The organism is Flavobacteriales bacterium, assembly GCA_019694795.1.
Classification (GTDB): domain Bacteria; phylum Bacteroidota; class Bacteroidia; order Flavobacteriales_D; family UBA2798; genus UBA2798.
On sequence record JAIBBF010000020.1, the window covers coordinates 1 to 52,194 of the forward strand.

43 protein-coding genes and 1 riboswitch are annotated in these 52,194 nt (G+C 39.9%); of the genes, 20 read left to right on the plus strand and 23 right to left on the minus strand.

Annotation, left to right across the window (positions count from 1 at the left end; all coding sequences use genetic code 11):
• Positions 1-147: 147 nt before the first annotated feature.
• The 5 genes from K1X56_07935 to K1X56_07955 form a co-directional block, all read right to left on the minus strand.
• A complete protein-coding gene (locus K1X56_07935) occupies positions 148-606 on the minus strand; it encodes a hypothetical protein (GenBank protein ID MBX7094633.1) in 459 nt (152 codons plus the stop codon).
• An 875-nt stretch (positions 607-1,481) separates the two neighbouring features.
• Entirely contained in the window at positions 1,482-1,940 is a 459-nt protein-coding gene (locus K1X56_07940) for a hypothetical protein (GenBank protein ID MBX7094634.1), read from the minus strand.
• 34 nt (positions 1,941-1,974) lie between these two features.
• A complete protein-coding gene (locus K1X56_07945; protein MBX7094635.1) occupies positions 1,975-2,433 on the minus strand; it encodes a hypothetical protein in 459 nt (152 codons plus the stop codon).
• Positions 2,434-2,549: 116 nt separating this feature from the next.
• Entirely contained in the window at positions 2,550-3,311 is a 762-nt protein-coding gene (locus K1X56_07950) for a hypothetical protein (GenBank protein MBX7094636.1), read from the minus strand.
• Positions 3,312-3,478: 167 nt separating this feature from the next.
• Entirely contained in the window at positions 3,479-3,700 is a 222-nt protein-coding gene (locus K1X56_07955) for a hypothetical protein (GenBank protein MBX7094637.1), read from the minus strand.
• A gap of 180 nt (positions 3,701-3,880) precedes the next feature.
• Here K1X56_07955 and K1X56_07960 point away from each other — a divergent pair, with 180 nt between their 5' ends.
• From K1X56_07960 to K1X56_08010, 11 genes are all read left to right on the plus strand, one after another.
• Complete coding sequence (locus tag K1X56_07960) at positions 3,881-5,077, plus strand: DNA polymerase III subunit delta' (GenBank protein MBX7094638.1); 1,197 nt, start codon at positions 3,881-3,883, stop codon at positions 5,075-5,077.
• A 157-nt stretch (positions 5,078-5,234) separates the two neighbouring features.
• On the plus strand, positions 5,235-6,656 hold the full coding sequence (locus K1X56_07965) for a hypothetical protein (GenBank protein ID MBX7094639.1): 1,422 nt from the start codon (positions 5,235-5,237) through the stop codon (positions 6,654-6,656).
• A complete protein-coding gene (locus tag K1X56_07970) occupies positions 6,653-7,123 on the plus strand; it encodes a gliding motility lipoprotein GldH (GenBank protein ID MBX7094640.1) in 471 nt (156 codons plus the stop codon). Before K1X56_07965 ends, K1X56_07970 begins: the two co-directional genes overlap by 4 nt.
• A complete protein-coding gene (locus K1X56_07975) occupies positions 7,123-9,660 on the plus strand; it encodes a transglycosylase domain-containing protein (GenBank protein MBX7094641.1) in 2,538 nt (845 codons plus the stop codon). Before K1X56_07970 ends, K1X56_07975 begins: the two co-directional genes overlap by 1 nt.
• On the plus strand, positions 9,660-10,358 hold the full coding sequence (locus tag K1X56_07980) for a CoA transferase subunit A (protein MBX7094642.1): 699 nt from the start codon (positions 9,660-9,662) through the stop codon (positions 10,356-10,358). Before K1X56_07975 ends, K1X56_07980 begins: the two co-directional genes overlap by 1 nt.
• A gap of 47 nt (positions 10,359-10,405) precedes the next feature.
• Positions 10,406-12,214, plus strand: coding sequence for a hypothetical protein (locus K1X56_07985; GenBank protein ID MBX7094643.1), 1,809 nt, complete (start codon positions 10,406-10,408; stop codon positions 12,212-12,214).
• Between the two features lie 12 nt (positions 12,215-12,226).
• Complete coding sequence (locus tag K1X56_07990; protein MBX7094644.1) at positions 12,227-12,886, plus strand: CoA transferase subunit B; 660 nt, start codon at positions 12,227-12,229, stop codon at positions 12,884-12,886.
• 4 nt (positions 12,887-12,890) lie between these two features.
• Positions 12,891-14,435 carry a hypothetical protein gene (locus K1X56_07995; protein ID MBX7094645.1) on the plus strand — a complete coding sequence of 515 codons (1,545 nt, stop codon included), beginning with the start codon at positions 12,891-12,893 and terminating at the stop codon, positions 14,433-14,435.
• Between the two features lie 12 nt (positions 14,436-14,447).
• Entirely contained in the window at positions 14,448-15,875 is a 1,428-nt protein-coding gene (locus K1X56_08000; protein MBX7094646.1) for an FAD-dependent oxidoreductase, read from the plus strand.
• Positions 15,872-17,386, plus strand: coding sequence for a hypothetical protein (locus K1X56_08005; GenBank protein MBX7094647.1), 1,515 nt, complete (start codon positions 15,872-15,874; stop codon positions 17,384-17,386). The genes K1X56_08000 and K1X56_08005 overlap by 4 nt, the downstream gene beginning before the upstream one ends.
• Before the next feature lie 41 nt (positions 17,387-17,427).
• Complete coding sequence (locus tag K1X56_08010; GenBank protein MBX7094648.1) at positions 17,428-18,966, plus strand: hypothetical protein; 1,539 nt, start codon at positions 17,428-17,430, stop codon at positions 18,964-18,966.
• Between the two features lie 26 nt (positions 18,967-18,992).
• Here K1X56_08010 and K1X56_08015 read toward each other — a convergent pair whose 3' ends face one another.
• On the minus strand, positions 18,993-20,987 hold the full coding sequence (locus K1X56_08015; protein MBX7094649.1) for an ABC transporter ATP-binding protein: 1,995 nt from the start codon (positions 20,985-20,987) through the stop codon (positions 18,993-18,995).
• Between the two features lie 209 nt (positions 20,988-21,196).
• Here K1X56_08015 and K1X56_08020 point away from each other — a divergent pair, with 209 nt between their 5' ends.
• Entirely contained in the window at positions 21,197-22,453 is a 1,257-nt protein-coding gene (locus K1X56_08020; protein ID MBX7094650.1) for a homoserine dehydrogenase, read from the plus strand.
• A gap of 2 nt (positions 22,454-22,455) precedes the next feature.
• Here the strand turns inward: K1X56_08020 and K1X56_08025 are convergent, their stop codons facing one another.
• Positions 22,456-23,103, minus strand: a complete 648-nt coding sequence (locus K1X56_08025; GenBank protein MBX7094651.1) for a MarC family protein — start codon at positions 23,101-23,103, stop codon at positions 22,456-22,458.
• A gap of 44 nt (positions 23,104-23,147) precedes the next feature.
• Between K1X56_08025 and K1X56_08030 the strand changes: the two genes are divergently transcribed.
• Both K1X56_08030 and K1X56_08035 read left to right on the plus strand, forming a co-directional pair.
• The gene (locus K1X56_08030) at positions 23,148-23,933 is read left to right on the plus strand and encodes a glycosyltransferase family 2 protein (GenBank protein ID MBX7094652.1); all 786 of its coding nucleotides are present in this window, start codon (positions 23,148-23,150) and stop codon (positions 23,931-23,933) included.
• Positions 23,930-24,982 carry a glycosyltransferase family 4 protein gene (locus K1X56_08035; GenBank protein ID MBX7094653.1) on the plus strand — a complete coding sequence of 351 codons (1,053 nt, stop codon included), beginning with the start codon at positions 23,930-23,932 and terminating at the stop codon, positions 24,980-24,982. Before K1X56_08030 ends, K1X56_08035 begins: the two co-directional genes overlap by 4 nt.
• Here the strand turns inward: K1X56_08035 and K1X56_08040 are convergent.
• The 5 genes from K1X56_08040 to K1X56_08060 form a co-directional block, all read right to left on the minus strand.
• Positions 24,961-26,529 (minus strand): O-antigen ligase family protein, encoded by a 1,569-nt coding sequence (locus tag K1X56_08040; protein ID MBX7094654.1) that lies wholly within the window; start codon positions 26,527-26,529, stop codon positions 24,961-24,963. The genes K1X56_08035 and K1X56_08040 overlap by 22 nt on opposite strands.
• A 6-nt stretch (positions 26,530-26,535) precedes the next feature.
• Complete coding sequence (locus K1X56_08045; GenBank protein ID MBX7094655.1) at positions 26,536-28,215, minus strand: S41 family peptidase; 1,680 nt, start codon at positions 28,213-28,215, stop codon at positions 26,536-26,538.
• Complete coding sequence (locus K1X56_08050; GenBank protein ID MBX7094656.1) at positions 28,202-28,609, minus strand: ribonuclease P protein component; 408 nt, start codon at positions 28,607-28,609, stop codon at positions 28,202-28,204. The genes K1X56_08045 and K1X56_08050 overlap by 14 nt, the downstream gene beginning before the upstream one ends.
• A 78-nt stretch (positions 28,610-28,687) precedes the next feature.
• On the minus strand, positions 28,688-29,434 hold the full coding sequence (locus tag K1X56_08055; protein MBX7094657.1) for a uroporphyrinogen-III synthase: 747 nt from the start codon (positions 29,432-29,434) through the stop codon (positions 28,688-28,690).
• Positions 29,435-29,475: 41 nt separating this feature from the next.
• Positions 29,476-30,309 carry a DUF4271 domain-containing protein gene (locus K1X56_08060; protein ID MBX7094658.1) on the minus strand — a complete coding sequence of 278 codons (834 nt, stop codon included), beginning with the start codon at positions 30,307-30,309 and terminating at the stop codon, positions 29,476-29,478.
• Positions 30,310-30,378: 69 nt separating this feature from the next.
• On the opposite strand from K1X56_08060, the gene K1X56_08065 reads away from it, so the two are divergent.
• Positions 30,379-31,578 (plus strand): acyl-CoA dehydrogenase family protein, encoded by a 1,200-nt coding sequence (locus K1X56_08065; GenBank protein ID MBX7094659.1) that lies wholly within the window; start codon positions 30,379-30,381, stop codon positions 31,576-31,578.
• A 48-nt stretch (positions 31,579-31,626) separates the two neighbouring features.
• On the opposite strand, the gene K1X56_08070 is transcribed toward K1X56_08065, so the two are convergent.
• The 3 genes from K1X56_08070 to hemA all read right to left on the minus strand — a co-directional run bounded on the left by K1X56_08070 (position 31,627) and on the right by hemA (position 35,727).
• Positions 31,627-32,835, minus strand: coding sequence for an ATP-binding protein (locus tag K1X56_08070; GenBank protein MBX7094660.1), 1,209 nt, complete (start codon positions 32,833-32,835; stop codon positions 31,627-31,629).
• Complete coding sequence (hemC, locus tag K1X56_08075; GenBank protein ID MBX7094661.1) at positions 32,835-34,394, minus strand: hydroxymethylbilane synthase; 1,560 nt, start codon at positions 34,392-34,394, stop codon at positions 32,835-32,837. The genes K1X56_08070 and hemC overlap by 1 nt, the downstream gene beginning before the upstream one ends.
• 61 nt (positions 34,395-34,455) lie before the next feature.
• Positions 34,456-35,727, minus strand: coding sequence for a glutamyl-tRNA reductase (hemA, locus tag K1X56_08080; protein MBX7094662.1), 1,272 nt, complete (start codon positions 35,725-35,727; stop codon positions 34,456-34,458).
• Positions 35,728-35,935: 208 nt separating this feature from the next.
• On the opposite strand from hemA, the gene K1X56_08085 reads away from it, so the two are divergent.
• Positions 35,936-36,808, plus strand: a complete 873-nt coding sequence (locus K1X56_08085) for a hypothetical protein (protein MBX7094663.1) — start codon at positions 35,936-35,938, stop codon at positions 36,806-36,808.
• A 123-nt stretch (positions 36,809-36,931) separates the two neighbouring features.
• Here K1X56_08085 and K1X56_08090 read toward each other — a convergent pair whose 3' ends face one another.
• The 4 genes from K1X56_08090 to K1X56_08105 form a co-directional block, all read right to left on the minus strand.
• Complete coding sequence (locus K1X56_08090; protein ID MBX7094664.1) at positions 36,932-39,319, minus strand: ribonucleoside-diphosphate reductase subunit alpha; 2,388 nt, start codon at positions 39,317-39,319, stop codon at positions 36,932-36,934.
• A gap of 51 nt (positions 39,320-39,370) precedes the next feature.
• Positions 39,371-40,345 (minus strand): ribonucleotide-diphosphate reductase subunit beta, encoded by a 975-nt coding sequence (locus K1X56_08095; protein MBX7094665.1) that lies wholly within the window; start codon positions 40,343-40,345, stop codon positions 39,371-39,373.
• A gap of 565 nt (positions 40,346-40,910) precedes the next feature.
• Positions 40,911-41,510, minus strand: a complete 600-nt coding sequence (locus tag K1X56_08100) for a DUF3109 family protein (protein ID MBX7094666.1) — start codon at positions 41,508-41,510, stop codon at positions 40,911-40,913.
• A gap of 36 nt (positions 41,511-41,546) precedes the next feature.
• Complete coding sequence (locus K1X56_08105) at positions 41,547-41,945, minus strand: hypothetical protein (protein ID MBX7094667.1); 399 nt, start codon at positions 41,943-41,945, stop codon at positions 41,547-41,549.
• Positions 41,946-42,028: 83 nt separating this feature from the next.
• On the opposite strand from K1X56_08105, the gene K1X56_08110 reads away from it, so the two are divergent.
• Positions 42,029-43,576, plus strand: coding sequence for a glycine--tRNA ligase (locus K1X56_08110; GenBank protein ID MBX7094668.1), 1,548 nt, complete (start codon positions 42,029-42,031; stop codon positions 43,574-43,576).
• A gap of 13 nt (positions 43,577-43,589) precedes the next feature.
• Here K1X56_08110 and K1X56_08115 read toward each other — a convergent pair whose 3' ends face one another.
• The 4 genes from K1X56_08115 to K1X56_08130 form a co-directional block, all read right to left on the minus strand.
• Positions 43,590-45,680 (minus strand): hypothetical protein, encoded by a 2,091-nt coding sequence (locus tag K1X56_08115; protein MBX7094669.1) that lies wholly within the window; start codon positions 45,678-45,680, stop codon positions 43,590-43,592.
• 65 nt (positions 45,681-45,745) lie between these two features.
• Positions 45,746-48,013 (minus strand): T9SS type A sorting domain-containing protein, encoded by a 2,268-nt coding sequence (locus tag K1X56_08120; GenBank protein ID MBX7094670.1) that lies wholly within the window; start codon positions 48,011-48,013, stop codon positions 45,746-45,748.
• A gap of 49 nt (positions 48,014-48,062) precedes the next feature.
• Positions 48,063-48,353, minus strand: coding sequence for an Asp-tRNA(Asn)/Glu-tRNA(Gln) amidotransferase subunit GatC (gene gatC, locus K1X56_08125; protein ID MBX7094671.1), 291 nt, complete (start codon positions 48,351-48,353; stop codon positions 48,063-48,065).
• The gene (locus K1X56_08130; GenBank protein MBX7094672.1) at positions 48,350-49,144 is read right to left on the minus strand and encodes a 1-acyl-sn-glycerol-3-phosphate acyltransferase; all 795 of its coding nucleotides are present in this window, start codon (positions 49,142-49,144) and stop codon (positions 48,350-48,352) included. Before K1X56_08130 ends, gatC begins: the two co-directional genes overlap by 4 nt.
• A gap of 28 nt (positions 49,145-49,172) precedes the next feature.
• On the opposite strand from K1X56_08130, the gene K1X56_08135 reads away from it, so the two are divergent.
• From K1X56_08135 to K1X56_08145, 3 genes are all read left to right on the plus strand, one after another.
• On the plus strand, positions 49,173-49,415 hold the full coding sequence (locus tag K1X56_08135; GenBank protein ID MBX7094673.1) for a thiamine-binding protein: 243 nt from the start codon (positions 49,173-49,175) through the stop codon (positions 49,413-49,415).
• Positions 49,405-49,938 (plus strand): ATP-binding protein, encoded by a 534-nt coding sequence (locus K1X56_08140; GenBank protein MBX7094674.1) that lies wholly within the window; start codon positions 49,405-49,407, stop codon positions 49,936-49,938. The genes K1X56_08135 and K1X56_08140 overlap by 11 nt, the downstream gene beginning before the upstream one ends.
• Positions 49,939-49,961: 23 nt before the next feature.
• A riboswitch (TPP riboswitch) is annotated at positions 49,962-50,078 on the plus strand.
• A 51-nt stretch (positions 50,079-50,129) separates the two neighbouring features.
• On the plus strand, positions 50,130-52,194 hold a 2,065-nt coding region (locus tag K1X56_08145), incomplete at its 3' end, for a TonB-dependent receptor (GenBank protein ID MBX7094675.1).

A 52,194-nucleotide genomic window follows, 5' to 3' on the forward strand; every position in this document is an offset into this window, starting at 1 on the left:
TCATAGTTAAGATATGGATAAAATCCTTGAACATTTGGCCAAATTGGGGCAAGAACTGAATTTGCATCCTTACAATTCGGTTGCGACACAGAAATTATGTTATTCGTTTGACTAATAGCCAATGGAGAAAGGAAAACTAGAATAAACTTAATAAGTAGTTCTTTCATACATTAAATAAAATTGAATGGTGTAAGAATCTTGAAATAAAATTATTAATACATCTACTGGTTTTGAATTATAAACAGAATTAGCTAAAACAATTTCCAATGTTACCCAACGATCACAAAATCCTTCGTCCTCAAATGGAGAAGAAGATTTAGCTTCAACATTATAATAAATATCCCCTGCATCTAAATAATTACCGGCAACCGTAATTTTTTTAAAATAGCCTCGTTCCTTGCATTTTCCATCCTTCCACTTTTTAATTTTACCGCATTCTAAAAATTCCAATTCATAATAATCATTATCAGTTTGCTGAACCACATATCCACCACCTCCACCAATCAATTTCCAGCGGCCAATGAGTAGCTGTGCTTCATTATCGAGCTTATCCTTTTTGCAGGAAAAAAGAAGGAGGGAGAGGAGTATAATTAATGTAAATCTCATAGCGCTTATTTATTTTTTTTCCAATTCAGCAATGCGTTTATTGAGTTCTAAAAGATAGAGAGTAAGTTCCTCAATTTTTTCCTGTTGCTTTATTATGATTGTTTTTAGTTCTAAGCCTTCCTCTTCAACTACAGGTGCACTGAGCGGACAAGGTTCCTGAAATAAAAAGAAAAAAGAGGAAGAGGTTTTTCATAGAAAGGTCAGATTTACTATTTTAAAAATAAAAATTCGAAAAATGATTTTTTAAATTTTTCTTATATTAAGATTATGTTTTTAAATTTTTGCTTTGGATAAAAATTCTTAGAATTTATTTGAAAAAAATTGAATCCATATAGTTTATTTCTCCCGAACAAAGTAATTAGCTCGCGGATAATAATTATATGAAGTGGAATAGGATGCGTTCAATGGACGACAATTCAAAATTAAAGTATCCGAAGGATATAATTCACAAATTAAATCCATATTTGATGCGTTACAATTATGATTTATTTGAAAACGAGTGAAGGAGCTTGTGAACATAGAAACACAATTCTTTTTCCAACATTCTATCAATTTGTCATTCTGATAAAAGGAAATCTTTCCATTTGCATGAAATTCAACCTCATAATTGTATCCATAATCGTCAGGATATAAGGTGTCAATAACACTAATAAAATTTCCGTTATTAATCCAATATACCTTAGAATAGGTCCATTTCCATACACCAACCAATTCATGGTAATCGCCTTTAAAATTATCTTTTTTGCAGGAAAAAAGAAGTAGGGATAAAGCTATGAATAAAAATATGCGCACGTTAAAGAGGTTGCATTTTAATTAAATAAATTGAATGTTATACATAAATGATATAAAGTAAACCCTGATTTTATAAGTTAAATTTATTCCTTTAAAAAACAGTTTCCCCGAATATATCCATAATGACCATCACTATAAGTTTCAAAAGGACGAAAGCCCGGAATTACAATGGTGTCTGGACGATATAGTGTTAAATTAGCATCTGCGTCACTATCATTACAATTATGGTTAATCCAAAATTCAACTTTTGATCCGTAATCGTGCCAATACTCAATGCAATTCTTTCGCCAACATTCGTTAAGATTTCCGTTTTGATAAAATGAGATTCGGCCATTCTCATGAAATTCAATGGAATAAGAATACCCCACATCAGCGGGGTAAATTGTATCACCGATACCTACAACTCCGACATTATCTGTAATTAGTGTTTGAGTATAAATCCAATTCCACGTTCCTACCAATTCATGGTAATCGCCTTTAAAATTATCTTTTTTGCAGGAAAAAAGAAGGAGGGAAAGGAATATGAAAATTGGTAATCTCATTTATTATTTCAGTTTTTGGAAGGCAGAATGCAGTTCACTTCTCCCGAACAAAATAATTCCATCTGCCATATGCATTATACAAATTAGGATAGGATGCCTCTAAAGGCCTGCAATCGAGCGATAAGGAATCTGGGTGATGAAGATCAACAAATAAATCTGATTCAGTGGAGTTGCAATTGTGATTGATATCGTAAGATGCATACGTACCAAGTGTGTACCGATGAACACAGTTTCTTTTCCAGCACTCTACCAATTTATCATTCTGGTAAAAGGAAATCTTTCCGTTTGTATGAAATTCAACCTCATAATTGTACCCATAATCCGCAGGATATAAGGTGTCTATTACACCCATCCAACCTCCAGTAGTTGACCAAGTCACTAAGGTATGAGTCCATTTCCACCTGCCAACTAATTGATGGTAATCGTCTTTAAAATTATCTTTTTTGCAGGAAAAAAGAAGGAGGGATAGAGCTATGAATAAAAATATGCGCATAATGCTTCAGCTAATATAGTTAAAAATGAAATTGAAAGCTAGCATTGATACGGTCATTTAGGCGAAAAATGGTTATTTAAGTAAATTGAAATTTACAAGGGAAATTTACCGTTTAATTATTCGGAAAGTAAAGGCTTTTTGTTAAGTAAATTCATTTCTATGCCAATGCTAAAATCAATCCATTTAGGTTCTTCATATTGAAATTGATTTCGGCAATTTACCTGCAGAAACCCTCCAAACAAAAAATTTCCTTTTATGTTGAAATTTTTATGCGCAGAAAAAAATAAATAATAAGGTGGGTCAATTTCTCCTGAATGAAATCCTCGAAATACAACCATCTCATTTTTTTCATCGTTGATATAATAACGTTTATTTTTTTCCCAAGTGAAAAGCTTTAATTTTCCTCCAATGGAAAATTCTAGATTATTTTGAAATCTATATCCTATGGAAAGGGGAATATTAATTGAAAGGCTATTGCTTAAATCCTTATATTTTGCGCTTTCACCATAATAATATAATGCCGTATCTTTATTTAATATTAAAGCATATTTTCTTTCAAAGTAATTAATCTCAGCTTGCAAAAATAAATCGCCCAAAAAATATTGTTTAAATCCAAGTGAGAATTGATTTGAAAAAGTATTATAATAACTGAATCGTGATAAGTCGGGTCTGGACGAGGGAGTAAATGGAATCGAATCAGGCATCTGAATATCTCCATATACAAAATTGTAAACAATGCCATAATTTGCGATGACTGCATTGTTGTCAAGTTTTTGTTTTAGTTGGGCAGAACAAATTAGAGTTGAAAAATAACAGAAAATCAATAGTAAATGATACACTATTAATTCTCTGCTTTTTAAAATTGTGAAATAAATCATTTATTTTTTATAAAGGATGTACTGTTTTTTCATACCTGAATAAATTTCAGGTTCCAAAATCTAAAAAAAAAAATGAAAAAACAAAACAATTCATGACCATTTTTGGTCAATATGACGAAAAAATGAGCTGTCTAAATTTCTTTTACGGTTTACCGCATACCTAATACTTAACCCAGTATAAAATGTACTTTTTTTTCCTTCAGTAAAATATATTCCGGCCTTGCAGAAAAACGACGAATGGTTTTTGCTAAATGGGGCGACAAAAATGGATATAAACGGATCATTAATCGTTTAAATTCATTCCTGATAGTTGTTGTAAGCAACATACTTGTTTCAGTACCCCGCTGTTTGTTGGGAAACAAACGGAAGGGTGATTTGCTTTCATTCATTGCTCCTTATGCAATTCTGAAGGGTTTGCCCTGCTGATATTTTTTAATTGAAATAAAATGGACCATTTTTTTTGAAATGAAGCAGATTGATAAACCAGGATATAATTGAGCAATTAAATAAGCTTCCCCATCAGGTTTTGAACAGTTTACCGCTTTCCTTCTGATAAATTCCTTGTTTTTGTGAATGATTTTTATTCACGCGTATCATCTTGTTCTTCTTCTGCATTTTTAATTTCCTATCTTTATCCCATGCTTTTTTCAGAGGTAATTGGTCAGTCTGCCATTAAGGAGCGTCTTGTTCGCTCGGTGCGCGATAATCGTGTTTCGCATGCGCAGATGTTTTTGGGTCCCGAAGGTTCCGGAACTTTGCCCCTGGCATTGGCTTATGCGCAATTTTTGTTATGTACCGATAAGCAGGAAAACGATGCCTGCGGTAAATGTCCCTCCTGCATAAAAGCCGCAAAGCTGGAACATCCCGATTTGCATCTTTCATTTCCCATTGTAAAAGAGGGGACCAAAGTGGAGAAGGCCGACGACCGCATTGCTGAATTTCGCAAAGTGGTTTTGGAACAACCTTATCTTCCCTTGCGTCATTTTCTGTCGGAACTCGATGAAGAAAGTAAGCGCCCGATTATCGGTACCGAAGAAGCAGGTTCCATTATTCACAAACTCAATTACAAGGCCTACGGTGGCGAATATAAAATTCTGGTGATGTGGATGGCGGAGTATATGAATGAAACCGCTGCCAACAATTTGCTTAAAATCATTGAGGAACCACCGGATCAAACGCTTTTTATTCTGGTAACGGAAAACGCAAGCAGTATTTTGCCAACCATCTTATCGCGTACGCAACTCATCAAAGTACCTGCACTGGGTGATGAGGAAATTATGCAGGTACTGGTGGCAGATCACCATATTCCCGAAGATGAAGCGCACAATGTATGCATGCTGGCCGAAGGAAATTACTGGGCGGCGCATAGCCTGGTGCTCGACCTCGAAGATTCCGGTTATTCCATGCAAACCTTCCGTGCCTGGATGTTGCTTTGCCATAAGAAAAATATTCCCGGAATTCTCGATTGGGTAGAGGAGGCGGCTCGGCTTACGCGCGAACAGCAAAAGAATTTTGTGCGATACGCCATGCACATTTTCCGTCAGTGCATTATCGGAACCTATACCGACAATGAACTGCTGAGGGCGCGCGAAGATGAGCGTGATTTTATTTCTAAGTTCGCTCAGTTTGTGCATGGTTACAACATCGTGGATCTTACCGAAGAATTTAATAAGGCCCATTATTACCTGGAACGAAACGCCAATCCCAAGCTGGTCTTCCTGCAACTTTCCTTTCGGGTAACCACCCTCATGTTTCCTAAAAAATAGACATTCCCTCTCCAAACAGAGGTTATACGGGCTTTTTTTAGCGTCACCCGCAGGGTGATAACAGCCGCAATTTTTAACAGCCGGCCGTGTACAGTTTTTCGCTGTAGAAACGTCCTTTTTCTTACCTTTGTTCCTTAACCTAAAATCCACTTATAGAATGGCATGTGAATCTTGTTCCAAAAATGGAAGTGGAAGTCCTGCAGGATGCCGCAATAATGGTCTCTGCAGTACGGGCGGTTGCAATAAAATGGAGGTGTACGACTGGCTTTCCAATATGGAGATGCCCGAAGGACACCGCACTAACGATATGGTTGAGGTCCGCTTTAAAAACGGACGTAAAGGTTTTTACAAAAACAATCAGAATCTCTCACTTTACACAGGTGATGCGGTAGTGGTGGAAGGAAATCCCGGTTTCGATGTGGGGATGGTTACCATTGCCGGGGAATTGGTGAAAGTGCAGATGCAAAGAAAAAATGCTTCGCCCGAAGCGCAGGACATCCGCAAAGTACTCCGTAAAGCAAAACCGGAGGATATTGAAAAATGGAAAGAAGCCCGCGATCTGGAATATGAAACCATGCATCGCGCCAGAAAAATGGCGATTGATCTGGGACTTGAAATGAAGATCAGCGATGTAGAATACCAGGGCGATAAAACCAAGGCCACGTTTTATTACACCGCCGAGGGGAGAGTCGATTTCCGTGAACTGATTAAAGTAATGGCGGAGCAATTCAAAATCCGCATCGAAATGCGTCAGATCGGCGCGCGTCAGGAAGCATCCCGCCTGGGAGGAATCGGATCTTGCGGAAGAGAACTTTGTTGTTCCACCTGGTTAACCGATTTCAGAACTGTATCTACCAATGCAGCGCGATACCAGCAATTGTCGCTTAATCCGCAAAAACTGGCCGGACAATGCGGAAAACTAAAATGCTGCCTCAATTACGAACTCGATATGTACGTGGAGGCCTTTAAAGATTTTCCGGAAGGAAATGTGCGCTTGCAAACGAAAAAAGGAACGGCTTCGCATATTAAATCAGATATCTTCAAAAAAATGATGTGGTTTGCCGTGGAAGGAGAATTCGGAGCGAACAGCATTGTTGCATTGAAAGTGGATCGCGTTAAAGAAATTATTTCCATGAACAAACGCGGAGAACAAATTGAAGACCTCTCCGGATTTGTAGAAACTACGGTGGTGGAAAAAGAACCGGCATTCGATAATGTTGTTGGACAAGATTCGCTCACCCGTTTTGATGAAAAGCGGAAGAAGAAAAACAAAAACAATAACAACAAAGACCGTAGAAATAACGGACCACGCCAGGAGCAAAAGCAAAATTCGCAACAACCGAATCAGCAAAAGCAACAACGCCCGCCGCAACAAAAACAAAACAACAATCCGCAGCAGCAAAAGCAGCAAAACCCGCAACAGCGACAACAAAACCCGCAGCAGCAAAACGCAGCGCCGAATCAACAAGGTGCTCAGCAAAAACAGCAGGGAAATCAACAAAAGCATCGTCACTTTAACAAAAACAAAAACAGGAACAACCCATCACAGGGTGGACCCAAACAACCGCCACAACCATGAGGAATTATTTTTCATTGGCTATGTTATGTGCAATTCTGCTTTCATCCTGCGGAGAGGCTGCGTTTTTTGATAAGAGCGAAGCCATCGAAGGAGAAAGCTGGAATTGGAATAATCCGGTGGAGTTTAATGTGGATGTAAAAGACACCGTAAATGCATTTGATTTTTATTTAAAGCTGCGCACCACCAAGGGGTATGAATACAGCAATATTTTTGTATTTGTCACCACCACCTTTCCCGATGGAAAAATGAAAAAAGACACGGTGGAATGTCCGCTCGCCGATGAAAGCGGTGCCTGGTATGGAAAATCATCGGGTAGTTTGATCGATAATAAAATCTTATTTTCTCATAAACGCATATTTCCCCAGCAGGGCAATTACAAATTCATCATTGAACAGGCCATGCGCGAAAAGGAATTATCGGAGATTGCCGATGTGGGATTGCTCATCGAAAAAAGTAAATCGAACTAATGGCCAGTCAGGATAAATCGGATAAAAAAAACAATTCGGAAGGATTGGGAAAACGCGGACGAAGAATCATTCTCATCATTTGGTGGATGATGGTGCTGGGTCCCTTTTTAGGCGGATGGTTACTGATGTTTCTTGTTTCATTCGGAGATCTTCCCAGTTTTGAAGAACTGGAAAATCCGAGCAGCAATGAAGCTTCGATTATTTATTCTGCCGACGGACAAACACTCGGAAAATATTTCAAAGAGAATCGCGTCAACGTAAAATTCAATCAGATTTCTCCTTTTGTATTCGATTGTCTGGTATCCACCGAAGATGAACGTTATTACGAACATACCGGAATCGATTTTAAAGCACTGCCACGCGTTATTTCAGGAGCGGTAACGGGAAATACCAATCGCGGAGGAGGAAGTACGCTTACGCAGCAATTAGCAAAAATGTTGTTCCATACCAAAGCAGGAAGTACGCTGGAAAGGGTGGGACAAAAATTTCAGGAGTGGATCATCGCATCACGACTGGAGCGATCCTACACCAAGGAAGAAATCATGACCATGTACCTGAATAAATTCGACTTCATCAATAATGCAGTAGGAATTCATTCAGCAGCCCGTGTTTATTTTAATACCACGCCCGACTCCCTGAAATTGCATGAAGCAGCATTATTGGTGGGGATGTGTCAGAATCCCGCTATGTACAATCCGAAACGCTTTCCGGAACGCGCTTTAAAGCGGAGAGAAATTGTATTGTATCAATTAATGCGCAATGGAGAAAACGAACATGTGCATACTAAAATTACGAGAGAGCAATACGATTCATTACGACAACTTCCGCTGGGACTCGATTTCCAAACGGTGGATCATATTGAAGGACCTGCACCCTATTTCCGTGAAGAATTAAGAAAAGAATTAACGGATTTGTTTGAGAAAAAAGATGAAGACGGAAATTATGTGTATCACAAAAAGGACGGATCCAAATACGATATTTACAAAGACGGTTTACGCATTTACACCACCATCGATTCGCGCATGCAGAAATATGCCGAGTTTGCCGTTTCGGAACATTTAGGAAAAGAATTACAAAAAGATTTCGATAAGGATAACAAACGCTGGAAACGCGCTCCTTTTTCGAACGACATGACGCAGGAGGATATCGACACCCTGATTCTCGACGCCATGCATCGCTCTAAACGTTACCGTATACTTTCGGGAATACTGTGTGGCAATTGCGAACGTACGAAAGACATGAAAGAGAGTGGCGGATATCACATTTGTGGTTATTGTGGCGACTCCATTCCACAACGAAGCGAATCGGCGATTGATAAAATTTTTAATACTAAAACACCAATGCGGGTGTTTACCTGGAATAAAAAAGGAAATGAATTTGATACGTTAATGAGTCCGCGCGACTCGATTATCTACTATAAAAAATTCTTGCAGGTAGGATTGGTTTCCATGGATCCGCATACCGGATTTGTTAAAGCATGGGTGGGCGGACCAAACTTCAAACACTTCCAGTACGATCACGTTCGTCAGGGAAAACGTCAGGTAGGTTCAACATTTAAACCCTTCGTTTATGCTGCTGCATTCCGCGATCGCGTTTTAAGTCCATGTTCTTCTGCACCGGATATTGAGCATTGTATTGAAGTCCCGCTTACAGCCAAAACCACCAAATTGTGGTGTCCGCGCAATGCAGGCGTGAAATATACCGGAGAGCAGATTCCATTGTTCTGGGCGCTTGCCGCATCGATGAATAATATCACGGCATTCATTATGCAAAAAGAAAAACCTGCATTGGTAATTCGACTGGTGGAAGATTTGGGAATACCAAAAGGATATCTCGATCCGGTTCCTGCCATTTGTTTGGGAGTATGCGATTTATCGGTACTCCAAATGGTAGGAGCGCAAAGTGCATTTGCCAATAAAGGAGTTTATATAAAACCCATTGTGTATACCCGAATCGAAGACCGCAATGGAAATGTGATTTTGGATATTCAACCGGAGACCAATGAAGCAATGGATGAATATACCGCTTATGCCATGCTGGAAATTATGAAGGGTACCACAAGTGGAGCGGTTAATCCATTCACGGGAAAAGTGGCAGGTACGGCATTAAGGATACGTAGTAGTCGTCCATACGCCGGATTTAAAAATCCCATTGCAGGTAAAACAGGAACAACGCAGAACAATTCCGATGGTTGGTTTATGGGATTAACACCTGATCTGGTAACCGGAGTGTGGGTAGGTTGTGAAGACCGCAGTGTGCGTTTTTCGAGAACCGATTTGGGTCAGGGTGCCAATACCGCCATGCCGATTTGGGGTTATTACATGAAAAAAGTGTTGGCCGATAAATCATTGAAAATTTCCACTTCCGATTTCGAACGCCCCGAAGGATTTCCGGAAGAGTTTTTGAATTGCCGCGATGCGATCGGTAATTCTGAAATATGGAAAAATGTCCAGCTGAACGATGTGGAAATTGATCAGTTTGATATGGACAATGGTTCCGGAGAAGATGATATAGATATTAAATCAATTGATAACTGATTATGAATAAAGTTGTAAAAAACGCAACAGAAGCGATTCAAGGAATTGAAGATAATATGACGCTTGCACTTGGTGGTTTCGGCTTATGCGGAATTCCGGAAAATTGCATTGCGGCATTAGTGAAAAAAGGTGTAAAGGGTTTGACTTGTATTTCTAATAATGCGGGGGTAGATGATTTTGGAATCGGACTCATGCTTCAGCAAAAGCAAGTGAAAAAAATGATTTCGTCGTATGTTGGAGAAAACGCAGAATTTGAACGTCAGTTATTAAGCGGCGAATTAGAAGTCGATCTGATTCCTCAAGGCACACTGGCTACCCGTTTAATGGCTGCCGGTTACGGAATGCCGGCTATTTACACACCGGCAGGAGTAGGAACGGAGGTTGCTATAGGTAAAGAAGTGCGTAATTTCAACGGAAAAGATTATCTGATGGAATTTGCCTTTGAACCGGAATTCGCCATTGTAAAAGCATGGAAAGGGGATACACAGGGGAATTTAATTTTTAAAGCCACATCGCGCAATTTTAATCCGCTGGTTGCAATGGCAGGTAAAATTACCATTGCAGAAGTGGAAGAACTGGTTCCGGCAGGAGAATTAAATCCGGACCATATTCATCTCCCGGGAATTTATGTACATCGTATTTTTCAGGGAAATAATTATGAAAAGCGCATCGAACAACGCACCGTTCGTAAACACTGAAATTGAAATCTATTTTTCATACGCTAACAAACAGCCCGTCCATCATAGTGAGCGGGCTGTTGTGTTTTTTCATCAGTGCTTATGTTTTAGGTAAGTCGGGCGGACAATTTATTTCCTGGGATATTTTTGGTTATTACCTCTATCTACCCGCAACATTTATTTATCATGATCCCGGTTTACATGATCTTTCTCCGGTACATCATGTTTTGGAAGTGTATCAGTCTACCCCCACACTTTACCAGGTAGCAGAGGTAGAATCGGGAAATCATATCATCATGTATTCGATGGGAATGGCAATGGTGTATTTGCCGTTTTTTTTATTTGGACATTTAACTGCTTTCATCGGTGGATATCCTCCGGATGGTTTCTCTGCTCCTTATGAATTTTGGATGATGGCCGGAGATATATTTTATTTGTTCGCCGGTGTTTTATTATTTCGAAAATGGTGTCGATTGTTTTTTTCGGAACAGATCACCACCTGGTTAATTCTTGCACTTGTTGCGGGAACAAATTTTCTTTTTCTGCAAGTCGGCATGATCGGAATGCCGCATATTTATCTCTTTGCATGGTTTACACTCGCTTTAATTTTAATGCACCAATGGTACCTGCGTCCAACAAAAAAAACGGCATTTTTTCTGGGAATTACATTGGGCGTTTTAACCTTGTGCCGACCTACCGAATTACTGATTTTGCCATTGATGATCGCATGGAAAATTAAATCGTTTGCAGAATTTAAGTCGAGATTAAACTGGTTGTTTTCAGACATGAAAATTCATTTGCTCGTTTTGTTTTTAGGTGCATTATTGATTGGCTTTCCGCAATTATTTTATTGGAAATGGTATACCGGAAAATGGCTGTTTATGAGTTATACCAATCCGGGCGAAGGATTCGATTTTTTACATCCGCATATCTGGAACTTTCTTTTCAGTTTCCGGAAAGGTTGGTTGATTTATACGCCCTTGATGATATTGAGTTTTTGGGGAATGATGGAGTTGTATAAAAAACAAAGAGCTTATTTCTTTCCTGTTTTATTTTTTATCCTGCTTAATATCTGGGTGCTGTCGAGTTGGTCCAATTGGTGGTATGCGAGTAGTTTCGGTCAACGACCTGTGATCGATTCCTATGCTGTGATGATGCTTCCACTGGGTTATTTATTAATGAAAGATGGAACATGGAAAAAAATAATTGATGGATTTTTATTCTGCTTTATATTCCTGAATTTGTTTCAAACCTGGCAAATGGAGAACCGGATTTTGGACACCTACCGTTTAACGGCAGATTATTATTTTAAAACTTTTTTGCGGACAGAAATTCCTCCTGGTGCAAAAAACGATTTACTGGTGGACCGCGAAAAAGCATTCCGTGAAAAATGCTTAAGCGACTCCAGCATGTACCGGCACAAATTGGAATTTATTCAGGATTATGAATTTCCGGAAAACAGAGGGGGCGGATTTTTCACTAGTGATACTTCTTATTCGGGAAAATTAAGTTATTGCCTGGCAGAAAAGGATGCACAAGCCCCGTTTTTAAAGGTGGCCTATCATGAAATAACGCAGCTGGATCATTTCTGGACAAAAATAGAAGCAGAGGTAATGCCCTTGAGTCCCATCGATTCCATTCGTCCCGTTTTCTTCGCTACCATGCTGAATTTCCGCAATGAGGGCTATGCCTGGGAAGGTCATGATCATTCGGAATTTCCAGAACTTAAGCAGGGACAATGGAACAAGGTTTCTTTCTGGTATTTAAGTCCCGAAATTCGCTCTGAAAAAGATATTTTTTGTGTTTCTTTGTGGATGACGGGTTCTGGTCGTATCCTCATTGATAAGTTGACGATTCGTACCTATTCCCGCGATTAAAATTTTTGAATTATGGCATTGGATAAAAATCAGATTGCACAACGCATTGCTCAGGAGTTGAGAGATGGAATGTATGTTAATCTCGGTATCGGAATTCCCACACTGGTGGCCAATTATATTCCCGATGGAGTTAATGTGGTCTTGCAATCGGAAAACGGATTGTTAGGGATTGGTCCCTTCCCCTTCGAAGGACAAGAAGATCCGGATTTAATCAATGCCGGTAAACAAACCATCACCACGGTGCCGGGCTCTGCATTTTTCGATTCGGCATTGAGTTTCGGAATGATTCGCGCAGGGAAAGTGGATCTCACTATTCTTGGGGCCATGGAAGTTTCCGATAACGGAGATATTGCCAACTGGAAAATTCCCGGAAAAATGGTGAAAGGAATGGGCGGTGCAATGGATTTAGTTGCTTCTGCAAAAAATATTATTGTGGCCATGCAACACACCAATCCCAAAGGGGAAAGTAAATTACTTCCGCAATGTGGTTTACCCATCACCGGTGTGAAATGTGTAAAACGAATTGTTTCTGATTTAGCAGTGTTGGAAGTAACGCCCAAGGATGGTTTTCGTTTAATTGAACGCGCTCCGGGTGTTAGTGTAGAGGAAATTGTGGCAAAAACGGCAGGCCGGCTGATTGTTGAAGGGGAGATTCCTGAAATGAAATTCTGATTCGGTGCTTCGTTTCATCGAATTTATACGTAACCAGGAACGCTGGTTTTTCTTCTTGTTTGTTGCAGCATCCTGCAGCGTGTTTTTTCTCACGCGCCACTTTGTAACGCTCGACGGACCCGCACATTTGTATAACGCAGGTTTGCTGGCCGAGATGATCAAGGGGAATTCATCGCTTTATGATTATTACGAATTTAATTCTCTACTCATCCCGAATTGGATGGGACATTTTTTCCTCAGCTTCTTTCAGTTGTTTTTGCCCGGTGAGTGGTCGGAAAAATTGTTTCTGGTTTTATATGTATTTGCATTCAGTTATTCCTTTCGCTTTTTTGTAAGGCAATACGATCGCAAAAACGGAATGATCAGTATTCTCATTTTGCCATTTGTATTTTCAACTTTTCTCTATTTCGGATTTTACAACTTCAGCATCGCATTTGTTTTTTTATTTCGATTACTGGGTGTTTTAAAAAAATACGAAGGCAAGTACGATATCCTTTTTTATTTGCGCTTTTCCGGATTGTTACTCTGCATTTGGTATTCGCATATTACGGTGTTTGTTTTCGCTTTATTATTGACCGCTTCATTGCGTGTTTTCCATCACTATTTGAAAGGCATGGTCTGGAAAAAATTTCTGCGTGAATCAGCTTTTCTTTTTATTGCGGTTTTACCGGGAGTAATTCTCACCCTGCTCTATAAACAGAAATACGGGAGTCCGGATGGATTCAGTTATCTGCCGGTCGATGAAATTCACCATTATTTTTACCGCATACAATCCTTTGTTCATTATACCACCGACGAAGGAAAATTTAATTTCTATTTTTTCTGGTTTTTTGTCGGCTCCATTGTGGTCTTGCTGTTCTTTCGTATATCTGCAAGGGGACCACACTCTCCGCTGATTTTGGATAGTGATATTTTATTCATCCTGGCCATTCCTGTAGCCATTCTCTGTTACGTGTTGCCCGATAGCGATTCCAAGGGCGGTTATATCATCATACGGATGAATTACATGTTCTACTTGCTGATTTTTTCATGGATTGCCACACAGCGATGGAACTCATTGTTGCAAATGATTTCTGTGGCTGGAATTTTATTGGTTTTTGCTGCAGAAACACGGTTCAGGACAAAAATTCAACTTGAAGCTTCACGCATGGCTTCCGATATTTATTACGCGGCAGAATTATTACCCGATCAGGCGGTGGTATTGCCGGTGCAGTTATCCTCCAATTGGGTTACCGGACATTATTCCAATTACCTCGGAGCCGATAAACCGGTTATTATTCTGGAAAATTATGAAGCGGCTCAGGATTATTTTCCTTTGCGCTGGAAAGCGAATAGTCCTGCCTCAGCCCTGTGGCCCAGTGCAGATGCGATTTGTCTCGAAAAACCTGAGTTTTTTGGGGCACAATATCCGCTTATTACTCACGTTTTTATTCTTCATGGCGATTTGCAAGCTTCAGAAAGCTGTAAATCAACCATGAACACTCTCCTGCAAAATAACGCTGAATTAAAATATTCTTCGCAGTTTTGCAGTCTGTACGAATTGCGATAGATCATACAATCAATGAAAAAGAAAGTAGCCGTTATTGGTGCCGGTCCAGCCGGAATTACTGCAGCCTATGAATTAGCAAAAGCGGGTGTGGAAGTAGAGGTTTTTGAGGCGAGCGATAAAGTGGGCGGGATGGCAAAGACCATTGATTTGTGGGGACAAAAAATCGATATTGGTCCGCATCGTTTTTTCAGCAACGATACCCGTGTAAATAAATTATGGCTCGAAGTGGCGGGGAAAGATTACCGCATGGTGGATCGTTTAACCCGGATCTATTACAAGAAAAAATTCTTTTTCTATCCCATCAAAGCATTCGATGCACTATTTAAATTGGGTATTGGTACAGCCACACTATGTGTGACGAGTTACATGAAGGAAAAAGTTAAGCCGACTAAAATCGACGGTTCATTCGAAACCTGGGTGACTTCCCGCTTCGGATATAAATTATACTCCATCTTTTTTAAAACGTATACCGAAAAATTATGGGGAATTTCCTGCACGGAATTGGATGCAGATTTTGCCGCACAACGCATTAAAAAACTTTCGCTGTGGGAAGCCATTAAAAATGCAGTTAAAGGTGGTAAAGGAAATAAACACAAAACACTCGTTGATCAATTTGCTTACCCCACCGGCGGTACCGGAATGATTTATGAGCGAATGGAAGAATACATCAATGCACATGGAGGGAAGGTCCATCTGAAAAAACCGGTAAAACGCGTTTTAACCAAAAATAATTCCGCCTACGCATTAGAATTGGAAGATGGTACCTTGAATGAATACGATGAAATCGTTTCTTCCATGCCGTTTTCACTGATGGTATCGCGACTCCCGGATGTGCCTGCTGAAATAAGTAAACATGCATCTGATCTTACTTACCGGAATACCATTATCGTTTATCTGAATGTAGATGCCAAAGATTTATTTCCGGATAACTGGCTGTACGTACACGAAGCGAAATTGCAAATGGGACGAATCACCAATTTCAGAAACTGGGTTCCCGAAATCAACAATGGAAAAGAAAGCACCATCATTGCAATGGAATATTGGTGTTACAACGAAGATCAATTGTGGAACAGCAGCGATGAAGAATTAATTGCGCTTGGAAAAAAAGAATTGCTGGAAACCGGATTAATCGGAAAGGCAACTATTACCGAAGGATTCGTTTATAAAATCCCACGTTGTTATCCGGTATACTCCAGAGGATATAAAGAGAAACTTAAACCTGTAGAAAAATACCTCAGTTCTATTGATCACCTTCACGTAATCGGCCGCTATGGAGCCTTTAAATACAACAATCAGGATCATAGTATTCTGATGGGACTACTCACGGCAGAAAACATTACGCTCGGTACAAAACACGATCTTTGGGAGATCAATACCGACTATGAAGATTATCAGGAGAAATCTACAATTACTGCTACGGGTCTTTCGACCGAAGCATGACGTCTTTTTTTCGATCGGATAGAAGCACCGCAATTTTATTGTGCATCGGATTTTTATTATCACTTGCACTCCGCTGGCAAAACATTCAATCGGAACCCAAACAACATTTCGAAGGCATAACGGCTCATGCATTGGTCACCATGAAAGTGTGGGAGAAAAGAGGAGGACCATCCGCCTCGCATTTTGCTCCCATTTTTACCTTTCCTGAACCCGGAAATAAATACATAGCTAACGGACATCTCCCCGGTATTTACAATGCAGCAGGTGATTTTTATTATGTATCCTATCCGCCGCTATCATTTTTAATTCCTTATTACGTTTTTAAATCAATAGGTGCTCCTATCAGTTTTAATTCCATACGGTGGTTTGGACTCCTCATCGAATTGTTGGTGCTGCTTTTTTTATTTGATTTAGTAAAACGCATTTTTTCTGCCCAACAAAATCCCCAAGCCAAAAACCTTGCACTTACTGCGGCCTTGCTTTATTTGTTTTTACCGGTTACACTCTGGTACCAGTGCAACTTTTATTTTGCCGATAGTTTAATGCAATTGTTCTATATCATCATGGTTTGGTTGTATTGGCGACATAAACAGGAAAATAAAATCCTCTTCTTTTTCTTGTTATTGCTGCTTGCTTTTATTTCTTCTTTAACCGATTGGTTGAGTTATCTGGTCGTTTTTTCCATTTCCATTTTATATGTAAAGCAGAAAAAATATTCCCACGCCGTATTCATTCTTTTACCAATGGCGCTTGGCTTGATCAGTATGTTATGGTTGTATGCTCAAATTGCAGGTTGGTATGAATTATTAAGCGTATTAAATAAAAAACTAATTCTGCGAAGTGGTTGGAGTACCGAAGATTTTTCATCCGAGGGATTGTCCTACTTCACCTGGCACTCCTACGAACGTATAATTTGGTTTTTTGCAAGTGGATTTGGATTACTCTTGCTTTACAGTCTAAGCTCCATTGGGTATAAGCGAAAATTTTCGGTTGCCGATTCAATGTCCGATTTAAAATTTATTTTTTTTGTCCCCGTTTTATCCCATTTAATTCTGCTGTTTAATTTTAATGTGGTGCACGATTTTTTCGTGTTAAAATGGAGTTTTATTCTCATTTTACTTGCACTGCCCCTTTTCTCTTTCATTCTTCAGCAACAGAAAAAGTGGATGTTCATTTCCCTAATAGTTGTATTGCTGGGCAACAGCATTATTTATCGGGCCTTGTACTCCCGTTCGGAGGGGAACTATAGGTTGATTGGGAATCAGATCAGGCAATGGGCTACTGACGAAGAACGAATTTATGTGAACAAGGGATTTTATTATAATCCCATAGCCGTGTTTTATGCAGAACGAAATTATTGCTCCAAAGGAAATGCAGAGCTGGCATACAGAGATGCCGGGAATTATAATCAGCCATTATTGTTTTTTGCTTTTTCAGATCATTCACTCGATTCGGTGGTTCATGTTTCGCTTTCCGACGAAAAGAAGATTATCTTTAACCATAGCAAATGAATTTTAGAAAGGCATATCGGTTCTATGTCCAGCTCCTATTAATGCTGGTCCTCTTTGCCTTTTCCATTGTTGTTCGTCAGTCCAATTTCAATCAACCACTCGGTCGTCACCATGAATGGATTTCCGCTCATACACTGGTTACGATGAAAGCCTGGGCCGAGCGGGGCGGACCTGAACATTTTCATTTTGCACCTCTCTACACCTTTAAAAATGTACCCGATAAACATGTGGGAGTATTGGGTGGAGTAGAGGACAGTAATGGCGATTTTTATTACGTTTCGTATCCGCCGCTGGCTTATCTTTTGCCCTATTACTCCTTAAAACTATTCAATGCAGGCTTCACCAGTGCCAACTTGCAAATCTATTCACTGGTCTTGCATTTTTTTACGGCCTTCATGCTCTTTTTACTTCTGATACAGCTAACAGGAAAAAAAATTTATACCGATTGGTTATTCATTCCGCTCTTAGGTTTTGCCTTATATCTCTTTGCTCCCGGTTACCTTTGGTTTCACTCCAACGTTTATTTTGTGGATGTGTTAATGCAGTTCTTCCTTTTTGCATTGCTCTTGATTTTTCACAAAGTGTTATTGCTGGAGGAAAAACCTGATTGGAAATTTTTGTCACTGCTCTTCGCTATTGTGTTTCTTTCTATTTATACCGAATGGCTCGGTGTATTTATTTCATTTTTCTTTTTCCTCTTTCTATTCGTATGGAGCATCCTGAAGAAAAGTCGGAAATTTATTTCCGTTATGTTAATCATAGCCGCTGCCACCTCGTGTTCGTTGGGGACCACCTTTTTGCAATACAGTTCTATTGCAGGCAGCGATAAGTTCATTCAGGCTTCGGTAGATAAATACAAGATGCGTAGCGGACAAAGCGATGATAAGGCGGAATATGGAATTTCAATTTCAAATCCGGAATCCTACACGTTATTAAATCGTCACCTCACGAATAATTTTATTACGGTAGAGAATATTTTAGGCTTTAGTGTTTTACTTTTTCTTATTGGATTAATGCTTTCTAAAAAATCATTTGTAACCCTCACACAGGGAATTATTCTTCTGGTTTTTTTATTTGCCATCGGCTTGCACATATTCGTCTTTTTCAATTTTAATGCATTGCATGATTTTGGAACACTAAAAACGGGTGCACTCATGATTGTTTTTTCCATGGTGTTTTTTCAGCGTGCCTACCATGCGATTAATAGTAAATGGCCCCGCTATTCGTATTTGTTTTTTATTCCGGTTCTCCTTTTTTGCGGTGTAAAAATTTTGCAGTCCATCGATATCTATCAGCGCGATAATTCACTTGCTACATTGCGCAAAGAAAACCTTGAAATTGGTCATGCCATTAAAACATGTGCACAGGCCGACGAAAAAGTGTTTATCGACATCTGGCCTTGCCCCGAGATCATGTATTATGCAGAACGCAATCCGCTTCCCGAAAAGGAAATGAGTAATGCCATCAAATTCATGCGCGATTTCGGAATAGAAAAGGGAGTATATATCCGAAGTGAAAACGGAGGAGTAAAAGAAGTGTTCCGGATTAATTCGGCGGGCGACAGCTTAAAAATCAAATAAGATTTTCAACTAAACGTGGTATTAAATTAAACGACCAGATTGGCTTTGCGATCCAGGTTGCGTTTAATATCATCCAATTCGCCTTTCGGAATGGCGTTGATTAATTTCCGGGTGTAGTCGGTTTGTGGATTAGCGTAAATGCGATCGGCCGAATCCATTTCTTCCACTTTCCCTCTGTTCATCACAATCATCCGGTCGCTCATAAATTTTACCACCGATAAATCGTGCGAAATGAAAATGTAGGTAAAACCGAATTCACGTTTTAATTCGTTCAATAAATTCAATACCTGAGCCTGTACAGATACATCCAATGCAGAAACGGATTCATCGCAAATGATAAATTTCGGTTGTAATGCAAGTGCACGCGCAATGCAGATCCGTTGACGCTGTCCGCCGGAGAATTCGTGGGGATAACGACTAAAATGACTGGCACGCATGTTTACACGTTCCAGAATTTCTACTACTTTATTTTTTCGTGCTTTGTCCGAATCAAGAATACCGTGAACACGCATGGGTTCCATAATCGCTTCACCAATCGTCATGCGCGGATTTAACGATGAATAGGGATCCTGGAAAATTATTTGAATGTCTTTTCGGATAGCACGCATTTCGCTTTGAGATAAGCGTGTAATATCTTTTCCGTTGAAAATTATTTTTCCGTCGTGCGGATCAATCAATCGCAATATGGTTCTTCCAAGTGTGGTCTTACCACAACCGGATTCACCGACCAATCCTAACGTTTCTCCGGGATAAACATCAAAGGAAACATCATCCACTGCTTTAACGTAGTCGGTAACTTTTCCGGTAAGACTTCTTCCAACCGGGAACCAGGTTTTTAAATTTTTTACATGCAAAATCGGAGTCTTGGCATACATGCTTTCTTGTTCCGACTTCCGTAATTCCGGATTTTCTTCCAGACTGCGAATTAATCCTTCAACAGAAATATTTGTTTCGGTGATGGTGTCATTGTCGTCGCTCGACATAAAATCGCTTACCGTAGGAAGTTTTCGCAAGCGCCTTCCGAGTTTTGGACGGCATGCCAATAAACCTTTCGTGTAAGGATGTTGTGGATTGGTAAAAATATCGAGCACGGTTCCCTGTTCAACAATTTTCCCTTTGTACATTACCACTACACGATCCGCTAATTCAGCTATAACACCCAGGTCGTGGGTGATGAAAATAATTCCAAGATTATTCTTCACCTGTAAATCATTCATCAGGTCAAGAATGGTCTTTTGTACGGTTACATCCAGCGCAGTGGTCGGTTCATCCGCAATGAGAATATCCGGATTACAACTCATCGCCATCGCAATCATTACACGCTGTTTTTGTCCGCCCGATAACTGGTGTGGATAGGCGTCGAAAATTCGTTCGGGACGTGGAAGTTTTACTTGTTTAAACAATTCGATTACGCGTCCTTTTGCCAGTGCTCTGCTTTTTGAAAAAACGGAATAGAAAATACCGCCGCCAATTAATGCAAAGCCTGCACAAGCTAAAATCAGGGAAACCACAGGAGCCATTCCTTCCGATACAAACGTGATCAGGGAAAAGAAAAATGCAACAGTAGAAGCGAGATAAAAAAGATTGCGGTGCGATTCTAAAAAATAGCGCAGCTTACTTAATTCGGGAAAGGATTCATGTTTCAGAATGGCTTCGGTAACCTGATCACCACAGGTGAGAACAGGATTCAGCGAGGTCATGGGCTCCTGGAAAATCATCGCCAGTTTGTTACCGCGATAGGATTGCATTTGCTTTTCGGTAGCCTGTAATAAATCAAGCGGTCCCTTTTGCGCATCATGGTAAATAATCTGACCACCGGAAATTTTCCCCGGGGGACTCGGAATCAATCGCATCGCCGAGAGGGAAGTCACCGATTTACCAGATCCGGATTCACCCACTATACCAATGGTTTCACCCTTGTGAAGGACAAAAGAAACATCGTTTACCGCTTTGGTAACAACACCATCACTGGTGAATTCAGTCACCAGATTTCGCACTTCCAATATGGGTTCCTTTGCCATGGCAGGTTTTATTCTGAGGAGGCTAAAAATAAACTTATTTGGCAATAAGAACAAATGAAGTTGGTTCCCTTAGACGAGTAGCGCTTTTCGGCCTTTGGATTCCAATAAAATCACTGATTTTGAATGGGGCAAACAGGCAGTATTTTAGGTTCCGGGCATTGCGGGAACCCCTTTAGAGACCTATTTTTGCTGCTCAATTAGAAAAAATCATGGAAAATCAGGTAAAGATTGGTCTGTTTGGCTTCGGATGTGTGGGGCAGGGATTGTATGATGTTTTATCCCAAAGCAGGGGATTTAAAACTCAGATCAAGAAAATTGTGGTGAAGGATAAAAACAAAAAGAGAAGTCTTCCCGAACATTTGTTTTCGTTTGATAAAAATGAAATCCTGAACGATCCGGAAATTAATCTGGTGGTGGAGTTGATCGACAATGCGGCTGATGCTTTTGAAATTGTTTCTACAGCACTCAGGAAGGGGAAAAACGTAGTGAGCGCAAATAAAAAAATGATTGCGGAAAATTTTGAAGAATTAGTCCGCATTCAAAATGAATACGGCACATCATTGCTTTACGAGGCTTCATCTTGCGGATCCATTCCCATTGTGCGGAATCTGGAAGAGTATTACGACAATGAATTACTTCGTGCGGTGAGCGGAATTTTTAATGGTTCTTCTAATTACATCCTCACTAAAGTGCAGAATGAAAATCTCGATTACGCCACTGCTTTACATCAGGCACAGGAACTTGGCTTTGCAGAGAGTAATCCGAAACTGGATGTGGAAGGATATGATGCCAAGTTTAAGTTGATTATTGTGGCCGGACATACCTTCGGCGTTTTCGCAAAACCGGAAGAAGTTTTAAATCTCGGCATTCAAAATCTTGCACTGGGTGATGTTGATTTTGCAAAATCGCGCGATAAACGAATCCGCCTGGTAGCAAATACATTTCAACTCGATGATGAACGCATTACCTTATTTGTAACACCGCGACTGGTAGGGAAAGAAGATCAGTTGTACAATGTGAATAATGAATACAATGCCGTAATTCTTGAAGCTGCATTTTCCGATAAGCAATTGTTTGTAGGTAAAGGAGCGGGCGGACATCCAACCGGTTCTGCAGTTCTCTCGGATATTTCTGCAAACACCTATCAATACCGTTACGAGTACAAAAAATTTCATCAGACTTCCCGTTTTGCCTATTCCACAGATTTGGAACTCGAAGTTTATCTCCGTTCGAATGATCCAAAATTATTTGATGAACTCCATTTTACTTCCATCTCCGAAAAAGGAATCAATTATGTCACCGGAGTGAATTATGTCATCGGTGTGCTTTCACTTAAATCATTGATTGAAAATAAAGAAAGAATTAACCAGTCAGGAGCATTCCTTGCTGCCACCGGAGAGGTTATTCTTGGAGAGGGAACGCAAAAAGAAAAATTGCATCTCACCGAAAACGTAGGGGTGAATTAAACTCAGCCTTGCACAAAGTGAAACTGGATCGATTCTAAAATAGGAATTAAACCTGCGAAGAAAAATTCAACAGCAATAACCATTACGATTAATCCCATAATACGCATCAGGACTTTATTTCCTGTTTCTCCAAGGAACTTCTGAATACCGGCCGCACCAAAGAGTGATACGAGCGTGATCAGCATTACGACAAACATCGCTGCAATCACTGTTATTTTTGCACCTGCATCTTGTGCATCGTTCATGAGAATGATGGAATTGGTAATGGCACCCGGACCACAAATCATGGGTATGCCAAGAGGTGTAATGGAAATGTCGGTAATGTATTCTTTCACGGTTTCAGAATCCATTTTTGTACGGATCAAGCGGGCCTGCAACATATCCCAACCCATGATAAAAAATAAGATTCCGCCTACAATCCGGAATCCATTGGCAGAAATGCCAAAAAAATCAAAGATGAATTTACCCGCAAATGCAAATATCACCATGGTGAGAAAAGCGGTAATACTGGCTTTAATGGCGGTGCGGCGTTTGTTGGCTGCATCGAGACTCGCCGTCATGGTCATGTACACCGGTATCAGGCTAAAAGGATTGATGATGGTGATAAAAGTGGTAAAGACCAACAGGAATAAATCGGCGGAGAAGGACATGAATTCTCAAATTTTTGGCAAATATCAGAATTTAGCCGGTACAAATGAGCATCCGAAAGGCTACATTTGTAAGGATGGACATGCAAAAACTTTCACTGGTAGTAATTACGTTCAACGAAGAGCGTAATATCCGCCGTTGTTTGGAAAGCGTGGCCGGACTGGCGGATGAAATTGTAATTGTGGATTCCGGTTCAACAGATTCTACTTTGCAAATCGCTGAGGAATTTTCTGCTCGTATTGTTCAGCAGAAATGGCTTGGCTATTCAGAACAAAAAAATTCAGGTAATCAACTTGCATTGCACGATTGGATATTATCTCTCGATGCAGATGAAGCTTTGAGTCCCGACTTAAAAGCGGAAATCATTCAAATTAAAAATTCAGGCTTCAAAGGCGTTTATGAATTTCCACGCTTAACCAATTACTGCGGAACATTTGTTCGTCACGGCGGCTGGTACCCCGATTATAAAGTCCGCATTTTTAATCGGAAAAACGTATGCTGGCAAGGCACCATACACGAAACACTCAAGGGATTTTCAACAACTGATATTACGCGATTAAAAGGCGATTGTTTGCATTTTTCATACTATACCATTCAGGAACATATTCGTCAAACCGAAAAATTTACGGATCTGTCGGCGCAGGATTTGTTTGCTAAAAATAAAAACGTGAGCTGGATTAAATCGGTATTTTCCCCCATGGCACGTTTTGTTTCAGGTTATTTTTTTAAGTTGGGATTTTTAGATGGTAAAGCCGGATTTTATATAGCGAAAATTTCGGCGATGTCGACACGTTTGAAATACAAAAAATTAAAATCACTTTATTCCAAATGAAACAAATCATCCTCGAAATGGAAAAATTGAAACACCTCGAAACGGGGTTGGGACAATTTTGTTTTCATTTGGGGAATGAATTATTGCTTCAGCAACAGGAACAGTTTAAACTGAATTTTTTTCTTCCGGAACAAGCTGCAACTTTGTTTGATAAAAAGGTTGCTGTAAAATTCAGTAAGCAATGGAACAAACTGTTTATGCCGGGAGCATCGCGTTTTGATTTATGGCATATCCTGCATCAGGATTCGAAATACATTCCCGCTTCACCCAAAAAAATGGTGATCACGGTTCATGATTTAAATTTTTTGCAAAAATATTCAGGACGAAAACAACAATCGCGCTTGCAACAACTTCAATCCCGTATTGACCGTAGTTCCGGTGTGGCCGTAATTTCCAATTATACGGGTTCAGTTTTAAAAAATCATATTGAATTAAAGGATTGTCCGCTTCGCGTTATTTATAACGGAAATTCGTTAAAACAATTTCCCCATGCTCAGCGGCCGGGATTTATTCAGGAGGATCACCCTTTCTTTTTTGCATTAGGTGTTTTATCGCCACGTAAAAACTTTCATGTCTTGCCACCGCTCTTAAAACGCTTTCCTCATCACCGTTTGGTAATTGCAGGACCATCCCATTCTGAATACCCGCAACAAATTTTATCCGCCGCGAAAGCAGCAGGTGTATCATCGCGTTTGATTCTGGTAAATCAGATTACTGAAGAAGAAAAGTATTGGCTGTATGCGAATATGGATGCGTTTTTATTTCCATCGCTTGCAGAAGGATTCGGTCTCCCTGTGGTGGAGGCAATGAGTTTGGGTAAACCGGTATTCCTTTCAAACTTAACTTCATTACCGGAAGTAGGAGGAGAAATGGCGTTTTATTTTAAAAATTTCGATGCAGAGGAAATGGCCAATCAACTGGAAGCAGGATTGCATAAAGTCGCGCACATTTCCGATTATTCTTCATTGGTAAAACAACACGCCCATCAATTTTCCTGGCAAAATGCTGCAAAGGAATACCTGAATTTTTATTCAGAGGTTTTATCCTGAAGTTCGGGCATCTGGTAATAGAACAAAGCTCCCAGGAAACAAAAATAAGCTACACCGGCCTGCGTTTCCAGGGTGTCTTCCGTTAACAGAGAAATGATCGCACCGGTATAAAAAATTAAAAACATCAGGTTTCCGGTTTCCCATGCTTTAACAAAGGGAAGGGCAAGATAAATCAGAAACAACATGATGCCAATTATTCCAAAGGCAACACCTATGGCTAAAAACTGATTATGCGATCGCAATCGGTTGGATGGTGGAAGCAAGGAATGGTTCGCTTCGTATTGTGCATTAAATGCCAATTGTGCATCACCGGTTCCAACTCCAATCAAAGGATGATTTTGGATGATTTGTGTAGCGGTTTGCCAGAATTCCAGTCGTTGAGTCACCGAATTTCCGGTAGCGTTTTTATAATAGCGATACACATCAAATTCAAAAAATACTTGCTCAATGCGTTTTCTTAATCCTCGTGTTTTAGTGTAGTTGATGTTCGCAATTCCGTTTTCAATATTCCGGATGTCTTCATCGCTTAATTGACTGATACCGTCAAGATCTTTTTTTAATCCTTTGGAGGTCATGTAGCGAATCAACGTTTGCGAAAGAGCCTGGTTTTTTTTATCGAGACTATCATAGGGAATGGAGGAACGCTGATTCCATCCTTTTTTTAATTCGGCGTAGCACACATTGCTCCAGGTGTAATATCCGTTTTCCATCATGTCATTATCGAGTTGATGATGGTACATTTCTCCTCGTGGTGTAAATTCCGGAAGGTTGTTTCGGGTTTCTTTTGGTGTACGGAATTCAATAAAAACGCTGCGGACAAATAAAAAGGCAACTAATGCGATGAGTAGGAGTGAAAATCCGAAGGTTGCTTTTACCCATCGCTTGCCGGAATGCATAATTTGATAGAAAATATAAAACAACATGCTTGCACTCAACACAGAATAAGCAGTGGCCGATTCCAGAATGTAAAGGAAGTAGAGCAACCATGCAATTAAAAAAGGCGCGATAATTTTTTCCGATTTTTCCCCAATAAAAATCCAGCGAACCATTACCAAAATTGCGGTTGAAATCACCAGTGATAAGCGGATATGCGATACAAAAGGAGAGATATTTCTCACGTCACTGATGTCGCGCGACGATGGAAAAATTTCTAAATAAATTCCGGTAGAAATCAAGGTGGAAACTACAGTGGCAGCGACAAACAGACGCATTAAAATTTTAAACTGATGTTTGCTTAGTTGCGGAAGTGCGGCGAGTAAAACCGGGAATAAAAGAATCGGAAGTTTAATGCGAAGATCATTAAAGGCAAATGCATAATCGGTGGACCAGCATAAACCAATCAGGTGAATTCCAAAAAAACAGGCAGCGGCAATCAGATAGGTATCCTGCTTTACTTTTTTGAGTTGTTGCAGGGGATTACCATAAAGCAGAAAAGCGAGAGCTAATCCTATTGATCCCAGGCTCATCAGGAACACGGATGTGCTTAATCCCACGCATAATGCAATTAACGCGGCATAATGTACCGGAAAGGCTAATTTCTGCAACAAGGAGAGTTATTTCTTATCGGTTTTGATGCTTCCGTTAAGAATACCCTTATAACGAGAAGGGTCATTAAATATTTTAATGGCTTCAATAATTTCCGGATCGGTGCGCAGGGTGTGTTCTATTTTGCCGTTTTGGTAGTAATAACGACCCACAATTTCCGATTCGATGAATTCAATGATCTCGTCTTTAAAACGCATTAAGTCGGTTTCTTTGCTGGGTTGTACTTTTTTAAGCAAGGCCTCAAATTCCGATTCGGCTCCCTGAAAATATTTTTCGCGCTCGGCTGTTTTTTTCAGCTCTTCGAATTTTTCTTCGCTCATGGTCTTGTACGAGTATTCTTTGTTTTTTACAAAAGCAAGAAAATCGTTGTATTGAGCATCCGTAAAACGGAATTCTTTGGCATTCGTAATCGAATTGTTTTCACGGTGAAACTTAGTGGCGTAATCGAAAATAATATTCTGGGCATAAAGACTGGCAACGATTCGACTGTATTCCTTCATCTCAACATTCACATCCGGATCAATACCTCTTCCGTCAAAAACTTCCCGGCCATTTTTGGTTTTGAATTTTTTAATCAATGAATCAGAAACTACCGTCGCTTTTCCGCTTTGGTCTTTGTGACTGTAATCTAATTTCTGAATACATCTTCCGCTTGGAGTATAATATTTAGCTACGGTCAATTTCATCATGCTGTTGTAGGGTAGCGTACGCGTTTGTTGCACCAGACCTTTTCCGTAGGAACGCTGTCCAACTACTACACCACGGTCCAGATCCTGAATGGAACCGGATACAATTTCAGAGGCAGAGGCGGATCCTTCATCAATTAAAACCACTAATGGCATGTTTAAATCCAGTGGTTCTTCCTTGGCAGGATAAACAGCATTCATATTCGGCATCCGGCCTTTTTGGCGAACAATTTCTGTTCCACGTGGGACAAAAATATTGACAATTGCCACTGCTTCAGTCAGCAATCCACCACCGTTTCCGCGCAAATCAAAAACCAGTTGTTTCATGCCGTGTTTTTCTTTCAGATTTTTAAATGCATCCTTTACTTCGGCGCTCGCTGTATTGGTAAAACTATTCAGTTTGATGTATCCGGTTTGTTGATCAATCATGCCGTAATAAGGAACATCTTTAATTTTTATTTCTTCACGCACCAGTGTTTTTTCCATGAAGCCTTCGGTTCCTTCACGTTTGACTTTTAATTTTAAACTTGTACCGGGAGCACCTTTTAAAAAGCGACTCACTTCATCACTGGTCATTCCTTTGATTGACTTCCCGTCAATTTCATAAATCATATCACCGGCAATCAGACCGGCTTTCATCGCAGGATATCCTTCATAAGGTTCCGCCACTTGCGAATACTCCCCGTTTTTGCGAATAACAGCACCGATACCACCATATTGACCTGTAGTCATAAAGCGATAATCTTCAATGTCCGATTCAGGATAAAAAACGGTATAAGGATCCAATGATTCCAGCATGGCGTCAATACCATCTTTCATCAATTTTCCGGGCATAGGCTCATCAACGTAATACGCATTCAACTCCTTATACACCGCACCGAAAATCTCGATGTTTTTCGACATCTCAAATTCATTCGAGGGAACCGGACGAAAAGAATATCCGACTATACCCGAAATTGCTGCCAATAGGCCTACGATAAGAAATTGTTTACTGCGCTTCATGTTCTGTATTCAAATTTTTAGAAGAATTAAGCTCTTCTGTCAAACGTTGTAAAAGTAAGATTATTTTACGGCTAACCGTTTCCCATTCGGGATGCTCATTGCCTGTGAACAGGATCGCCAAAGCAATATGCTTATCCGATTTGTCAAGAGCATCATACAAAATGCCTTTGTTTAACCGATAAGCTTCCCGCATTTGCCGTTTAATCCGGTTCCGGTCGTGAGCCCGTTTAAATTTCCGTTTCGGAACTGTAAACAAAACCTGTGCCTTGGCTTCCGCATCGGCATGCACCCAAAACAAACGAAAGGGAAAAGCATTGATGAACTTTTTTTCCATAAAAAGTGCATCGATGGATTTTTTGCTGCAAAGCCTTTCCGTTTTACGGAATGTGTTCAATGGAGAAATGTTTATGCCACAAGATAAGCAACTAATGCCATCTTTCTGGTTTCGCAATGGGAAATAAGAGGGGAGGAATTATTTTTCCTTATCGTTTTTTATAAAATGCTCAATCGCCATTGTCATACTCGGAGCATTGGGCATCGGTGCCTGAACGTCTAAGCGTAAACCGGCCGACTTAACAGCGGCTGCAGTGGTAGCCCCAAATGCAGCAATCCTGGTTTTATTCTGCTTGAACTTTGGAAAATTCTTTAACAGCGATTCAATTCCTTGTGGCGAAAAGAATACCAGCATGTCGTACTTAATATCTGCCAGATCACTCAGGTCACTGGCTACCGTGCGGTACATGATGGATTTGGTGTATTTGATATTGTGCTGGTCCAGTACGTCGGTGATTTCCTGCTTGTGGATGTCGGAACAGGGAAGAAGAAATACTTCGTCTTTATGTTTCTTTATCACATCCAGTAACTCAATAAATTTCTGTTTGCCGTGAAAAATTTTGCGTTTGCGGTAAACCACATATTTCTGCAGGTAATAAGCAGTCGATTCGCTGATGCAAAAATATTTCATTGTATCGGGAACGGTATAACGAAGCTCTTTACAAACACGGAAAAAATGATCCACGGCATTACGACTCGTCATAATCACTGCAGTGTGTTCCTGGATACTTACTTTTTCTTTACGCAGGTCTTTACTGTCAACACCTTCCACATGGATAAATGGACGAAAGTCAACCTTAAGCTTGTGCTTTTTTGCCAGCTCCGCATAAGGGTTCTTCTCCGATTCCGGAGGAGCCTGAGAAACGAGAATCGTTTTGATCGCCAAAGCAGTAAATTTTATATCCGTTCCTAATAGTTGTCGGCTAATCAGCCAATTTTGCTCACCAACACCTTTATCGTTACGATTAAGGGCAGGATTTCAAGCGCGCAAAGATATAAAAAAATAAAAACAACACCACTCCCTGCATTTAGTCCGGCAAGAATTCCCCTTCCAATCCGGTAGAGGTAGATCATAAGAAACAAGGAACCGGCAATGAGCAGCGACGGAACAAAAAGGTAATCAGGACCAAAACTGGCCAGAATGGCGAAAGGAAGGAGTAAAATCCCGGTTATTTCAGGAAAAAGTAACAAGGCATACCGGTTTTCAGTTAAGCCCCCGTCTTCCCCAATAATAAATTGGGTAATCAGATGTATGATGCTTTTGATCAGTAGAAAAAGAAACAATGCGCCACTAATGATTAAAAATTCTAAAAAATCGGGCAGGTTCAACCAGGAAATGGAGAAAAAGTGCAAGGCCCAAAAAATTAATAATCCCCCGCTAAAGGCATAGTTCAATAAGAAGGTAATCGAGAAGGGGTGACTTAAAACCAACTCCTCCCGCATCAGTTGCTTCATGTATCGGGCAGAAATAAATGCGTCGGTGAGTTGACGAAATTTATTGTGATAACCTAACCTTAAAACAGCAACCGTGCCTACCAAAAGGGTCAATAAAACAAACATCCATACATCATTCCCCTTTTTCACTTCGTGAAGCTGAAGTCCGCTTCCCCAATCCAGCGATTGTTCAAGACTGCTTTTCATGTTGATCAGGGCAGAACTGTCGGGTTTTTCTGGTAAGAGCGAACCCTTGCCCAAAAGAACAAATGGAGCGCTTTCTTGTTGTAAACTGTCAATACCCGGCATGGGGTCAAAAATAGACATATTGCCGATAACAAGTGTGTAAGTCCGACTGTGATTTTTTTAGTTATTTTTGTCGCAAACAGTTAAAAAATGGCAAAGACCGATTTATTCCAGGCTCCCGATTATTATCAGCTCGACGATTTGCTTACCGACGAACATAAAATGGTTCGCGATGCAGCACGTGCATGGGTGAAAAAAGAAGTTTCACCAATTATTGAGGAGCATTATGAAAAAGCAACCTTCCCTCACAATGTGGTTAAAGGATTAGCCGAAGTCGGCGCATTCGGACCCTATATTCCAACTGAATATGGCGGTGCAGGATTAGATCAGATTTCATACGGATTAATCATGCAGGAATTAGAGCGTTGCGATAGCGGATTACGTTCTACTGCTTCAGTTCAAAGTTCATTGGTGATGTATCCGATTTATAAATTCGGATCGGAAGAACAAAAAAAGAAATACCTGCCAAAACTGGCATCCGGTGAATGGATCGGATGTTTCGGATTAACAGAGCCCGACTACGGATCCAATCCGGGTGGAATGATCACCAATTTTAAAGACGCCGGCGATCATGTTATCCTTAACGGAGCAAAAATGTGGATCAGCAATGCACCCTTTGCACAAATTGCAGTGGTTTGGGCAAAAGATGAAAGCGGAAGAATTCACGGTTTAATCGTTGAACGCGGAATGGAAGGATTTTCCACTCCCGAAATGCACGGTAAATGGAGTTTGCGCGCATCGGCCACCGGTGAATTGATTTTTAATAATGTGAAAGTACCAAAAGCAAATATCCTTCCCGGTAAATCAGGACTCGGTGCTCCTTTAAGCTGTCTCGATTCGGCACGTTTCGGAATTGCCTGGGGTGCAATTGGTGCAGCAATGGATTGCTACGATTCAGCATTAAGATATTCCATGGAACGCATTCAGTTCGATGTTCCTATTGCAGCGTTTCAGTTGACGCAAAAAAAATTAGCTGAGATGTTAACCGAAATTACAAAAGCGCAATTGCTCACCTGGAGATTAGGTGTATTGCGTAATGAAGGAAGAGCAACATCTGCGCAAATTTCAATGGCAAAACGAAACAATGTGCATATGGCAATTTCCATTGCAAGAGAAGCGCGACAAATTCACGGAGCGATGGGTATTACCAATGAATATTCCATTATGCGTCATATGATGAATCTGGAATCGGTTATCACTTACGAAGGAACACATGATGTTCACTTGCTGATTACCGGTGCCGATATCACAGGAATCTCTGCATTCAAAACAGCGCCTTTGTCGAAATAATTGATTATTTAAAATACTACGAAAGCCTCCTGAACATCGGAGGCTTTTTTATTTTTCACTTAGAGCGAACTTCATTTCAAATAACAAACCATGATCGTTGGTGAACGAATATTTTGCATCCACTTGTTCACATAAAGCATCAATCAGGGTCATGCCTAATGAATCGGAATTCGATTTTTTATCGGGTAAACCGCGACCATCATCTTTAATGGAAAACTGAATTTGTTTATTCTGTTCCTTCAAACGAATTTCTATTTTTCCTTTATTATCCGGAAAGGCGTGCTTATAGGCATTGGTCAGAATTTCATTGGTGATCAGTCCGAGCGGAATGGCCACTGCTATATCACATAAAACGGAATCATAATCCTGGAATATTTCAATCTGCTTTTGATCGCCCATTGAATTTAAAATTTCCTGACTAAGTTCTTTTAAGTAAGCATCCAATTCAATCCGGTGCAACGATTTACTATGGTAAATACGGTTATGAACCATGGCCATCGACATCACACGCATGTGACATTGGTGAAGTGCATCGATGGTTTCCGGGTTTTCTGATTGGTATTTTTTCAGATTAATTAATCCCAGAATTACCGCCATGTTATTTTTCACACGGTGAAATACTTCAGAGAGAAGAATTTCTTTTTCATGCAGCGCTTTTTTTAATTCGTTTTGTTGTCGGCTAAACGTAATGATCACAATCACGGAAAAGAAAAGCGAAACAAACAGTAAAATAAAAAAATGAAGATTACGGGTCGATTCTAATTCTTCCTTAGTAAAAGGAACCGTATTCCATTTCAATTGAAAACTGACAAGGACAAGAATAATGCAGGCCAGCGTAAATCCGAAATTGATGAAAAAATAAACCACCGATTCTTTGCGGGCAAACATTATGGTGGTGCCAATAATAACCGAAATAAAATGCAAATGAACCATCGAATCTGCCCCATCCCGAATAGAAAAAAAGGTAAGGATGGTTCCGCAACTCAGATTCAGTAATGTTATCGCCAGATTGGTTTTGCCTTTTACATTAAGCCATAAAACCAAAAATTGAAACAGTACAACGGGGGGTAGGACTTTCGGTCCAAGTGAAGTAGAAATGTTGCCGTTCACAAAATCATACGCAACCGCAAACAACAACCAAAACATGGCGTTAATGGTCAGTAAATTCGTTGCACGAAAAAGTCGGCGTTGTATCTGATCGGGTAGAGGGGCTCTTCCTAAATCAGCAAGTTTTAATATGGGCTTTAAAACATCCATCATCCTAATGAGCAAACGGCATCGGCCATTGCCAGTTCACTGGTGTTCCAGGGTAAAATCATCTGTTGTACGCCGTTGTTTTTTAATTCTTCGGCGGTCGATTTTCCAATGGCAATTACAATTTGATGGGCAGATATTTTCTTTTTGCGCAGGTAAATGAGAGCGTTGGTTGGACTGGTAAACACTAATATATCGGCATCAGGAATTTCTGCTTCATCATCGGCAATGGTTTCGTAAACGACCATTTCGGTCAGCTGCTTCTGATCGCGAAATTGTTTTTGAACGGTTCTGAAACTTGCGGTAGATTGTGGAAACAATATTTGTTTTCCATCAGCAATCTCAGCAAACTGTTTTCCGATTTCAACGGTATCATTCGATGTTCCGGTAAAATCGCACAGAATTCCTTTTTTCTTTAAGGCTTCGGCTGTAGAACCGCCAATGCTTCCGATTTTTACTCCTTTCGGAATTTTTGGATTCTGGCTGAAAAAATATTTTACGCAGTTTTTAGAAGAGAAAAAGATCCAATCACAATCCGGAATTCCGGTAAAAGGTACTTCCTGATAACGTGTCATGGAAACCCCATGTACCGAATAACCATTGGCGGCAAGAGCACGATAGAAATAATCGGCAGGTTTCAGATTTCTGCTGATGTAAACTCGTTTTCCGCTTTTTTGTTGGATTAATCGCAGTGCATCGTTCACCAGATTTTCAGGTTGATTGGTCTCCAGATATAATCGCTTGGGAATCGAATTCCAGGTATTGGCTACAGAAACCCACAATTTGGTTTTTTCTTTTTCAGCAATGCAATAAGCACCAAGGGGAAGCTGACATCCTCCCTGTAGTTGATTTAATAGTTTACGTTCAATTTCAATGTTCGACTGAATATCGCCATGGTTGAGCTTCGCAATCGCCATGGAAAGTTCAGGATCGTTATCGCGAATTTGTAAAGCTAAAACGCCTTGTGCAGGTGCAGGAACAAATTCCCGGGGATCCAGGCATTCGGTGAAAAAATCGCTGAGGTCAATTTGCAAACGTTCTACTCCCGCTTTTGCCAGCATGATGGCATCGTATTGACCATCTTTTAATTTTTGTATACGGGTAGGGACATTTCCGCGCAGATCTTTTAAATCCAGATCGGGTCTGTAAAGTAATAATTGCGATTTACGTCGGGCCGATGAGGTTCCTACATTGGCATTTTTTTTCAGATTGAATTTCTCCGTACGATCCACCGCTTCTTTACGAATCAGCAATAAATCCGAAGGATCTTCACGATAGCTAACGGCAGCAATTTTTAATCCTTTTACCTCAGTCGTTTCCAAATCCTTATGCGAATGAACGGCCAGGTCAATTTTTTTCTGGAGCAGCGCTTCTTCAATTTCTTTGGTGAAGAATCCTTTTCCTTCCATTTTATCAAAGCTCAGGTGTTGAATCTGATCACCCTGGGTTTTAATAATCTCAATGGTAGATTCAATTCCGATGCGTTTTAATTCCAATTGTACAAAATGAGCTTGCCATAAAGCAAGGTCACTGCCTCTTGATCCTATAGTAATGTGTTTCATGTTCATTAAAAAAATAAACCCCTCACGGAGAGGGGAAAGATAAGAAATATCGTTAACAGAATCAGGAGAGTTGTTCTGTTTTTTCCTCTTGTTTTTTCTGCGAATCAGCTGCGTTGTCGAGCAGAATTTCTTTTGCCATTTTCATTGGCAGACTGATGTATTTTTTTTCCAGATAAGCCAGAATTTTATCCAGCGTTTCTTTGGAATGTTCATCCATCGAAGCAATTTCTTTCGCAAAAATGGATTGAATCGCCAGTTCTTTTATTTCCTTCATTTTATGCGGAACTTCCGACATGGCGCGTTCTACCTGACGTGCTCTGTATACTTCACGGAACTCATCCATCAGATGATCAATAATCGCATTGCAACGGTGCAATTCCTTTTCGCGTTCTTTCAAATTGATTTCTGCTTCTTCTTTCAGATTTTCCACATCAATCAATTTCACTTTGTGAATTCCACAAATGGATTTATCGAAATCATTCGGAATAGCTAAATCTACTACTACTTTAGCATGCTGATCACCTTCCAGAAGCGATTCATAAATTTCGCGTGTAATAATCGGCTCCGCAGAGGCCGTGCAGGTAATGATAACGTCAAATCCTTCTTTGTATGCAGATAAATCTTTGAGCTCTCTTAATTCGCATTTCAATTCATTGGCCAGGGCAAGACCATTTCCCATTGAGCGATTGAAAACGATGAAATTTTTAAATCCGTTTTTCTTTAGGAATCGAGCCATGTTGGTGTTGGTTTGACCCGCACCAATAAATAATATCCGTGCATCTTCATGCACATTATGTTCTTTTAATTTACGAAATGCCAATGAAACTACACTTACCGGTTTGGTAGCAATATCGGTATGCGTATAAACTTCTTTTGCTGCTTCAACTGTTTTTTTCATTACCAGACGAATCATGTCGCCGGTTAAACCCATTTGCTGACTCTTCTCGTAAGATGTTCTAACCTGAGTAATAATTTCGCGTTCTCCAATTACCATTGAGTCTAATGAAGAAGCTACGTTAAATACGTGGCGAATGGCTTTTTCTCCCTTATAGTATTCGCAGGAACGAACTGCTTTTTGCAATTGCGTTTCTGTCCAACCCGGATTAAATGCATGAAAGAATTCAATTAAAAAATCATCATCATTTTCTTCACGGTTCACAAAATAAAATTCAACCCTGTTGCAGGTAGATAAATACATTAACTCTTCTAAGCGCGCATTCGATTTCAAATTGCGTAAACGCATTTCCTGCTGACTATCCTCGATGTGGAATTGTCCGATATCTTCTAAATTTGCCTTCTTGTGTGTTAAGGCAATAACTCTGAAATTCTTCACGCTTCTCTGTATTTTCCTTCTCAAATTTCAACAATGGACTTTTTTGTATTGTCATGAAATTGTCATAGGAGCTTTTTAGAGTCGTTCTAAATAAGACGAAGCCGCTATACCCCTTTATTTTCAATGGTTTCAGCGTGTTTCTGACTTTCATCAGGATTTGTTGTAACCATTTTAGCCTTATCTGCATATATAGGAAAAAGGAGGAGCTATGAGTAAAAAGCATTTGTTTGTCGGTTCAATTTTTATGTGTTGCGCTTTTACCAGTCAGGTAATTATTCCTGAACCGGACACCATATCACTACGTGAAGCAATAGATAAAAAAATGATTTCGGTGGATGCTACCTCCTTAGGTGGATACAGTGGGGAGTGTGTCCAGTTGGATGTGGTGAACACCAGCGGAAAAAAAATTAATGTTGTCATTCCTTCCGGTGGAGTTTTTCATCCTGCCGACGAAGGGATGCAAGATATTTTTGTGGTAACCGATCAGGTTCTGGCTTTGCAAAAAGGTCAAAAACTTCCGTTTAAAGTGAAAGGTTATTGTTGTCAGGCCTCCGACCGGTCGCCATCTGGTGGAATTGGTTTTTCATTTGAACAATCATCTAATCCTGCCTTGCTGGAGTTGGCAAAATTTATGAATGGGAAAAAATTTTCTGATGGAGTTTCTCAGGAGGCGGTTTGGTGTGTTTCTGATGGAAATTCAGTTTCCGGAATTTATAATGAGGAGGGAAGTCCCACCAATGATTTGCGGAAAGAAGTTTGCAGAATTACCAAACAAAAAGATGTGTGGTTTTCTAAACGATCCAACCATACCATTGCAGAAGATGGCTTTATTAATAGTGATCCGGTATCAGTGGAGGGCATGATTGAATTTAGAACAGAAGCACCCATGGACATAACTGCTTTAATTAAATCGGGGAATGGCTCCAACGATTATAAGCTCCCAGGTTCAATGCATGTGCCGCGGGCGGGAAAATTTGCCTACGACTTTAATTTGCGCGTTAAAGGCTGGGAAAAGGGGAAATACGAGGTGGTTATTAATGGGGGCGACAAAGTATTACTTGTGCAGGAATTCGAAATTTGATGAAATAGGAAAATGGCATACAAGAAAAAAAGCCCGGGCAATCTGTCCGGGCTTTTTTTAGGAGGTAGTTGTTGTTGATGTTCCGGCATTTCAGGAGGACCGGAACAGCGCGTTGAATACGTATTAGCTTCCGCACATCTCGCAACCTTCCGGATTGTCGAGTGAACAAGCAATAGCAGCCATGTCTTGCTCTTTCTGAGCTTCAATCTCTGCATTGGTGCGTTCTTTAAGCGGAAGTATTTCTTTTTGTGCTTGTTTTTCGAGTGTGAATTTAATGGGATCAGTAGCGGCTTTAGTACGCAAATAGTACATACCGGTTTTTAATCCTTTTTTCCAACCATAGAAATGCATGGAGGTCAGTTTACCGAAATTGGCATTTTCCATAAAGATGTTAAGCGACTGACTTTGGTCAATAAACGCTCCACGGTCGGCAGCCATTTCAATGATGGATTTCTGACTGATTTCCCAAGCGGTTTTATAGATGTCCTTAAGGTTCTGCGGAATTTCAGGAATGTCCTGAACGGAACCGTTTGCGGCAACAATTTTATTTTTTAATCCTTCATTCCAGATACCCAATTTCACGAGGTCTCTCATGAGGTGTTTGTTCACCACAATAAACTCACCGGCTAATACACGACGTGTGAAAATGTTGCTGGTGTATGGTTCAAAGCACTCATTGTTTCCAAGGATTTGTGCAGTAGATGCAGTTGGCATTGGTGCGAGCAATAATGAATTGCGTACACCATGTTGTTTGATCTCATCGCGCAATACATCCCATTCCCAACGTGAACTTGGACTTACTCCCCACATGTCTTGTTGGAAGATACCTTGAGAAATGGGTGAACCTTCGTAGGTTTCGTAAGGACCAAATTCTTTTGCAAGATCTTTGGATGAAGTCAATGAAGCGTAATAAATCGTTTCGAAAATCTCCTGATTTAATTTGCGGGCTTCCGGACTGTCAAATGAATAACGCATCAGAATGAATGCATCAGCAAGACCTTGTACTCCAATTCCGATCGGACGGTGACGTAAATTACTTTTACGCGCTTCCGGTACCGGATAGTAATTGTAATCGATAATCTTATTCAGATTTTTTGTTACATGATAAGTGATCTCAAACAAACGCTGATGATCAAACTCACCATCTTTCACAAATTTTGGTAATGCGATAGAAGCAAGATTACAAACAGCAACTTCGTCCGGTGCTGTGTACTCCATAATCTCAGTACACAAATTGGATGATTTAATTACACCAAGATTCTTCTGATTGGATTTCTCATTACATGCATCTTTGTAAAGCATATACGGAGTTCCTGTTTCAATTTGAGATTCCATGATCTTGAACCAGAGATCTTGCGCTTTAATCGTTTTGCGGCCTTTACCTTCGCGTTCGTAGCGGGTGTAAAGTTCTTCAAACGCTTTTCCATAGGTGTCGCTCAGACCTGGACATTCATTCGGACACATTAACGTCCAGTCGCCATTGTCTTCTACACGTTGCATGAACAAATCCGGAATCCAGAGAGCGTAGAATAGGTCACGTGCACGTTGTTCTTCTTTACCGTGATTCTTTTTCAAATCAAGGAAATCAAAAACATCAGCATGCCATGGCTCGAGGTAAATTGCAAAGGATCCTTTACGTTTTCCTCCGCCTTGGTCTACATAGCGAGCTGTATCGTTAAATACACGCAGCATCGGCACGATACCATTTGAAGTTCCGTTGGTTCCTTTAATGTAAGAACCTGTAGCACGGATATCGTGGATGCTTAATCCAATACCACCTGCACTTTGTGAAATCTTAGCACATTGTGTAAGTGTATCGTAAATTCCACTGATCGAATCTTTCTTCATGGTAAGAAGGAAGCAAGATGACATCTGTGGTTTTGGGGTACCGGCGTTAAATAAAGTTGGTGTGGCGTGTGTAAACCATCCTTCACTCATTAAGTGATAGGTTTCAATCGCACTTTTCAAATCTTCTTTGTGGATTCCGATAGCAACACGCATAAACATGTGCTGCGGACGCTCTGCTACTTTACCGTGAAGCTTGAGGAGGTATGAACGCTCAAGGGTTTTAAATCCGAAATAATCAAAACGGAAATCGCGGTCGTAAATAATAGTTGAATCTAAAAATTCAGCATTCTTTTGAATGATATCATAAACATCATCTGCAAGAAGCGAAGCGCGCTCATTGGTGCGGGCGTCTACATAGTCGTACAAATCTTTCATTGCTAACGAGAAGGATTTTCTCGTGTTCTTATGAAGATTGGAAACTGCAATACGTGATGCAAGCAGGGCATAATCCGGATGCTTGATCGTGTTTGTTGCTGCTACTTCTGCGGCCAGATTGTCCAGCTCGGAAGTGGTAACTCCGTCGTAAATCCCTTCCACTACTTTAATCGCAACAGATACCGGGTCTACAATCGGATTCAGTCCGTAACACAATTTCTTGATACGGGCAGTGATTTTGTCGAATTGTACCGATTCCTTGCGGCCATCTCTTTTTACTACAAACATGCTACTGGTTGGTTTAGGCTGTTAATATTTGGTTTAGTCTGGTGGGTTCGTTTAAAAGTCTTCGTCGAGACTGAATTTGTTTTCTTCTTTGTTGGATAATACACCGGCTTTCTGGTATTCTCCAACACGTTTTTCGAAGAAGTTGGTTTTACCCTGCAGGTTAATCATATCCATAAAGTCGAATGGATTGGTAACATTATACACTTTAGGGTTTCCTAATTCTACTAATAAACGGTCGGCAACAAACTCAATGTATTGCTTCATCAGGTCAGCATTCATCCCGATGAGTTTAACCGGTAAAGCATCACCAACAAATTCCTTCTCAATTTCTACTGCTTCCGTAATAATACGTTCTACGATTTTCTTGTCGAGTTTGTTCACCAGGTGATTGTTGTAAAGCAAACAAGCAAAATCACAATGCAGTCCTTCGTCGCGCGAGATAAGTTCGTTCGAGAAGCTTAGACCAGGCATCAGTCCACGCTTTTTTAACCAGAAAATAGAACAGAAGCTACCAGAGAAGAAAATACCCTCAACCGCAGCAAAAGCAACAAGTCTTTCTGCAAACGTACCCTTAGAAATCCAGTTGAGGGCCCACTCTGCTTTTTTCTGTACGAAACTCAAGGTTTCAATGGCATGGAACAAACGGTCTTTTTCAATCGGATCCTTGATGTAAGTGTCAATCAACAGTGAATAGGTTTCACTGTGAATGTTCTCAATCGTAAGCTGGAATCCATAAAAGAATTTAGCTTCTGTGTACTGTACTTCTCGTACGAAATTTTCAGCGAGATTCTCGTTTACAATTCCGTCACTCGCCGCGAAGAAGGCCAGCACGTGCTTGATGAAGTGACGCTCATCATCGTTTAATTTATTCTCCCAATCCCACAAATCTGCACCAAGGTCAATCTCCTCGGCTGTCCAGAAACTGGCTTCCGCCTTTTTGTAAAACGACCAAATGTCGTTATGTACAATAGGAAAGAGCACAAAGCGGTCTTTGTTCTCTTTTAATATAGGCTCAAACTGTTCCATATAATTCGTTTCAATTAGTATCGTTTTGTTTCCCTTCCGCTTTCATTAGAGGCGACAATCCTACCTTCAGGCCGGCAATTCAGCCTGATATTCAGTAAGTCTGTCTCTTCTATGTTGGTTTCCTTTTTGCAGTGATTTGTCGGCAAAAAGAACGCGTTGAGCGGGGAGACAAAAATTGGAAAAAAAGAATCCTTCGGCAAAGCATTTTAATCCACATTAAGTTTAAGTTTTCAACATGACTTTTTTAACCAATACAACATGCCTTTATTATTAAGGCTTCCCGACAATAGATGTTCTGAAAGCCTTGCTATTCGGGCTTTGTACGATTGTTAATCAATTCATGAAAAAAGAAATAAACAATTGCGTTCAATGCAAAAAAATTGTTTCCTCCATGTCAAAAAACGATAAGATTCGTCACCGAATCCGGATAACAATTTCTATAAAATGCAGCCTTAAAAGGAAGGCATGCAAATCATAGTTTTAACAAAAAGTAGGTGAATAAAATTTCGACAAAAATTCCTTGCTTTTCAGGCAGAGAATCTTATTTTATATGCGGTAAACGGATTTAGGACTTCGGTTTCCTGCTTGATTTCTTTTCATCCTCAAGCAATTGATCGGCTTCAGCCAGCTGGGCGAAAAATTCTTCTCCGTATTTGCGGATGATAGGTTCCTTTAAAAAACGATAAACCTTCACATTTAACTTATCACCACAGGTGCAGGCCGGTTTACAAATGGGCCATTGATGATAATTTAAAGCATCCCCCGCTTTGGTTTTGGAAACGCGAATGGGGTAGAGCTGACAACTGATCGGCTTGCGGTAATTTACTTTTCCCTTTTCCCAGGCAAGTTCAATACCACATTTCGTTATCCCTTTTTCATCGAAAATTACATAGGCACACTCAGCTCCGTTTACCAAGGGAGTAACAAATTCACCATCATCGTCCTTCACATAGGTGCCTTGCTCTTCAATGGCTTTAATGCCCTCTTTCCTTAAAAAAGGTTTTACCTTCTTATAAATGGAATCGAGTATTTCCAGTTCATCATCTTCTAAAGGAGCTCCGGAATCACCTTCAATACAACAAGCACCTTTACAGGCGTTTAAATCGCAAACGAACTTTTTTTCCAAAAGATCATCCGAAACCAACTTATCGTCAATAATTATCATGCTCAAAAATAAGAAAAGTAAAAAAAGGGACAGAAACTAAATTTCGGTCATGGCATTCCGTCCGGCAAGCGTTATTAGTCCACCCGTGGTGATGTGCAGCAGAATCAACAGCACCATTAAACTGAGAGGGGCGTCGGGAATTCCTACCGGACCCAAACAGGATAAAATCCCAAACAAAACGGAAATACTGGTAAACACGATTTTCCCTGAATCCAGAAATCGAAAGCAGAGATAAGCCATTAAATAACCTACCAGGGCGGGGACAATACTCGCCATGAGGATATGAAACCAGGTAATTGGACCCTCGGTCTCTTCCACATAAAAGTCGGAAGGAACGATACCACTAGAGGTGGCCAGAAGAAAAATAGCCTGATTCAATCCGATCAAGATTAATCCAAATTGCAATAAAGGCTTGATAACAAATACACGTTGCATAGCGCAAAATTAGACTATTTATTTTCAATCGGCCGAAAGGAATTCACCACAATTCATCGACTTATTTTACATTTGCATCCATTATGAGCGCAACAAACGAAGACAAACTAAAGCTGATTATCAGTCACTGTAAGGAATATGGATTTGTATTTCCATCCAGTGAGATTTATGATGGCTTATCCGCAACCTATGATTATGGTCAACTCGGATCGGAGTTGAAATCCAATATCCGCCAGTATTGGTGGAAGAGTATGGTACAAATGCATGAAAACATTGTTGGTATCGATGCAGCCATCTTTATGCACCCCACCACCTGGAAAGCTTCCGGACATGTGGATGCGTTTAATGATCCATTAATTGATAATAAAGACTCGAAAAAAAGATACCGTGCTGATGTACTGCTTGAGGAACACATTGAAAAAATTCGCCAGAAAATCATCAAAGAGGTAGAAAAGGCCGCTAAAAAGTTCGGAGGATCTTTCGAGGAAGCTTTGTTTTTGCAAACCAATCCGAATGTTCTCCGCAACAAAGAGAAAATTGATCATATCGAGGCAACAATGAAACGTTGTTTAGAAGAGAATGACCTCGAAGGCTTGCGTCAGTTAATAATCGATCAGGAAATTGTTTGTCCCATTTCGGGGACTAAAAACTGGACCGAGGTTCGTCAGTTTAACCTGATGTTTTCTACCGAACTCGGATCAGTGGCCGGCGAATCGGCTACCATCTATCTGCGTCCGGAAACCGCGCAGGGTATTTTCGTGAATTTTCTCAATGTGCAAAAAACAGGACGAATGAAAATTCCTTTTGGAATTGCACAAACCGGAAAAGCATTCCGTAATGAGATTGTTGCCCGTCAGTTTATTTTCCGTATGCGTGAGTTCGAACAAATGGAAATGCAGTTTTTTGTTCGTCCCGGTACCGAAATGGAATGGTACAACTACTGGAAAGAAGCACGTATCAAATGGCATAAATCGCTGGGCATGGGAGATGAAAATTATCGCTTTCATGATCATTTAAAATTGGCGCATTATGCCAATGCGGCTTGCGATATTGAATTTAATTTCCCGATGGGCTTTAAGGAATTGGAGGGTATTCACTCACGTACCGATTTCGACTTAGGTAATCATGAAAAATTTTCCGGTAAAAAATTACAGTATTTCGATCCGGAGTTAAATCAAAATTACGTTCCATATGTAGTGGAAACTTCCATCGGATTGGATCGTATGTTCCTGGCAGTCCTTTCCAATGCATTTGCCGAAGAAAAACTGGAAGACGGTTCCGAACGTGTAGTATTGCGTATTCCGCCTGTATTAGCACCGGTAAAAGCGGCCGTGTTTCCTTTATTAAATAAAGATGGATTACCGGAAAAGGCAAGAGAAATTTTTAATCAGTTAAAAATGGATCACATGTGCCAATATGAAGAGAAAGATGCCATCGGAAAACGATACCGTCGTCAGGATGCCATCGGTACCCCATATTGCATAACGGTAGATCACCAAACCTTGGAAGATAATACCGTAACTATTCGTGAACGCGATTCCATGAAACAGGAACGTGTGTCTATCGATCAGCTTGCTTCTATAATTGACGGACGTGTAAACATTAAAAACGCACTCGCTCAATTAAAATAAGTCAAGTACTCAGCTACCATTTAATGGTTCGGGTAAACCCTAAATTTGTTTTTTGGGGCTCCATTTGATTTTGATATTCAATTTCCAGGTCGGGATAAATGACTAATGTGAAATTGTAATACTCGTCATGTGCACAATGTTGAAAATGCGAAGCAGTCAGAATTTCAACACCGTTTTCTTTGTTCAATGAAATTTGGTAAGTGAAATTAAAATCATTGGTCACCGGTAAATTAAAGTAGAGTTGGCAATGTCTTGCTTTTTCTTTTTGAAGAAAATTAAAGACGCCGGGATCCACGCAATTTTTGTTTTTTAATTCGAACACATTTAGATTTCCACTGCTTGTTTTCATGACTATTTCAAATTCCAAATGTTTCAACAAGGAATCTATTTCATTAGAGGGAATGGTAAGGTCCATTTCCAGGATATAATGAAAGTAAGGGTCAAATTCAGTTTCAATCAGGGGTATACAAAGACTATCCTTTAGAATGAATTGTTCACAGGCAGAAATGGTTTTACTTATGGCGTAAATGTTTTTTTGAGGAATGACCAATGGGGGAATGTTGTTGGTGTCGCGGTTTTGACTAAAGTTGCTAAGCCGGCTGTATAATATCTTTTTGGCTTGCTCATAAACCGCTTTTTCTCTTTGCGTTAATTCCTTAAAATTAAAATCCGGTGATGTAATGGGATAGTTCTTCTCCAGAATGATCACCTCCTTTTCATATTGCCTGCATTCTCCGTTTCTTAACCCGTCCTTATAGTGAAACTGTTTTACGATTTTTCCCTCTGACGAATACTCCAGGTACGCGCCATCTATTTTATAATTTTTGAGTTGATAGCTGCGCTGAAGTTCTCCGTTTTTGTGAAAGTTTTTAATTTCTATTTGCACAGGATTTTGAAAAATTGAAGTTCTGATTTCACGGATGCTGTTGCAGGAGTAATATTTTATTTCGGTGGTTTTAATGAAGCGGTTAGAAAAATAGTCTTTGATATGGGATTGTTGCGGACATCCCTGTTCATCAAAATTAATTTCAGTTTCCCGGGTAGTGTCCTTAAAGATCATAGTGGTTTTTAAACAACGCAATGTTCCGTTTTCGTCCCATGAAGCATAAGTGGTGTCGGAATTCGAAAACGCTGTACGGATTTTTTTTCTTCCATTTTCGAAATTCGCGAATTCGGGATTCCCGGGTCTGTTGTTCTGGTAAGGAATAATGGAAATTAAATCCCCGTTTTCGTTCCAGTTTCTTAGAACCCCGTTCCCTTCCTTATTTAATCTGATTTCCGATTTTATTTTTTTGTTTTTGTGCTTTTCAAAGCCTGCACGCTGAAATCCTTCTCCATACCTGAAATATTCGGAAGTATCTCCGTCTTCAAAATAGGCAATGCCATCTTTTATTAACGTTCCATTTTGATAATGCTCTATTTTTAAAATCCTGCCATTGGGGTAGAATTGAATATATTTTCCGTTGAGGTTTCCATTGTTTCGTTGGGATTGACTTAACATCTTCCCGTTGGGATAAAATTCCTGTACGGTTGAAAATTCTCCTTCATCGCTACAATTATTTGCTGAAAAGATTTCTTTACGAATTAATTTTCCGTTGTCGTCATACGATAAATTTTCGCCGCAATTGCAGGATGAATACGCGTTTTCTTTCAGACAGCTTTCCGTTGTACTTTTTGTTTTCCCATTTGGAAGAAAGTAAGAAGTGCGGGTAACAATTTGTCCGCTTTTATTTTTATAATAGATATAACGCTCCGCTGGTTGTCCGTTGGGGTTCATTCGTGTGAAAATACCGTAGAGCGTATCTTTACCCTGAGCACCCGGATTTTCCGAATAGCGGATAAACTCACTTATTTTTTTATTGGTGCTTAAATCAAAATAAGCTTCATAATAGAGATAACCATTTTTCAAATAAGAAAGCCGGTACGGTTTTCCGTTCGAAAATAAATTGCAGGAGTCGTTCTGGATAAGCGTTTTCCGGTCCGATGAATAAAATTGCTTTACGATCCAGGGTTTCTGAGTGGAGTTATAAATATCATAGCAATTGTTTTGCCCATTTACATAGGAAAGAATGAATAGATATGAAATCAGAAATAAATACTTCATGTTTTGTTTTACACCCGAGACCATCATTGGTTCAAAAAAAAGGCCGGATTAACCGGCCTTTATGATTAACTCATTTTAATGAGTTTTATTGTTCGTGTTTTTTTGCCATCATTTATCTTAATAAAATAAGTTCCGGCCGGAATTGAAGAGAGATTGATGGATGTCTTTTTGGTGGAATTCATTTGTTGGGTAAACACAATTTTACCAATGAGATCGAAGAGTTCTACCGTATAAGAACTGCTTTGTTCCATCCCGCTTAGCGTAATAATTCCATTGAAAGGATTGGGATAAACCTGAATTAATTCTAGATGGTTTTCCGATACTCCGGTTGGATAAATGTATTCGCAGAAAATGGATTCGCATCCTTCGTTATTGGTAACGGTTAAGCAGGCATAAACTGTATCACTTGTGTTGCTCATTGTGTAACTTGGATTCACATTGGTGAAATTCACGGTGGTCCCATCTTCGGTTATTGACCAAAAATAAGTGATGGCATTCGTTGCAGTTGAGGTGAAGTCGATGGTAGAACCATTCACCGAATAATTAAATCCGGAGGTAGGAGCAGCTGCTACGCTGATTAATATTGAATCGATATCGCCACATAATCCGGAAATGGTGTACACGGCGTAATAATCACCCGGTGCAATTGCGGCCGACGAAAAGAATCCGTTTCCATTGCTGTTATCATTCACGAAAGTGCCGGACCAGGTACCACCACTTTGTGCTGATAAGAAAATCCCGAAAATATCATTGCAGATTACGGTGTCGGCAGAAAGAATCATTACTTCCTGATTCGCATTTACGGTGATACTGGTTGTTGCAACATCGCCGCAATTTCCACTAATGGTATAGGTAATTGTATGAGTTCCCACTCCCGCAGCAGAGGGATCAAATGTTCCGGCGTTAATGTCAACAATTCCATTTCCACTCCAAACACCACCTGCTGTTGCTGCAGTGAGGGTAAATGGACTGGTTAATTCGCAAACAGGACTCACCGGTGTTATGCTTGCATCTGCACCCGTAGCACTGATGTTAATGTTGAAGGTAGAAACTGCAGAACAAGTACCAGATGTGGTGTAGGTAACGGTATAAGAACCATTGCCCGAATTCGCAATGTCAATTTCACCGGTACTTGAATTAATCAAACAACCATTGCAGGAATAGGTACCACCCGAAGTTCCAGTTAATGTTGGAAGCGGATTGGGAGAACTTGGACAATAATTTACATCGCTGTAAGAAATACTTGCATCGTCCTGAGGGTTCACCGTAAAGTTGCTGCTGCTGGTAGAAGAACATCCGTTCACATCGCTTGCAGTTAACACCACAGTGTAGGTTCCTGCACTATAAATTTCAGCAGAAGGATTACTTTGATTCGATGTATTTCCATTATCGAAATCCCAACTATAAGCTATCGGTGCTGTTCCTCCTGTACTGGTATTTGTAACTGTTAAGGTATCGTGTTCACACTGATCCATCGGTGCAGAAGTGAATGAAGCAACAGGACCTGCAGGAAATGCATTTATGGAATAAACTTCAGAATAAACATTGTTGCTGGCATCAGTTACAACAAAGGTTACATTGTAATTTCCCGCCGAAGCAAATGTGTAGGATCCGTTTTGGGTTGACACCACATTAACAGTGCCGTCTCCAAATTCCCATGCATAAGTGTAAGGGGCTGTTCCTCCACTTGGATTGGAAGTAAAATTAAATCCGTTATTCATACAGAAGTCCGCAACGGAATTAGAACTTATCAGTAATGATCCACAGGTATTCATTACATGAAATCCGAGATAGGTAAATGTATTTACGGGATAAACATTCCATGTGTTTTCGCCATCACCGGTCCATACAGTAGTTCCGCTTTGTACATTCGGTTTTCTGCGCAGGGTATGATCCAACGTTCCGGCGGTAACTCCGTTAACGGTCCATCCTGTTCCCGGATCATTTCCAACCAGCCCGATTACGTCAATTACATTTCCGGTGGTAATATTAAACAGTTCATAAGCATCATTTCCATTATGAGAAATGTTACCTGAAGTTAGATCCGTTGACGCTAAAATTATCGGAGAAGAGGATCCATTACTCACAACAAATACATCATAGGGATTAATGGTTCCTGTTAAGGTAATGGGAGTAGCAATCGTACCACCATTAGTATATCTTTTAATCGAGTAATTCCCTGTTAACGTAATTGGATTTGGAGTGGGATTATAAATCTCCAGCGATTTATTATTGCTGGTTCCTTCAATGTATTCCGAAAAGAATAAGTCGGTGCACTGTGCATTGGACACAAGAGGTGATGCCAGCAATAGCATGCCGAGTAGTTTTTTCATAGCAATAGATTTTTAATAAATATAAGGTAGAATTGCCCTGAAGCAATAATTACTTATTTAAAACTTTAGGTACCCTGAAATAATCGGAATCTTTTCTGGGTGCGTTTTTTAAGGCCTCCACCTGGGTGATGGTGCTTTTATCTTCATCCTCTCGCAGCACATTGATTTCTTCACTCATGAAAATAAGCGGTTCGGTGTTGGAGGTGTCTAATTCTTCCAGCTTATCGATAAAACCCAAAATCCGATTTAAATCTTGTTTGATTTCTTCTTTCGACGCAGCATCAAATTCAAGTCGCGATAACTCGGCAATACGGTCAACACTTTTGTCGTCAATTTTCATTTCAAATAGAGTTTTGGATAAGCTTCCCGGAGATCCTGCTCAATAAGGAGCTGAACCTTCTCCTGCAAAGATAATAAATCATCTAAAACCATACCCCGGGTGGAAATGGGGGGGTGACAAACCACTTTCATTATTCCGGGTCGGGTAGGTCCGGTTAGCTTATTGACTTTCGATAGCAGCTTGTAGTTATTCAAAAAGGTAATGGGTACAACAGGAACCTGTTTTTCAATAGCCACCTTAAATGCACCCGCTTTAAAGGGATTCATCACAGGTGCCATTTTCGACTGAGTCCCTTCCGGGAAAATCACAATGGGAAACCCATCATCAATTCTTGAAGCAATAATTTTTAAGGATTGTGAAGAATCACTTTTGTTTTCCCGAATAATCGGGACATGTAAATGGGGAGCTTTGAAAAATAAACCGATAATCGGAAATTTTTTTAACGATTCCTTTCCAAGAAAAAAGAAAACACGTCCCCGCATCAATGAAAAAATGGCAAGAATGTCGAGATAACTTTGATGATTGGCAACGAGAACAAATGGTCCCTCCGGAAAATAAAAACCTTGTTTTTTAATTCGTTTTATAGGATAAAATAAAAAGAGTTGAAGTAAAGGCCACCAAAAATAGGTCTGAAGAAAAAATAAAGTGCGGGTAAATTTCAGGCGGACAAGCAACCATGCAAAAGGATAAAACACTATTCCTATTGCCATAAAAATGAGGGCGAACCAGATTTTATAAATTACATGAAAGATTCCTGCTAACATTGCACTGGCAAAATAAACAGAATTCATTAATACCGAATCATTAAATTGCACAAAAATGAAAGCAATTGCAGAAATAAGCCTGTATCCTTTAAAGGATTCCTTTATCCCGCCCATTGATGCATTTATTGAAGCATTAAACAAGTACGATTCACTTGAAGTTAGCACCAATGCATTAAGTACAATGATTAAAGGGGAATATGATGTGCTAATGGAAAAGTTGACGAAAGAAATCAAATTGCATTTTGAAGGAGGAATTCCATCCGTCTTTGTTTTAAAAATTCACGCCATTGCCGAATAAAAAACCCATACGAATAGCAGTGACGGGTCCTGAATCTACAGGTAAAACAACCCTGGCACTTGCATTATCCCAAGAGTTAAATGCTGTTTATGTTCCTGAATTTGCCCGGGAATATTTAACGGACCTTCATCGCGAGTATACTATACAAGATTTAACTAAAATTGCAGAAGGACAGAATAAATTAATCGAAGCATCTTTGAAAAATGATTGCGATTATGTGGTTGTGGATACGGATATGACGGTGATGAAAATCTGGAGTGAATTTAAGTATCAAACATGTGATGAATCCATTTTAGATGCGTATCAAAAGCAGGAATTTGATTTATATATTTTATGTGGCACTTCGATCGAATGGGAGTATGATGAATTAAGAGAGCATCCGCATTTAAGAGATTATTTTTATATGGTTTATAAAAACGAGTTGAAATTGCAGAAACGAAATTTTCTGGAGGTGGATGGCTCTGTGAAAGAGCGAGTTCAAATGGTTCTGGAAAAAATTTCATCTCAGAACTTGCACAATTGAATAATCTATTGATAATTTTGTCTCACAATTACACGGGGTGCCTTAATACGAAGGGCTGAGATCATACCCGTTTCCCGTTAGCTTTTCGGGAAGAACCTGATCAGGGTAATGCCTGCGTAGGAATAACAAAAGCAGAAAGAAATAAGGTTGTTTTGTTGACATGTCTCAGTGTTGGCTTAATAATTTAAACGATGAAAAAAACAGTAATGATTTTCATGGGTATGTTGTTATACCTATCCATGAACGCACAATGTGTTTTATCGGGTACGATTTTCGATGAAACAAAAAAACCTTTAACAGGTGTCAGCATTCATCTCCAAAACACACAAATGGGTACCACCAGTGATGCAGAAGGAAAATTTCGTTTGACAAAAATTCCAAAGGGCATCTATACCATTGTTTTCTCCATGGTGGGTTATGAAACGCAAAACCATAAAATCGAATTAAGTAATCAAATTTCCGACCTGACCATTCAGCTAAAATTATCGGTCAACCAATTGGAAGAATTTACCATTGAAAGTACCAGGGCAGATGAGAAAACAGGAATTGCATTTACTAACGTCGACAAATCTTCCATTGAAAAAAATAACCTCGGAGTCGATTTGCCTTATCTTTTGGATCAAACGCCGTCGGTAGTAGTTACCTCCGATGCAGGAACAGGTATTGGCTATACAGGAATCCGTATACGGGGAAGTGATCCCACGCGAATTAATATGACCATTAACGGAATTCCACTCAACGATGCTGAATCGCAGGGAACCTATTGGGTCGATTTACCCGATTTTGCTAGTTCTGTAGATAATATACAAATACAACGAGGGGTGGGTACATCCACCAATGGAGCAGGAGCTTTTGGCGGTAGCGTGAATCTTCAAACAAATACAGTAAATGAAAAACCATATGCTTCCTTCGGGAATTCATTTGGTTCATTTAATACACTTCGCAATAACTTGAAAGTAGGAACAGGATTAATTGATGGCAAATTTTCATTTGATGCACGTCTTTCTTCTTTAAAATCGGATGGATATATTGACAGAGCATTTTCCGATTTGAAATCTTTCTATACTTCATCTGCTTGGTTTGGAAAAAAATCTTCAGTCCGTTTGAATATCTTTTCAGGTAAAGAACGCACCTATCAGGCATGGGGAGGTGTTCCATACGATTCACTCGAGACCAATCCTACTTTTAATCCGTATTCCTATAAAAATGAAACGGACAATTATTGGCAAACCCATTATCAGCTTTTTTATAATCAACAATTCAAAGAAAAATGGTTTGCCAATATCGCACTACACTATACCCGCGGATATGGCTATTATGAGCAATACAAAACAGATAAATCATTTTATGAAATCGGAGTCCCTGATCCTGTCATTGGTGGCGATACGATTTTGTATGCCGATATGATTCAGCAGAAATGGCTCGATAATCATTTTTTTGGAACAGTTTATAGTTTGCGTTTTCAACCAAATGAAAAATTAAATTTAGTTGCCGGAGGTGGTTGGAATGAATATCGCGGTTATCATTACGGAAGAATTATTTGGTCAGAAATTTCATCCGGTGTAGAAAAAGATCACGAATTCTACCGCGATACAGCCACAAAACGCGATGCAAATGTGTACCTGCGCGCTAATTACGATTTCAATGAAAAATTGTCCTTCTACATCGATGTTCAGGAGCGATTGGTGTCCTACACGTTTTTAGGATTTGGAGTGTTGTCTAATGACTCCGTTCAAACGGTGAAATACAATTTTTTTAATCCCAAGGCTGGAATCAGTTATTCATTGTCCAAACAGCATGCAGTTTATGCATCTTATGGGAGAGGAAACAAAGAACCGAACCGCGATGATTTTGTTTCATCCCGACCAGGTACTTATCCCAAACCGGAACAAATGGATGATATAGAAGCAGGTTATCGTTTTCGTTCCGGCAAACTCAATGTTGGGATTAATATTTATTATATGATTTATAAAAATCAATTAGCGCTAACCGGAAAAATTAATGATGTGGGGAATTACATCCGTACCAACATCGATAAAAGTTTTCGCCGGGGGGCAGAATTAGATTTAAAGTGGCAAATTCATAAGCGGTTATCCTGGGCCGGAAATATTACGCTGAGTCAAAACAAAGTAGTACAGTACAAAGAATTTATCGATAATTGGGATACATGGTCACAAGATACCATTGAATATAAAAATACAGAATTGGCATTTTCTCCTTCGGTTATCGGCGGACAGGAATTAACGTTTAACCTAT

Excerpts from the sequence above, each read along its gene's own strand:
- K1X56_07935 (MBX7094633.1), bottom strand. The coding sequence starts at position 606 with ATGAGATTTACATTAATTATACTCCTCTCCCTCCTTCTTTTTTCCTGC.
- K1X56_07940 (MBX7094634.1), bottom strand. The coding sequence starts at position 1,940 with ATGAGATTACCAATTTTCATATTCCTTTCCCTCCTTCTTTTTTCCTGC.
- K1X56_07945 (MBX7094635.1), bottom strand. The coding sequence starts at position 2,433 with ATGCGCATATTTTTATTCATAGCTCTATCCCTCCTTCTTTTTTCCTGC.
- K1X56_07950 (MBX7094636.1), bottom strand. The coding sequence starts at position 3,311 with ATGATTTATTTCACAATTTTAAAAAGCAGAGAATTAATAGTGTATCAT.
- K1X56_07955 (MBX7094637.1), bottom strand. The coding sequence starts at position 3,700 with ATGAATGAAAGCAAATCACCCTTCCGTTTGTTTCCCAACAAACAGCGG.
- K1X56_07965 (MBX7094639.1), top strand. The coding sequence starts at position 5,235 with ATGGCATGTGAATCTTGTTCCAAAAATGGAAGTGGAAGTCCTGCAGGA.
- K1X56_07970 (MBX7094640.1), top strand. The coding sequence starts at position 6,653 with ATGAGGAATTATTTTTCATTGGCTATGTTATGTGCAATTCTGCTTTCA.
- K1X56_07975 (MBX7094641.1), top strand. The coding sequence starts at position 7,123 with ATGGCCAGTCAGGATAAATCGGATAAAAAAAACAATTCGGAAGGATTG.
- K1X56_07990 (MBX7094644.1), top strand. The coding sequence starts at position 12,227 with ATGGCATTGGATAAAAATCAGATTGCACAACGCATTGCTCAGGAGTTG.
- K1X56_08000 (MBX7094646.1), top strand. The coding sequence starts at position 14,448 with ATGAAAAAGAAAGTAGCCGTTATTGGTGCCGGTCCAGCCGGAATTACT.
- K1X56_08005 (MBX7094647.1), top strand. The coding sequence starts at position 15,872 with ATGACGTCTTTTTTTCGATCGGATAGAAGCACCGCAATTTTATTGTGC.
- K1X56_08010 (MBX7094648.1), top strand. The coding sequence starts at position 17,428 with ATGCTGGTCCTCTTTGCCTTTTCCATTGTTGTTCGTCAGTCCAATTTC.
- K1X56_08015 (MBX7094649.1), bottom strand. The coding sequence starts at position 20,987 with ATGGCAAAGGAACCCATATTGGAAGTGCGAAATCTGGTGACTGAATTC.
- K1X56_08020 (MBX7094650.1), top strand. The coding sequence starts at position 21,197 with ATGGAAAATCAGGTAAAGATTGGTCTGTTTGGCTTCGGATGTGTGGGG.
- K1X56_08025 (MBX7094651.1), bottom strand. The coding sequence starts at position 23,103 with ATGTCCTTCTCCGCCGATTTATTCCTGTTGGTCTTTACCACTTTTATC.
- K1X56_08030 (MBX7094652.1), top strand. The coding sequence starts at position 23,148 with ATGAGCATCCGAAAGGCTACATTTGTAAGGATGGACATGCAAAAACTT.
- K1X56_08035 (MBX7094653.1), top strand. The coding sequence starts at position 23,930 with ATGAAACAAATCATCCTCGAAATGGAAAAATTGAAACACCTCGAAACG.
- K1X56_08045 (MBX7094655.1), bottom strand. The coding sequence starts at position 28,215 with ATGAAGCGCAGTAAACAATTTCTTATCGTAGGCCTATTGGCAGCAATT.
- K1X56_08060 (MBX7094658.1), bottom strand. The coding sequence starts at position 30,309 with ATGTCTATTTTTGACCCCATGCCGGGTATTGACAGTTTACAACAAGAA.
- K1X56_08065 (MBX7094659.1), top strand. The coding sequence starts at position 30,379 with ATGGCAAAGACCGATTTATTCCAGGCTCCCGATTATTATCAGCTCGAC.
- K1X56_08070 (MBX7094660.1), bottom strand. The coding sequence starts at position 32,835 with ATGGATGTTTTAAAGCCCATATTAAAACTTGCTGATTTAGGAAGAGCC.
- hemC (MBX7094661.1), bottom strand. The coding sequence starts at position 34,394 with ATGAAACACATTACTATAGGATCAAGAGGCAGTGACCTTGCTTTATGG.
- K1X56_08085 (MBX7094663.1), top strand. The coding sequence starts at position 35,936 with ATGAGTAAAAAGCATTTGTTTGTCGGTTCAATTTTTATGTGTTGCGCT.
- K1X56_08090 (MBX7094664.1), bottom strand. The coding sequence starts at position 39,319 with ATGTTTGTAGTAAAAAGAGATGGCCGCAAGGAATCGGTACAATTCGAC.
- K1X56_08095 (MBX7094665.1), bottom strand. The coding sequence starts at position 40,345 with ATGGAACAGTTTGAGCCTATATTAAAAGAGAACAAAGACCGCTTTGTG.
- K1X56_08100 (MBX7094666.1), bottom strand. The coding sequence starts at position 41,510 with ATGATAATTATTGACGATAAGTTGGTTTCGGATGATCTTTTGGAAAAA.
- K1X56_08105 (MBX7094667.1), bottom strand. The coding sequence starts at position 41,945 with ATGCAACGTGTATTTGTTATCAAGCCTTTATTGCAATTTGGATTAATC.
- K1X56_08110 (MBX7094668.1), top strand. The coding sequence starts at position 42,029 with ATGAGCGCAACAAACGAAGACAAACTAAAGCTGATTATCAGTCACTGT.
- K1X56_08115 (MBX7094669.1), bottom strand. The coding sequence starts at position 45,680 with ATGAAGTATTTATTTCTGATTTCATATCTATTCATTCTTTCCTATGTA.
- K1X56_08120 (MBX7094670.1), bottom strand. The coding sequence starts at position 48,013 with ATGAAAAAACTACTCGGCATGCTATTGCTGGCATCACCTCTTGTGTCC.
- gatC (MBX7094671.1), bottom strand. The coding sequence starts at position 48,353 with ATGAAAATTGACGACAAAAGTGTTGACCGTATTGCCGAGTTATCGCGA.
- K1X56_08130 (MBX7094672.1), bottom strand. The coding sequence starts at position 49,144 with ATGAATTCTGTTTATTTTGCCAGTGCAATGTTAGCAGGAATCTTTCAT.
- K1X56_08135 (MBX7094673.1), top strand. The coding sequence starts at position 49,173 with ATGAAAGCAATTGCAGAAATAAGCCTGTATCCTTTAAAGGATTCCTTT.